The organism is Bradyrhizobium sp. CCBAU 45321 (assembly GCF_028128975.1).
Taxonomy (GTDB): Bacteria; Pseudomonadota; Alphaproteobacteria; order Rhizobiales; family Xanthobacteraceae; genus Bradyrhizobium; species Bradyrhizobium yuanmingense.
On the sequence record NZ_LFKZ01000122.1, the window covers coordinates 169732 to 226406 of the forward strand.

Annotated in this window: 58 protein-coding genes (1 of these 58 running past the window's edge); 7 read left to right on the top strand and 51 right to left on the bottom strand. The window is 64.8% G+C overall.

The annotated features are described in order from the left end of the window. From flhA to motA, 32 genes are all read right to left on the bottom strand, one after another. On the bottom strand, positions 1 to 685 hold the 5' portion of the coding sequence (flhA, locus tag ACM43_RS18875; protein ID WP_271542083.1) for a flagellar biosynthesis protein FlhA. It extends 1397 nt beyond the left edge of the window; only the first 685 of its 2082 coding nucleotides appear in the window; it begins with the start codon at positions 683 to 685; its stop codon lies off the left edge, out of view. 73 nt (positions 686 to 758) lie between these two features. Continuing rightward, positions 759 to 1025, bottom strand: coding sequence for a flagellar biosynthesis protein FliQ (fliQ, locus tag ACM43_RS18880; RefSeq protein WP_025034323.1), 267 nt, complete (start codon positions 1023 to 1025; stop codon positions 759 to 761). Beyond that, positions 1022 to 1441, bottom strand: a complete 420-nt coding sequence (flgD, locus tag ACM43_RS18885; RefSeq protein WP_036007048.1) for a flagellar hook assembly protein FlgD — start codon at positions 1439 to 1441, stop codon at positions 1022 to 1024. Before flgD ends, fliQ begins: the two co-directional genes overlap by 4 nt. A 15-nt stretch (positions 1442 to 1456) precedes the next feature. After that, complete coding sequence (flbT, locus tag ACM43_RS18890; RefSeq protein WP_271542084.1) at positions 1457 to 1867, bottom strand: flagellar biosynthesis repressor FlbT; 411 nt, start codon at positions 1865 to 1867, stop codon at positions 1457 to 1459. Further along, entirely contained in the window at positions 1867 to 2211 is a 345-nt protein-coding gene (flaF, locus tag ACM43_RS18895; RefSeq protein ID WP_157281887.1) for a flagellar biosynthesis regulator FlaF, read from the bottom strand. The genes flbT and flaF overlap by 1 nt, the downstream gene beginning before the upstream one ends. Before the next feature lie 68 nt (positions 2212 to 2279). Beyond that, positions 2280 to 3326 (bottom strand): flagellar hook-associated family protein, encoded by a 1047-nt coding sequence (locus ACM43_RS18900; RefSeq protein WP_271542085.1) that lies wholly within the window; start codon positions 3324 to 3326, stop codon positions 2280 to 2282. Positions 3327 to 3329: 3 nt separating this feature from the next. Next, the gene (gene flgK, locus ACM43_RS18905) at positions 3330 to 4805 is read right to left on the bottom strand and encodes a flagellar hook-associated protein FlgK (protein WP_271542086.1); all 1476 of its coding nucleotides are present in this window, start codon (positions 4803 to 4805) and stop codon (positions 3330 to 3332) included. Between the two features lie 35 nt (positions 4806 to 4840). Next, on the bottom strand, positions 4841 to 6073 hold the full coding sequence (locus ACM43_RS18910; RefSeq protein ID WP_025034317.1) for a flagellar hook protein FlgE: 1233 nt from the start codon (positions 6071 to 6073) through the stop codon (positions 4841 to 4843). 106 nt (positions 6074 to 6179) lie between these two features. Further along, entirely contained in the window at positions 6180 to 6761 is a 582-nt protein-coding gene (locus ACM43_RS18915) for a transglycosylase SLT domain-containing protein (RefSeq protein WP_271542087.1), read from the bottom strand. Further along, entirely contained in the window at positions 6712 to 8055 is a 1344-nt protein-coding gene (gene fliK, locus ACM43_RS18920; RefSeq protein WP_271542088.1) for a flagellar hook-length control protein FliK, read from the bottom strand. The genes ACM43_RS18915 and fliK overlap by 50 nt, the downstream gene beginning before the upstream one ends. Next, entirely contained in the window at positions 8052 to 9227 is a 1176-nt protein-coding gene (locus tag ACM43_RS18925) for a chemotaxis protein (protein WP_271542089.1), read from the bottom strand. The genes fliK and ACM43_RS18925 overlap by 4 nt, the downstream gene beginning before the upstream one ends. Next, a complete protein-coding gene (locus ACM43_RS18930; RefSeq protein WP_271542090.1) occupies positions 9224 to 10537 on the bottom strand; it encodes a MotB family protein in 1314 nt (437 codons plus the stop codon). The genes ACM43_RS18925 and ACM43_RS18930 overlap by 4 nt, the downstream gene beginning before the upstream one ends. Before the next feature lie 6 nt (positions 10538 to 10543). After that, the gene (locus ACM43_RS18935) at positions 10544 to 11239 is read right to left on the bottom strand and encodes a hypothetical protein (protein ID WP_271542091.1); all 696 of its coding nucleotides are present in this window, start codon (positions 11237 to 11239) and stop codon (positions 10544 to 10546) included. Next, positions 11236 to 12861 (bottom strand): flagellar basal-body MS-ring/collar protein FliF, encoded by a 1626-nt coding sequence (gene fliF / locus ACM43_RS18940; RefSeq protein ID WP_036046274.1) that lies wholly within the window; start codon positions 12859 to 12861, stop codon positions 11236 to 11238. Before fliF ends, ACM43_RS18935 begins: the two co-directional genes overlap by 4 nt. 292 nt (positions 12862 to 13153) lie before the next feature. Continuing rightward, positions 13154 to 14068, bottom strand: coding sequence for a flagellin N-terminal helical domain-containing protein (locus tag ACM43_RS18945; RefSeq protein ID WP_157281905.1), 915 nt, complete (start codon positions 14066 to 14068; stop codon positions 13154 to 13156). 269 nt (positions 14069 to 14337) lie between these two features. Next, positions 14338 to 15246 carry a flagellin N-terminal helical domain-containing protein gene (locus ACM43_RS18950; protein ID WP_157281907.1) on the bottom strand — a complete coding sequence of 303 codons (909 nt, stop codon included), beginning with the start codon at positions 15244 to 15246 and terminating at the stop codon, positions 14338 to 14340. Positions 15247 to 15509: 263 nt separating this feature from the next. Beyond that, positions 15510 to 16250, bottom strand: a complete 741-nt coding sequence (gene fliP / locus ACM43_RS18955; RefSeq protein ID WP_271542092.1) for a flagellar type III secretion system pore protein FliP — start codon at positions 16248 to 16250, stop codon at positions 15510 to 15512. Next, positions 16247 to 16690 carry a flagellar basal body-associated FliL family protein gene (locus ACM43_RS18960; RefSeq protein WP_036037699.1) on the bottom strand — a complete coding sequence of 148 codons (444 nt, stop codon included), beginning with the start codon at positions 16688 to 16690 and terminating at the stop codon, positions 16247 to 16249. The genes fliP and ACM43_RS18960 overlap by 4 nt, the downstream gene beginning before the upstream one ends. Before the next feature lie 42 nt (positions 16691 to 16732). Continuing rightward, a complete protein-coding gene (gene flgH / locus ACM43_RS18965; RefSeq protein ID WP_271542093.1) occupies positions 16733 to 17440 on the bottom strand; it encodes a flagellar basal body L-ring protein FlgH in 708 nt (235 codons plus the stop codon). Next, a complete protein-coding gene (locus tag ACM43_RS18970) occupies positions 17441 to 18187 on the bottom strand; it encodes a MotE family protein (protein WP_271542094.1) in 747 nt (248 codons plus the stop codon). Between the two features lie 67 nt (positions 18188 to 18254). Next, positions 18255 to 19385, bottom strand: coding sequence for a flagellar basal body P-ring protein FlgI (gene flgI, locus ACM43_RS18975; RefSeq protein ID WP_128263899.1), 1131 nt, complete (start codon positions 19383 to 19385; stop codon positions 18255 to 18257). Next, a complete protein-coding gene (gene flgA / locus ACM43_RS18980; RefSeq protein ID WP_198399648.1) occupies positions 19382 to 19858 on the bottom strand; it encodes a flagellar basal body P-ring formation chaperone FlgA in 477 nt (158 codons plus the stop codon). The genes flgI and flgA overlap by 4 nt, the downstream gene beginning before the upstream one ends. A 13-nt stretch (positions 19859 to 19871) precedes the next feature. Further along, a complete protein-coding gene (flgG, locus tag ACM43_RS18985; RefSeq protein ID WP_036006992.1) occupies positions 19872 to 20660 on the bottom strand; it encodes a flagellar basal-body rod protein FlgG in 789 nt (262 codons plus the stop codon). Between the two features lie 18 nt (positions 20661 to 20678). After that, entirely contained in the window at positions 20679 to 21008 is a 330-nt protein-coding gene (locus ACM43_RS18990) for a flagellar hook-basal body complex protein FliE (protein ID WP_271542095.1), read from the bottom strand. A 2-nt stretch (positions 21009 to 21010) separates the two neighbouring features. After that, positions 21011 to 21427: a flagellar basal body rod protein FlgC gene (flgC, locus tag ACM43_RS18995; protein WP_036006988.1), complete on the bottom strand. Its 417-nt coding sequence runs from the start codon at positions 21425 to 21427 to the stop codon at positions 21011 to 21013. A gap of 11 nt (positions 21428 to 21438) precedes the next feature. Then, on the bottom strand, positions 21439 to 21840 hold the full coding sequence (flgB, locus tag ACM43_RS19000; RefSeq protein WP_157281919.1) for a flagellar basal body rod protein FlgB: 402 nt from the start codon (positions 21838 to 21840) through the stop codon (positions 21439 to 21441). A 64-nt stretch (positions 21841 to 21904) separates the two neighbouring features. Continuing rightward, positions 21905 to 22990 carry a flagellar biosynthesis protein FlhB gene (gene flhB / locus ACM43_RS19005; RefSeq protein WP_157281922.1) on the bottom strand — a complete coding sequence of 362 codons (1086 nt, stop codon included), beginning with the start codon at positions 22988 to 22990 and terminating at the stop codon, positions 21905 to 21907. 13 nt (positions 22991 to 23003) lie between these two features. Then, on the bottom strand, positions 23004 to 24044 hold the full coding sequence (locus tag ACM43_RS19010; RefSeq protein ID WP_128263905.1) for a flagellar motor switch protein FliG: 1041 nt from the start codon (positions 24042 to 24044) through the stop codon (positions 23004 to 23006). 2 nt (positions 24045 to 24046) lie between these two features. Further along, positions 24047 to 24421 carry a flagellar motor switch protein FliN gene (fliN, locus tag ACM43_RS19015; RefSeq protein WP_057030117.1) on the bottom strand — a complete coding sequence of 125 codons (375 nt, stop codon included), beginning with the start codon at positions 24419 to 24421 and terminating at the stop codon, positions 24047 to 24049. A gap of 76 nt (positions 24422 to 24497) precedes the next feature. After that, positions 24498 to 24803 carry a hypothetical protein gene (locus ACM43_RS19020; protein ID WP_157281931.1) on the bottom strand — a complete coding sequence of 102 codons (306 nt, stop codon included), beginning with the start codon at positions 24801 to 24803 and terminating at the stop codon, positions 24498 to 24500. Then, positions 24784 to 25725, bottom strand: coding sequence for a flagellar motor switch protein FliM (locus tag ACM43_RS19025; RefSeq protein ID WP_128263907.1), 942 nt, complete (start codon positions 25723 to 25725; stop codon positions 24784 to 24786). Before ACM43_RS19025 ends, ACM43_RS19020 begins: the two co-directional genes overlap by 20 nt. Next, complete coding sequence (motA, locus tag ACM43_RS19030) at positions 25722 to 26618, bottom strand: flagellar motor stator protein MotA (protein ID WP_271542096.1); 897 nt, start codon at positions 26616 to 26618, stop codon at positions 25722 to 25724. The genes ACM43_RS19025 and motA overlap by 4 nt, the downstream gene beginning before the upstream one ends. 142 nt (positions 26619 to 26760) lie before the next feature. Here motA and ACM43_RS19035 point away from each other — a divergent pair, with 142 nt between their 5' ends. From ACM43_RS19035 to ACM43_RS19055, 5 genes are all read left to right on the top strand, one after another. Further along, positions 26761 to 27549, top strand: coding sequence for a DUF1217 domain-containing protein (locus tag ACM43_RS19035; RefSeq protein ID WP_271542097.1), 789 nt, complete (start codon positions 26761 to 26763; stop codon positions 27547 to 27549). A 3-nt stretch (positions 27550 to 27552) separates the two neighbouring features. After that, positions 27553 to 28281 (top strand): flagellar basal-body rod protein FlgF, encoded by a 729-nt coding sequence (gene flgF / locus ACM43_RS19040; protein ID WP_271542098.1) that lies wholly within the window; start codon positions 27553 to 27555, stop codon positions 28279 to 28281. Between the two features lie 40 nt (positions 28282 to 28321). Continuing rightward, on the top strand, positions 28322 to 29647 hold the full coding sequence (gene fliI / locus ACM43_RS19045; protein ID WP_271542099.1) for a flagellar protein export ATPase FliI: 1326 nt from the start codon (positions 28322 to 28324) through the stop codon (positions 29645 to 29647). A gap of 810 nt (positions 29648 to 30457) precedes the next feature. After that, positions 30458 to 31093 carry a MarR family winged helix-turn-helix transcriptional regulator gene (locus ACM43_RS19050; protein WP_157281942.1) on the top strand — a complete coding sequence of 212 codons (636 nt, stop codon included), beginning with the start codon at positions 30458 to 30460 and terminating at the stop codon, positions 31091 to 31093. Positions 31094 to 32095: 1002 nt separating this feature from the next. After that, the gene (locus ACM43_RS19055; protein ID WP_036006955.1) at positions 32096 to 33160 is read left to right on the top strand and encodes a ketopantoate reductase family protein; all 1065 of its coding nucleotides are present in this window, start codon (positions 32096 to 32098) and stop codon (positions 33158 to 33160) included. 27 nt (positions 33161 to 33187) lie between these two features. On the opposite strand, the gene ACM43_RS19060 is transcribed toward ACM43_RS19055, so the two are convergent. After that, positions 33188 to 33772, bottom strand: coding sequence for a LysE family translocator (locus tag ACM43_RS19060; protein ID WP_271542100.1), 585 nt, complete (start codon positions 33770 to 33772; stop codon positions 33188 to 33190). Continuing rightward, positions 33769 to 33894: a hypothetical protein gene (locus ACM43_RS19065; protein ID WP_271542101.1), complete on the bottom strand. Its 126-nt coding sequence runs from the start codon at positions 33892 to 33894 to the stop codon at positions 33769 to 33771. The genes ACM43_RS19060 and ACM43_RS19065 overlap by 4 nt, the downstream gene beginning before the upstream one ends. Before the next feature lie 118 nt (positions 33895 to 34012). Between ACM43_RS19065 and ACM43_RS19070 the strand changes: the two genes are divergently transcribed. Continuing rightward, positions 34013 to 35527: an ATP-binding protein gene (locus ACM43_RS19070; RefSeq protein ID WP_271542102.1), complete on the top strand. Its 1515-nt coding sequence runs from the start codon at positions 34013 to 34015 to the stop codon at positions 35525 to 35527. Positions 35528 to 35671: 144 nt separating this feature from the next. Here ACM43_RS19070 and ACM43_RS19075 read toward each other — a convergent pair whose 3' ends face one another. The 8 genes from ACM43_RS19075 to ACM43_RS19110 all read right to left on the bottom strand — a co-directional run bounded on the left by ACM43_RS19075 (position 35672) and on the right by ACM43_RS19110 (position 43556). Next, positions 35672 to 36412 (bottom strand): ABC transporter ATP-binding protein, encoded by a 741-nt coding sequence (locus tag ACM43_RS19075; RefSeq protein ID WP_271542103.1) that lies wholly within the window; start codon positions 36410 to 36412, stop codon positions 35672 to 35674. After that, complete coding sequence (locus ACM43_RS19080; protein ID WP_198399649.1) at positions 36409 to 37257, bottom strand: ABC transporter ATP-binding protein; 849 nt, start codon at positions 37255 to 37257, stop codon at positions 36409 to 36411. Before ACM43_RS19080 ends, ACM43_RS19075 begins: the two co-directional genes overlap by 4 nt. After that, entirely contained in the window at positions 37257 to 39080 is a 1824-nt protein-coding gene (locus tag ACM43_RS19085) for an ABC transporter permease (protein ID WP_271542104.1), read from the bottom strand. Before ACM43_RS19085 ends, ACM43_RS19080 begins: the two co-directional genes overlap by 1 nt. Positions 39081 to 39134: 54 nt before the next feature. Next, positions 39135 to 40292, bottom strand: coding sequence for an ABC transporter substrate-binding protein (locus ACM43_RS19090; RefSeq protein ID WP_271542105.1), 1158 nt, complete (start codon positions 40290 to 40292; stop codon positions 39135 to 39137). A 58-nt stretch (positions 40293 to 40350) separates the two neighbouring features. Next, a complete protein-coding gene (locus ACM43_RS19095) occupies positions 40351 to 40926 on the bottom strand; it encodes an alkylhydroperoxidase domain protein (protein WP_271542106.1) in 576 nt (191 codons plus the stop codon). Positions 40927 to 40937: 11 nt separating this feature from the next. After that, positions 40938 to 41537, bottom strand: coding sequence for a CMD domain protein (locus tag ACM43_RS19100; protein WP_442869322.1), 600 nt, complete (start codon positions 41535 to 41537; stop codon positions 40938 to 40940). Between the two features lie 38 nt (positions 41538 to 41575). Continuing rightward, a complete protein-coding gene (locus tag ACM43_RS19105; protein ID WP_271542108.1) occupies positions 41576 to 42613 on the bottom strand; it encodes a putative FMN-dependent luciferase-like monooxygenase in 1038 nt (345 codons plus the stop codon). A gap of 160 nt (positions 42614 to 42773) precedes the next feature. Continuing rightward, positions 42774 to 43556, bottom strand: a complete 783-nt coding sequence (locus ACM43_RS19110; protein ID WP_271542109.1) for a MetQ/NlpA family ABC transporter substrate-binding protein — start codon at positions 43554 to 43556, stop codon at positions 42774 to 42776. A 331-nt stretch (positions 43557 to 43887) separates the two neighbouring features. Between ACM43_RS19110 and ACM43_RS19115 the strand changes: the two genes are divergently transcribed. Further along, positions 43888 to 45675 (top strand): peptide ABC transporter substrate-binding protein, encoded by a 1788-nt coding sequence (locus tag ACM43_RS19115; RefSeq protein ID WP_157281966.1) that lies wholly within the window; start codon positions 43888 to 43890, stop codon positions 45673 to 45675. Positions 45676 to 45962: 287 nt separating this feature from the next. Here ACM43_RS19115 and ACM43_RS19120 read toward each other — a convergent pair whose 3' ends face one another. From ACM43_RS19120 to ACM43_RS19160, 9 genes are all read right to left on the bottom strand, one after another. Then, entirely contained in the window at positions 45963 to 46241 is a 279-nt protein-coding gene (locus ACM43_RS19120) for a DUF2934 domain-containing protein (RefSeq protein WP_271542110.1), read from the bottom strand. A gap of 142 nt (positions 46242 to 46383) precedes the next feature. Continuing rightward, entirely contained in the window at positions 46384 to 46569 is a 186-nt protein-coding gene (locus tag ACM43_RS19125) for a hypothetical protein (protein WP_246732151.1), read from the bottom strand. Then, positions 46566 to 46727 carry a DUF2934 domain-containing protein gene (locus ACM43_RS19130; protein ID WP_157281972.1) on the bottom strand — a complete coding sequence of 54 codons (162 nt, stop codon included), beginning with the start codon at positions 46725 to 46727 and terminating at the stop codon, positions 46566 to 46568. Before ACM43_RS19130 ends, ACM43_RS19125 begins: the two co-directional genes overlap by 4 nt. 223 nt (positions 46728 to 46950) lie before the next feature. Then, positions 46951 to 48126 carry a Gfo/Idh/MocA family protein gene (locus ACM43_RS19135; protein WP_271542111.1) on the bottom strand — a complete coding sequence of 392 codons (1176 nt, stop codon included), beginning with the start codon at positions 48124 to 48126 and terminating at the stop codon, positions 46951 to 46953. Between the two features lie 15 nt (positions 48127 to 48141). Continuing rightward, positions 48142 to 49197, bottom strand: coding sequence for a sugar phosphate isomerase/epimerase family protein (locus ACM43_RS19140; protein WP_271542112.1), 1056 nt, complete (start codon positions 49195 to 49197; stop codon positions 48142 to 48144). Between the two features lie 145 nt (positions 49198 to 49342). Next, positions 49343 to 51463, bottom strand: coding sequence for a glucans biosynthesis glucosyltransferase MdoH (mdoH, locus tag ACM43_RS19145; RefSeq protein WP_271542113.1), 2121 nt, complete (start codon positions 51461 to 51463; stop codon positions 49343 to 49345). Next, complete coding sequence (locus tag ACM43_RS19150; protein ID WP_271542114.1) at positions 51451 to 52956, bottom strand: glucan biosynthesis protein G; 1506 nt, start codon at positions 52954 to 52956, stop codon at positions 51451 to 51453. Before ACM43_RS19150 ends, mdoH begins: the two co-directional genes overlap by 13 nt. A 299-nt stretch (positions 52957 to 53255) precedes the next feature. Further along, positions 53256 to 54803, bottom strand: a complete 1548-nt coding sequence (locus ACM43_RS19155; RefSeq protein WP_271542115.1) for a tetratricopeptide repeat protein — start codon at positions 54801 to 54803, stop codon at positions 53256 to 53258. 1121 nt (positions 54804 to 55924) lie between these two features. Next, positions 55925 to 56362, bottom strand: a complete 438-nt coding sequence (locus ACM43_RS19160) for a hypothetical protein (protein WP_271542116.1) — start codon at positions 56360 to 56362, stop codon at positions 55925 to 55927. Positions 56363 to 56675 lie beyond the last annotated feature (313 nt).

Sequence of the window (56675 nt, forward strand, 5' to 3'; positions counted from 1 at the left end):
CGTGATGGGTGACGCCGATGACGATGCCGCCGAAGATGTTGATCGCGGTGATGATGAGACCGGCAATGGCGTCGCCACGGACGAATTTCGAGGCGCCGTCCATGGCGCCGAAGAACGCGCTCTCCTCTTCGAGCTCGCGGCGCCGGCGCTGCGCTTCCTTGTCGTCGATCAAGCCGGCGGACAGGTCGGCGTCGATCGCCATCTGCTTGCCCGGGATGGCGTCCAGGGTGAAACGGGCGCCGACTTCGGCGATACGCGTCGCGCCCTTGGTGATCACGACGAAATTCACCGTTACCAGGATCGCGAAGATGATGAGGCCGATGACGAAGTCGCCGCCCATGACGAACTGCGAGAAGCCGGCAACGACATGGCCTGCCGCATGTTCACCCTCCCCGCCGCGCGACAGGATCAGGCGCGTCGTCGCGATGTTCAGCGCGAGGCGCAGGATCGTCGCGATCAGCAGCACGGTCGGGAAAGCCGAGAAGTCGAGCGGACGCTGAATCCACAGCGCCACCATCAGGATCAGGGCCGACAGCGCGATCGAGAACGCGAGGCCGAGGTCGATCAGGATCGGAGGAATCGGCAGGAACAGAATCGTGAGCATGGTCACGATGCCGGCGGCGAAAAAGGCATCCGTTCCGAGACGGCGCGGATTGGGCGGGCTAGCAGCTAACGTATCGGCCATGGGTCACCGGCAGGGGGTCCGCCCGTAATCTGCCGCGCAAAGCTTACGCGGGGATGGTGCCGGGGCCGCCGGATCAGAAGCCGCGCTCGATCCTGGAATAGACCATCTCGGTGAAGGTCGACAGATGCGCGCCGATGAAGGAGCCGGAGACGGCAACGACCAGGAGAATGACGATGATCTTCGGCACGAAGGTCAGCGTCACCTCCTGGATCTGGGTCAGGGCCTGGATCAGCGCGATGACGGTGCCGACCAGCATGGCTGCGCCGACCGCAGGCCCGGAGGCGACGATGATGGTCCAGATCGCCGCCTGGACGATATCGAGGGCGTCCCGCTCGTTCATGACTGGCTGATCGTGAGGCCCGGTCCGACCGCGACCTTGGTGCCATCCTGAAGCGTCGCGATGGAGCCGTCGCTGTTGATGGAGACCGAGACGACCTTGCCGCTGAAGGTCGCGCCGGTCGAGTCGGTGAAGCTGACCGTCTTCCCGATCAGCCCGTTGGCCTGCGACAAGGACTGCGAGGACAACAGCGCGTCTAGCTTCGCATTCGTCTGCATCGCCTGCTCGACCGTCGAGAGCTGGGCGAACTGGCTCATATACTGCGCGGTGTCCATGGGATTGGTCGGATCCTGGTTCTTCATCTGGGCGATGAGGAGCTGGAGAAACGTGTTGTAGTCTACGCTGTTGCTCGACGTCGTCGAGTTGGTGTCGGTCGAGCTGGATCTGCTGGTGCTGTCGGTCGCGCTGGTGACGTTCATCTTGTCCCTCCGCTGTCAGGCAGCTTCGACTGGGGAAACGGCGGCGGCGCCGGCCAGGATGGCCTGCTCCACCGGAAACAACGCGCGAATCCGCTTGAGCGCCTCGAAATAGCGGGTCGCCCCGACCAGTTCGTCGATCGCGCCGAGCCCATCGAGCATCTCGCGGTTCTCGCAAACGGCACACAGGGCGGCGTGATGCTGGGCGTAGAGCGTCGCAGCGTCGCGAACGTCGGTCGGGTTCATCAGCATGAGCTGGACGATGAAATAGAGCTGCCGCAGCGCCGTGGTGGCGTCGGACGCCTGCATGACCTGCCCTTCGAGCAGGAACATCACGTCGTTGACGAGCTCGACGGAGACCTTGCGGTCGACGCGGAGCACCGCGCCGTTGATGTAGATCCGTTCGCCCGCGCGCAAGGAGATCTTCATTAAAGCGCGTCTCGGATCAGGCGGTTGATTTCGATGAGCTGCACCACGTCGCTGGACCGCTGCTCGCGGAGACGGTCGGCCTCCTTGACCACCCACAGGCCGATCGAGATGATGTCGGCGCGCAGCTTGTCCGGCAGGCCGTTGTCCGGGTGCGCGAGATCCTCGATGAAGATCGTCCACAGCCGCCGCACATAGAGCAGGCTCTCGACCTGATCCTCGAGGCTGAAACGCCCCTTCTGGATCCGCTCGAGCCGGTCGATGCCGAGGCTGAGCGCCTGCCGCTCGCGGCTGCGCGCCTCATAGCCACTTTCGTCAACGACCGCTTCATAGGCTTCAAACGTCATCAGGACCACTCTTCGCAGAAAACCGAACAACTGGACAAAGGTTACGAGCCTGACAGCGCAGCCTTGGCTCAGAGATAATTGATGAGGCTGATCTTCTGGAGCTGCGAGGTGAGCGCCAGCGCGGTCTGGATCTGTGTCTGCAGCGTATTGACCCGGACCGAGGCTTCGGTCGGATCGACCTTCTCCATGCCGACGATCTGATTGTTCAGGATGTCCTGCTGCGTCTTGAGCTTGGCGGTTGCGGTGGTGACCCGCTGCTGGACCGTGCCGACGCTGCCGCCCAGCGCAGCGAGATCGTTGATGGCGTTGCCGACCAGCCCGATGGCCTTGTCCACCACGACCTGGAACGTCTCCTGGCTCAGCTTCACGTTCCCGAGGTCGGCCATCATGGTGTAGGCCTCGGCGAGCCTGCGGAAGCCGATCTGGTTGGCGCTCACCGACGTTTCCGCGATCTCCGTCGTGGAGATGCGGCTTTGCATGGTCTGGTCTGTCGCCGACGACCAATTGGTGTTCCAGGCCGGGCTGGCAAACTCGGCATCGAAGGTGGTGTCGAGGAAGGTCTGCATCTGGGCCGGGGTGATCGTGGCCACGCCGGGCGCGGATTGCGAGAAGCCGAAGGCCGCGAGAAAATCCGCATCGACCTGGTTTTTGCTGGCCGAGCCCGCGGCGTAAGGCGTGATGGGCGCGTTCTGCGTGTTGATGCCCGAGAACAGATAGGAGCCGTTATAGGAGACGTTCAATGCGCCGATCAGGTCCTGGAGATTGGAGGCAGCAGGCGGCAAGATGACCCGCCCGCCGCCGTCGGTGCTGCGGGCCGCGATCAAGTCTTTGAGGAAGTCCGTCGCGGTCTTGCTGAGCTGGGTGATCCGATTCTGCGTCACGTCGAGGCGTCCCGAGACGAGCCCGTTGGTATCGACGAGCTGATCGGCGAAGCTGAAGTCCGCCCGCAGCGTGAGATCGCTTCCCGTCGAGGCACCGAGTTCCAGACCAACGTCGTAGAAGCGGCCGGTGGTCGCCTCGGTCGAGGCCTTGCTCAGCGCCGCCTGGTTGTTCGTGATCGAATACCTCAACGACGAGGACAGCATCAGGGTGGAAACGTAGTTTGCGCTCATCATGGCTCAGTTCCCCACGGCGGTCAGCAGGCTCTGCAGCATTTCATCCACGGTCGAAATGATCTTCGACGAGGCCGAATAAGTGCGCTCGACCTGAAGCATTAAGGCCATCTCGTCGTCCATGTTGACGCCGTTGACGTTTGACAACGCCGTGATGCTGCGGTTGAGCAAGGTGCTCTGGTACTCGGAGTTGTCGTTGGCGACCTTGCGCTGATTCTCGATCCAGCTCGCCGACGACGATGCGAAGTCGATCAGGCTGCCGCTCGGCTTGCCCTGCGTGGTTGCATCGAACGGCTGCGCGGCATCCATGCCGCCGATGAGCTGCTGCAGCCGAACCGAATAGCCGCCGTTGCCGGCGGTGTTGTATCGGTAGGCAGGGTTGCCGCTGATCGCGCCGTCGCGCAGCAGATTCGGGTTGCCGCCCAGGGCTGGATCGACCGATGCGGCGACCGAGATCGTGCCGGCGAGGCCCACCGAGACGGTCGCGCTCGCCGGCATCGCCGGCGCGCCCGGATAGGTGAAGAGGCCGGGAACGTCGGGCAGCGCCGCGGCGGTCTGATCGCTTTCCCTGAACGTGTTGATCAGGCCGCGCGCGATTTCGTCGAGCTGGCTCTGATAAGTGACGGTGTCCCGGTCGCGCAGCTGGGCGAGGCCTGCGAGCTTGCCCGACTTCAGCGGCATCACCGAATTGGCGCCGGTCACCGGGACCCCGTCGATGTAGACGGCGTTGCCCGTGGTGCCGGCGGTGTAGGCATTCGTCGGCGCAAAGCTCACCGTCCGCGCCGTCTTGTCGAACAGCACGACGCCGCTGTCGGCGTAGAGCGCCGCGTCGCCATTGGGGCGGATCGACATGTTGACGCCGACCTCCTGCGACAGCTGCGAGACGATGCTGTCGCGCTGATCGAGATAGTCGGTGATGTCGTCGCCGGAGATCGTGCCTTTCACGATCGCGGTGTTCACGGTCTCGAACCGGGAGAGCAACTGGTTGATGTTCTGAACCGACGTCTGCATGTCGGCATCGGCGCTTTCGCGGACCGACTGCACGGTCCGGGTCGCCTGGTTGAGCGCGGTCGCCATGTCCTTGGCGGACGCGACGGCCGCCTGCGCCAGCGTGGCGTTGTCCGGGGCGTTGGCATATTTCTGCAACGCCTGCTTCAGCGCGTTGAGCTGCGCCGTCGGCGACTGGTCGAGCTCCGGATCGTCCACCGTCGCGGTGGCGATCTTCTGCAGGCCGTCATAGATCGCGGTCTGCTTGGCGGACGACGAGGTCGCGACGAGGACGTTGTTGTAGAGGCCCGAGCTGGCGGCGCGCTGGATCGCCGCGACATAGACGCCGGCACCGGGCAAATTGTCCAGCACGGTGAGCTTGCGCGAATAGCCGGTGGCGCTGGCCCCGGCGATGTTGCGCGAGATGACCGACGACTGGACGCTCGACGCCATGAGCGAGGAGCGAGCCGAGTTGAGAGCGGCGGTAAGCGACATGGCGTGCTCTTGCCCGAAAACGAGCGCCGAAGAACTCAGCGCTTCAGGTTGACGACGACGTCCAGCAGATCCGAGCCGGTCTGGAACGATTTCGAGTTCGCCGTGAAGCCGCGCTGGGCCTCGATCATGCCGGTGAGTTCGTCCGCAAGGTCGACGTTGGAGTCCTCCAGGGCACTGGACTGGATCGTGCCGAGCCCACCCGTGCCGGCATTTCCGACCTGCGCGTTGCCGGAATTCATGTTGGTCGAATAGACGTTGCCCGGCTCGGGCGTCAGATTGTCGGGGCTCGCGACGTCGGCGAGCATGATGGTGTAGAGCGTCAGCTGCTGCCCATTCTTGAGGATCGCCGTCACGTGGCCGGCATCGTCGATATCGACCTTGTCAATAGCCGAGGGAACGCTGCCATTGACGGTGGCCTTGAAGCTGAAGTCGGTACCGACCTGGGTCAAGTTCGACAGGTCAAAGGTCATCGCCGCACCTCCGGGAACGGTGAAGGCAAGACCGGTCGGGCTCGCCGCGGCGAGCGCGCCCCTGCCGGCCGCCGTGGTATCGAAGGTGAACGTCGTGGCGGCGCCGAGCGAGGTGCCCGTCGCGGAGTCGTAGACCCCGATCTGCCAGGTATCCGAGCCGGCAGCTGTCGCCGTGTGAGACATATAGACGTCGAGCGTAACGGCCTGGCCGATATTGTTGTAGGCCACGATCGAGCTCTTCGATGAATATGACGCCGGACCAGGCGGGCCAGCAATGACGGCCGCTTTCGGATCCAGGTTGCCGGTCGTCAGCGTCCCCGCCGTTGACGGCACCGGCACCTGCGAGACCTGGGCGATGTTGACGATCTGCATGCCGGACAGGCTGTTCTGCGAGAAATTGGTCACGTTGCCGGGCTGGCCCAGAAGATAAAAGCCCGCCCCGTTGACCAGGTTGCCCTGGCTGTCGGGCACGAACGAGCCGGCCCGCGTCAGATATTGCTGCGTGTTGTTGGCGTTCGACACCACGAAGAAGCCATTGCCCTGGACGCGGAGGTCCGTGGTCGATGTGGTATATTGCGTATTGCCCCCGTCGCTGATGGCATAGCGGACCTTGGTTTCGACAGCGCCGGAATCGTAATTGCCGGAGCCGCTCTTCAGGATCAGCGAGGAGAACTCCGTCGAAGCCCGCTTGTAGCCCGTCGTGTTGACGTTGGCGATGTTGTCCGAGACCGTCGACAGCTTGTTGGACTGCGCGTTCATCCCGGAAACGCCGGTGCGCATAACACCATACAGGCTCATGAATTGGGCTCCTTTGGTAGGTTGCAGCTACAATGGGGGTTCTTGCTTGCGCGGGGCTGATGATTGGGCGCGATGCACAACTTGTCGTGGTCCGGTCAGCTCTGCTTCAGCTCGTCCCGGGCTGGCAGAACGAGCGCGCCTTGTCCGTCCACGCGCCGAAACCGCTCGAGACGAGATGCGCAACGATGTGACAGACATAGCGCTTCTGCGCCGGCTGATTGTTGGGACCCGCGTTGTAGCGGGCGACCGCCATGGTCCAGCTGCCCTCGCGCTGCTTCAACTCCTTCAGGAAGCGCGCGGCGTACTCGACGTTCCCCGCGGGATCGAACATCGCCCGGACCGAAGCGAACTTTTCGCCGTGATAGTAATGGTTGATCTGCATGCAGCCGAGATCGATCAGCTTGATGCCTTTGCTGCGCATCGCCTCGAAATTCGCGATTGCATCGTTGATGTCCTTGGCGAACACGGTCTGGCCGTCGGCCCCGAGCGCGTAAGGATGGAGCGCGCCGCGCCGGCCGGTCTCAGTGAGGCCGACCGCATAGAGAATGCCGAGCGGAATCCCATGCTGCCGGGCCGCGCGCGTCATCTCGCGCTCGCAGGGGCGCACAGTCTCGGCGGCCGCCTCGGCGGCGCCCGCACTAGAGATAAACAGGGCCGCGACGGTGATGCGGCGCCACGTCCTGCTCATGACGCGTCTCCTGATTGAACTGGCGCTCCTCGCGGGCCTGCTTCGCGCCGCCGTCGGATTGCCCCGACGACGTGCCGGCGCCGCCGAACGCGCCTTGCGACTGCGGCGAGGATTGTTGCTGGCCCGAGAGCTGGGGCTGGGACTGGCCGGAGCCGCTCTGGAATCCGTCCAGCGAGCCGTGCTGGACCGGCGCGACGTCGGCGACATAGCCTGCTGACTGCATGAGATCGCGGATCTGGTCGCGCTGCTGGTCGAGCATCTGGCTCGTGTCCTTGCGCTCGGCCGCGAGTTGGACGGACACTTCGGTGCCAACAAGACGCAGGCGCACCGTGACGTTGCCGAGCGCGGGCGGTTCGAGATTGACGGTCAGGATCCTGAGCGGCTGATCCGGTGCGTTGGTCTGGGATGCGGCGAGATCGGGTGCCGCGGACGCAGCCGGAGCCGAGGACTCCTTCAGCTCGGCGACGACTGCATTGGCAACCTGCTGCGGGGCGTTGAACTGCGCCGGTGGCAGATGGGTTTCCTGCTGGACCACGGTGACCTTGGTCGTCTCGGGCAGCGCGGCGCGCGCCGAAGCCTTGGCAGCGCGCTCGACATCGGCCGTAACAGCCTCGAAGCCGGATGATGCCGGCCTTGCGCTCGAAGCCTCCATACCTTGCGTCAGCGCAGATTGCGACGCCGCCATCGCTTGCGAAGCCGCCGCCTGCGAGCGCGCGCCGGCCGGGGCAGGACTGGATGGACCGGGATCCCCGGTTGGCGCCCTCATCACGCCCGGAGCCTCGTGCTTCGCCGAGGTTAACCGCTCATCGCGCGCAGGCGCTTCCTTGTCTGCGGAGGGAACTTGCATCTGCGGCTTCACGGCAGGCACGGCAGCGATCTCCTGCCCGACCATCACAGCGATGCCGGATTGATCCTGGCGATCTGTCCCGGTGACATGATCGACCGGATGCTGTTTCTCCGCCAGCCTGTCGGACTTGGTGTCGGAGGCCTCGTCCATGAACTTTGGATCTGCGGTGGCCGCGACAGGTTCGCGCAGCGTCGCCTGCTTCGGCTTCTCCTGCTCGGTCGGTTGGATCGGACGCGTGCGCAGCGTTCCGGTCTTCGCGGCCGTCTCGCTGCCGTCTTCGCTCAGGGCTTGCTTGGCGAGATTCGAGACGGTGTGGAGCAATTCGTTGAAGGACGAATTCGCCTGCGGTTTGGTCGCTGCGCCCTTTGCCGCGCGCGACCCGCGCATGTTGAGACTCTCGGCGAGACCGTTGAAGAGCTGTCCGGAGGTTCCACTGAGCTTGGTCATGGACGGCGGTCCTTGGTCAGAAGTTCGAGCTCGCCGAGCTGCTTCTGCGCGCGTGCGAGCGTCGCGGTCGACGACGCCAGATCGAGGCGCGCCGGCGTTGCCGGGGGCTTGTCCGCCGCCGCGGCGGATCCGCCCGCGAACGGCTTGCGGACATCGAGCGCGAGTTGCACCGTGGCATTGAGAAGGGGGAGGTCGCGCTCGGGCAGCTTCGACCGGTCGAGCGCCTTCAGTTCGGCGAGACCGCCGTCATATTCGTCGGCGAGCACGCGCGAGGCCCCGCGGAAGAAATGGGCGCGCTCGCGCTCCGCTGATGCATCCGCGCTGAGGGTCAATGCCCGCTCGCCGGCCAGCCGGGTCACACTCAGCCGTCCGCGCACCATCGCGGCGCGCGCGATCACGAGATACAGCTTGAGGCGGCTGGCACGATCGATCTGCTCCAGCAGGGCTGAGATCCGCGCAAAGCGGCGCTCGTCGAGTGCCAGGCTCGATTGCGTCAGCCCCGCGGAGAAGCGCTGCCAGAAATCGCCCGCATAGATCGAGTTGCGGTAATGGCGGAGATAGGCCAACGTCAGGAACTCGAACTTCTCGAAATCCTCCGCCTGCCCCACCAGCAGGATCTCGCGCCGCAGCGCCGCTTCCTCGACCAGCGTGCCGGGCAGCAGCAGGCGCGCATCGTCCAGGCGCTCGATCGCGAGCGATGCCTCGGCGCGCGCGAACAGCGCGCCCTGAACCAGCGCGACCTGTCCGCCCAGTCCCGAGGGAATGGTCCGCGGCTTGATCTCCTTGAATAGCTCCCGCGCTTCCTCCTGGCGACCCTCGACATAGGCGAGCGCACCGTTGAACAGCCGCTCGTCGACGTTCATCTTGTCGCGCGGCAGTTTGCGGACGATTTGCGGCGCACCGCCGCTGAGCAGGTAGATGACGACGGCCTGGCCGTTCTGCGGATTGCTCCACACCGCGGGATCGGCAGCGAGAAACTTCTCGCCGATCTGCCGGACCAAGGAGATATGATTACCATGTGCTGCGGTGTCGCCGCGGGCGATGCCGTCCTGCACCGCTTGCAACGCGCGGACGAGCTCATAGGGTTCGCTGCCCTGGGGCGCAGGCTGGGCAAGCGCATTTGCCGCGATGAACGGCAGCAGCAAGACGGCGCGGCGCAGCAGCCTGATCAAGGTCGCTTCTCCCGGATCAGGATTTCGATCCGGCGGTTCTGGGCGGCCGCCGGATCGTTCGGGAGCTTCGGCCGCCGATCGGCGTAACCTTCGATATGCTCGATCCGCCGCGCATCGACGCCGGAACGGACCAGCATGTAATAGGCCATCTGCGCACGCGCGGTCGACAGCCGCCAATTGTCGTAAGTTTCCGACCGATACGGCCGATTGTCGGTATGCCCGCGGACGATGATCATGCCCTGGCGCTTCATCAGCAGCGGCCCGATCTTGTCGATCACGCGGATCAGCTCGGGCCGCGGCTCCGCCGAGCCGACCGCGAACATGCCGAAGCTCGCATCGTCGGTGAGGCTGACCAGGAGCCCTTCCTCGACCTGACGCACCTCGGCCGCCGGCCCCGCCCCTGCTTTGATGTCCGACAGCGCCTCCGCGACCGCGGACTGAAGCTGCTTGAGGGTGGGTTGCTGCGTTTGCGCCGTGTCGCGCGCCTCCGGCTCCTTCGCCGTATCGTTGAGACGAGCCTGCCGGGCGGTGCTCACCTGGACGCCAGCTTGGGCGCTGCCCTCGCGCGGCGACTGCGTCGGTGCGGCGCCCGGTGGCGCCAGCGGCGACAGACTTGCGGACGAGCTCTCCGGGCCCGGAGCCACGTTGCCGCCGGCATCATCCGTCATGCTCCGGCGCGCCTGCACCTCGCCCGGATTTGCTCCGGCTGCGCCGTCTCGCGCGGAGGCATTCGGCTTCGGCTCGCTCTCGATGAAGCGATCGGCGTCCTTGGACGCCTGTGGCGCCAGCTTCCAATAGCCGGGATCGAATGGATCGCGATAGGCATCGCCCCCCTTGAGGCCGTCCTCTTCAGCGGAGGTCAGAGCGCCGGCGCGCCGCTGGCCCGTCGACTGGTTCGCGCTGTTGGCGATCTCGGCGAGCGTCGCATAGGGGTCACGGAACAGGACCTTCTCCTCGAAAGAGGCCGGCTTCTCAGCCGTCGGAGAATCGCCGCGCCTTTCCTCGTTCGTGCCGGCCGGCTGACGCTTGCCGTCCTGGCCTTCGAACGACGACGGCTCCTTTTTTGAGAGATCCTTGAGGCCCTTTGGGGCAGGTGAGTTCTCAGCGAGCTTGATCGGGTTGAAATAGCTCGCGACGACCTGCTTCTGGTCCTGGTTGAGCGCGTTGAGCAGCCACATGACCAGGAAGAACGCCATCATCGCGGTCATGAAGTCCGCATAGGCGATCTTCCAGACGCCGCCGTGATGCGCCTCCTCGGCGAAGGCGCTGCGGCGGCGGACGATCACGATCTCATGCTTGACCTCCTCCATGGCGGACTACCGGCGCGCTTCCTTGAGGCGTTCACTCCAGGCGGAGATCTGCGTCTCGATCACGGTCTGGTCGGCCACGACGCGCACCTCGAGCGTCTCGGCGGCCTCGTATGCGATGCCCGTTCGCCTCGACGCCTCGAGCTGCGTCTTCACGAGATCCAGCAGCTCGCTCGGGCCGGTGACCTTGAAGGCCGGCGCCGACGAGCTGCCGGTCAGTGCCGCGATCTGCTCGACCAGCGAACCGATCGCCTTGTCGCGCACCGCATCGGTGAGGAACGGCAGCAGGATCCGCGCCACGGAGCTTGCGATATTGGTCTCGATCTCGCGGCAGGCCGCCTCGAAGCCGCTGACGATCGCGACCGCCTGCTGATCGGACCATTTGGCCCGCTCTTCGCCGAGCCGGATCGCGCTGCGGACGCGCTCCTCGGCCAATTTGGCGTCGCCTTCCGCGACGCCCGCGGCATGGCCGCGCCGATAGGCGTCGTCCAGGAGATTGACCGGCGGCGCTTCCGTCGCGGGCGCCGGGGACTGAGCCTGAAGCTGCGTGTGGGCCTGCGGCTGCGATTGAGGCTGCGGATCGCGCCTCGCCTCCTTTGGCCTGGTCAGCACATCCTGGATTTTTGGAGGCGGGGGCGGCGGCGACGACTTGACCCGGCCATTCGCATCGAACTGCGTCAGGAGTTTTCCGATTGCCGCGTTCATGCCGCCTCCTCGCGTCGCATCCAGTCTTTAAGGATCGCCGCCGCCTGCATCTGATCGAGCCGGACGATCTGCTCGAGCCGCTTCTGCGGCGTTCGCTGCATCTTGCCTTCGAGGTCTTCGACGAGGTTGAGCTCGGCCTCCTCGCCGTCGGGCAGCGCAAGGGCCGCCGAGGCCTCGAGCTGAGCGGCCTCGGCCGCCTCGGCCTGCTCCTGCTCCGCGCGATGGGTCAGAATGCCGTTGACCGCCGGCCGCAGCCCGAACCAGACCAGCATCGAAGCCACGGCCAGGATCGTGATCGCGTTGATGACGCTGCCAAGCTGCTTGTTGATCATCTCGACGAAGCTGATCGGCGGCACCGGCGCCAGCTCACGCGAGCCCTCGATGAAATCGACGGCCGTCACCTGGATCTGATCGCCGCGCGCCTTGTCCAGTCCGCCCGCCGTCGCCGCGAGCTGACTGATCTCGGCGAGCTTGCTGTCGATGATGGCCTGGTTGCTCTTGTCGCCGAGATCGGCGACCAGCCGCGCGCGATTGACTAGGACGGCGATGAACAGCTTCTTGACGGAATAGCCGTCGCTGACCGTCGTCGTGGTCTTGGAGGAGACCTCGAAATTGGTGACGTCCTCGCGGCGGGTCTTGTCCTCGCTGGAGTTCTTGCCGCCGCCCGCATTCACCTGCTGGTCGGGGAGATTCTGCTGCACCGTGGTCGGCGACGAGCGGTCGGCGTTCTGCGAGGATTCCTTCTCGCGTACGGCCCGCACCGAGCGCTCGGCGCGGTTCTCGGGATCGTAGACCGTCTCGTTGATCTGCCGCTTGTCGGTGGACAGCTGCGGAGCGACGCTCACCTCGAAATTGTCGAGGCCGAGATACGGCGTCAGCGCCTTGCGGATGCTCTCCTGCACCATGCCGCTGACCGTCTTCTGCAGGCTCGCCATCTTGGTCGGCGCGGCGCTGGCCTCGTCCTCTTCGGCGAGCAGCATCGAGCCGTCGGCGTCGAGCACCGTCACCTTGTCGCGGCTCATGCCGGGAATGGCGGCGGCGACGAGATGCCGGATCGACTGCGCCGTGCGCGCCTCGATCGCGCCGTCGGTGCGCAGCACGACCGATGCCGAAGGCGGCTGCTGCGTGGCGCGGAACGAGCCGCGCACCGGCAGCACGATATGCACGCGCGCCGCCTTCACGCCCTTCATCAGCTGGACGGTGCGGGCGATCTCGCCTTCGAGCGCGCGCAGCTTGGTGACCTCCTGCATGAACGAGGTCAGCCCGAGCGAGCCGATCTTGTCGAACAGCTCGTAACCGGAATTGGCGCTGGTCGGCAGCCCCTTCTCGGCGAGCAGCATCCGCGCCTGCATGGTCTGGCTCGGACGCACCGAGACCGCGTCGCCGGCGGAATTGACGTCGAAGGTGATGTTCTGCTCGCGCAGCGCCGCGCCGATGCGCGTCACGTCCTCGCGGGTGAGGCCGGTGTAGAGCGTTTCGAACTCGGGGCGGCTGAGATAATAGGCGCCGCCGACGACGGTGACGAGAACCGCAAAACCGATCAGTCCCAAGGCCATCAGGCGTCGCGGCCCAAGCTCCAGCAGATTGTTGAGCAGTTGCTGTACCTGCGCACGACTGAGCATATGACCTCGTACCAATGCGAATGGTGACGACACTCAGCTGCCAACCTTGTCTGAAGGTTGCGCGAGGCGCGAATTTCGGGTTCGCTGGCGAGGCGTTGCAATTTTACAAGATGGGGCGACGCAATCGGTTTGGCAGCCGCAAGCGAGCGCTACGCAGGGCAGCCCGACCGGCTGCGGCGTGTCGCAGAAGTATGACGAAGGTTTCGATTGCCGGCACATCGCGTGTCGGCGCCCACCATCACGGCGGGGACCGTGCTCCCTGAGGGAGCACGGTCGTTTTCGAAAGCGCCGCTTAGCCGCGGAACAGCGACAGGATACTCTGGCTGTTCTGGTTGGCGATCGAGAGCGCCTGAACGCCGAGCTGCTGCTGGGTCTGCAGAGCCTGCAGGCGGGTCGATTCCGCGTTCATGTCGGCGTCGACGAGCTGGCCGACACCGCGGTCAACCGAGTCCATCAGGGTCTTGACGAACTCCGAGTTGGTCGAGATGCGGTTCTTGACCGCACCGAGATCGGCAGCTGCCGAGGCCACCGAGTTGATGGCGGCGGTGACCTGCGCGATGTAGGCATCGAGCGTGGTCTGGTCGGCCGCCGAATCGGTCAGCGCGGAGATGTTGATCGTGTCGACCGAGGCGCTGCCGGCCACGGTATCCAGAATACCGGTCTGCGTGGTCGAGTAGAGCGTGTAATTGGCGGTCGTCACCGTGATGGAGCCGATGGTGGGCGTACCGCCGACGCGGGAGTAAGACGACACGAGGTTGAAGCTCGTCGGGGTGGTACCCGTCGTCGTGCTCAGCCAGTTAATGCCGTTGAAGGTCGCCGAGTTGGCCTTCAGCTTCATGTCCTGCTGGATCTGGGTGATGTCCGCCTGGATCTTGGTGCGGTCGATACCGGCAGTCTTGGCTTCGACCAGCAGCGCCTGGAGCTTGGTCAGGCCGGATTCCTTGTCGCCGATCACCGAGGTCAGAGCGGTATATTCGGTGTCGACGGTCGCAGCCGACAGGCCGAGCGAGTCGGAGACAGCGGACAGCGCGGCGTTGTCGGAGCGCATCGAGGTCGCAATCGACCAATAGGCGGCGTTGTCCGAGGCGGTGGACACGCGCTGACCGGTGGAGATCCGGTTCTGCGTGGTGGCGAGTTGCGTGCTGACAGACCGCAAGGTCTGGAGCGCGGTCATCGCGGAGGAGTTGGTGAGAAGACTAGAACCCATTTTGATGTCCCTTTGAAGATTGACTTGAGTTGGGGACATACCGGGCTTGCACCGGTACGACAGAGCGGCGTCATGCCTTTGGGCGTGCCGCAAACGCGGTTCAAGGCCCAATCTGCCGTAGCGGCGAGGTTAGCGAGCGAAGCTTGTGCGGGGCTTGTGGCCCTGTGTTCCTGCCGCAACAGGCGGCCGGACTTGGGCGCGCGTGGCCATGCCCAAACGAAAGGGCCGCGCTTCGCGAGAAGCGCGGCCCTCCTCCGATGACTTCCGTCTTAGCGGAACAGCGACAAGATGCTCTGGCTGCTGTTGTTGGCGATCGAGAGCGCCTGCACGCCGAGCTGCTGCTGAACCTGAAGGGCGGCCAGGCGGGTGGATTCCGCGTTCATGTCGGCGTCGACGAGCTGACCGACACCGCGGTCAACCGAGTCCATCAGCGACTTCACGAAGTTCGTGTTGGTCGAGATACGGTTCTTGACCGCACCGAGGTTGGCGGCGGCCGAGGCCACCGAGTTGATCGCAGTCGTCACCTGCGCGATGTAGCCATCGAGCGTGGTCTGGTCGGCGGCCGAGTCGGTCAGCGCAGAGATGTTGATCGTGTCGACCGACGCACTGCCGGCCACGGTGTCCAGAATGCCGGTCTGCGTGGTCGAGTAGAGCGTGTAGTTGGCCGTCGTCACCGTGATCGAGCCGATGGTGGGTGTGCCGCCGACGCGCGAGTAGGACGACACCAGGCTGAAGCTCGTCGGAGTGGTACCCGTCGTGGTGCTCAGCCAGTTAATGCCGTTGAAGGTCGCCGAGTTGGCCTTCAGCTTCATGTCCTGCTGGATCTGGGTGATGTCCGCCTGGATTTTGGTGCGGTCGATACCTGCAGTCTTGGACTGGACCAGCAGCGCCTGGAGCTTGGTCAGACCCGAGTCCTTGTCGCCGATCACCGAGGTCAGAGCGGTATATTCGGTGTCGACGGTCGCGGCCGACAGGCCGAGCGAGTCGGACACCGCCGAGAGCGCAGCGTTGTCGGAGCGCATCGACGTTGCGATCGACCAATAGGCGGCGTTGTCCGACGCGGTGGACACGCGCTGGCCGGTCGAGATCCGGTTCTGCGTGGTGGAAAGTTGCGAACCCACAGACCGCAGGGTCTGGAGTGCGGTCATGGCAGTCGAGTTCGTAAGCAGGCTTGACATTGCGAATGTCCCTTTATGTACGCGTTTACATTTTCACGAGGGGACATACCGGGCTTGCACCGGTACGGAAGGGCGGCATCATGCCTTTGGACCGATCTGTGTGGGTCCAACCCGCCGTACCGTGTTGCTAGCACGCCGAATCTTGCTTCCGGATTAAGACGGGCTCGAATTCTGCAGCAAAATCATATGGTTAAATTACGCACCGCTAACCATATCCAGCGCGTTTCGCTTAACCATAATCGGCCGGCGGGCGCTCGCGGTGCTCACGAGAACGAGCGGACCAGCCCGGAAGCCAGCAGATTCCAGCCGTCGATCAGCACGAAGAACAGCATCTTGAACGGCAGCGCGAGGATCGTCGGCGGCATCATCATCATGCCCATCGACATGGTCAGCGTCGCCACGATCATGTCGATCACCAGGAACGGCAGGATGATGAGGAATCCGATCTCGAACGAGCGCCTGAGCTCGGAGATCATGAAGGCCGGAATGATGACGCGCAGATCGACCCGCTTGTCGTCGAACTTCCTGCGGAAGCTTTCGGCAGCGAGCGCTTCGAAGGTTTGGAGATCCTTGTCGCGGACATGGGCCAGCATGAACTCGCGGAACGGATCGGTGATCTTCAGATAGGCTTCCTCCTCCGATATCTCGTTCTTCATCAGCGGCTGGACGCCGGTCTCCCAGGCGCGGTCGAAGGTCGGCGCCATCACGTAGAAGGTCATGAACAGCGCGAGACTGATCAGCACCAGGTTGGCTGGCGTGGTCTGGAGGCCGAGACCGGCGCGCAGGAACGACAACGCCACCGCAAATCGCGTGAAGCTCGTCACCATGATCAGCAGCCCCGGCGCCACCGACAGCACCGTGATCAGCGCCATCAGCTGGATGATCCGGCCGCTGGTCGAGCCGTTTCCGGGCGGCAGCAGGGAATTCAGGTCCGGAATCTGGGCCAGCGCCGCTTCGGGCAGCACGACCAGAACCATTGCGAGCAGCAGGACTTTCACCCTCACTGGATCACCAGCGTCTCGATGATCAATTCGCGGACCTTGCCCGATGAGCGGATATTGGCACGCTCGGTCAGGTCGTCACGCAGATGCTGGAGCCCGCGCGATCCCTCGAACTGCGCCACCGTCGCCGACCGCAAATAGGTCACGATGTCCTCGCTGATATGGGCGGCCAGAATGCCGGCATCCTCGTCGCTCATGCTGTCGGTCACCATCGAGGCTTCTATGCGCGCCCAATTGTTCGCCGGCGCGGCGAGATTGGTCACGATCGGAGACAATTTCCTGAGCCGCGCGCTGCCGGCGTAGCTCGACGCGATCGGCGGCGATGTGGCGTTCTTCTTGGCGTCGGCAACGCGTTCGGCGGTCGCGATCAGATGCAGACCGGCAATCGCGCCCGCGCCGATCGCGATCAGGGTCAGCACGACGATGGCGGCGATCAGGCGCATGGCGTCGCCCGCCATCGTGGCGCGATCCGGCCGGCTCGGGCCTCAGAATGGTGCCACGGCGTCATAGATCCGGTGTCCCCATCCAGGCTGCTGCACGTCCGACAGATTTCCGCGCCCGCCGTAGGACACGCGCGCCTCGGCGATCTTGTCGTAGGAGATGGTGTTGGCCCGCGAGATGTCACGCGGACGCACGATGCCGCCGACCTTGAGCACGCGCATCTCCGTGTTGACTCGAAATTCCTGCGAACCGCTGATCATCATGTTGCCGTTGGGCAGCACGTCGGTGACGATGGCCGCGATCGAGAGCCTGATGTCCTCGGTGCGGTCGATCTGGCCGTTGCCCTTGATCTGGGTATTGGTGCTGAGATTGGCGTTGGCCGAACCCGTGTCGTTCCATCCAGCGATGTCCATCAGCCAGTCGAGCCCGAACTTGACCTGCGAATCGCGCGAGCGGCCGGTCTTGTTGTCGAGCTTGGCCTTGTCCTGCATCGAGATGATCACGGTCACGACGTCGCCGGTGCGGCGGGCGCGCGGATCGCGGTAGAGATCGGTGCCGTCGTCCCAGGTCGAGCGATAGCTGATGGGCGTGCGCATGCGCGGCGTCACCGGGATCGGATCGGCCTGCATCCGCAGGCCGCTGCCGACGGGCGACATCTGCGGACCGGTCAGGACTTCGGCCGGATCATGGAAGCAACCGGCCAGAAATACGGACGCCGCGAGCAGCGAAAGGATGAGGATCGGCTTGGTCATCTATTTGCTCTTTCCGTCGTCCACGCGACGCATGCCGCCGAGCAGGTCTGCGAGGTGCGCCGCGCGTGCCGTGTCCATCTCGTTGAAGATCGCGCTCGAGCTGCGCGGGCTGAGCTTGGCGAGCACGGCGGCGGCGGTCTCGTCGGCCATGCCGGCGATCTGCGTCGCCGCAGCTTCGGGCTTCATGCGCGAATAGATCTCGACGACGCTTGCTTCGGCCTTCTTCAAGAAGTCGTCGCGCAGCGCCATCCACTTCTCGTATTCGGCGCGCTTGGCCTCGACCTCGGCGATGCGCTCGCGCAGCAGGCTCTCGGCCTTCTCGAGCTCCTTGAGCTGCCAGGCCAGCCTGGCGTCGACGGCGGGATCGGCGACGTTGCTGCAGAACAGCGCGATTTCGTTGTCGGGAGCCGGCGCAGCCTGTGGCGGTGCAGGCTTCGGCGGCGCCGTGACGCTGCCAGGCTTGGCCGGACGGGCAGGCGCCGGTGTCTCCGGCACCGCGCCGGTGATAACGGCGCCCGACTCCTCGGCCGCCCATGCCGTGGCCCGGACCGACGCATTGTCGCCAGGTGTCGCGGTGGCCGGCGGCTGCGGCTTCTGCGGTCCGCCCGCGCGGGCGCGGGCGAAGGAGAGCAGGTTGAGCGGTTTCGACGGCTTGGCCTCGTCCAAGGCGAGCGCGGGCGAGGCGCTCGCGAGCATTGCTACCGCGGCCAGCAGGAGGAGTTTGCCTTTGTGATCCAGCTTCAGCATCGGGCCGCGTGCGATTCTCGCTTCAGACCTGAGCATTGAGCGACCAAGCTTGCACGACGCTTGCGCATCATTGCACGATGACGTCGGCCTGGAGCGCGCCTGCCGTCTTGATCGCCTGCAGGATCGCGATGATCCCCGATGGCTTCAGGCCAATCTGGTTCAGCCCGCGCACCAAGCGCTGGAGATCGACCCCGCTCAGGATCGCCACCTGCGATCCGGCCTCGTTGGCTTCGACCACGGTCTGCGGGACGACCACCGTCTGTCCTCGCGAGAACGGCGCCGGCTGCGACACCACCGGCATCTCCGTGACGCGAACCGTCAGATTGCCGTGGGTCACGGCGACGGTCGATATCCGCACGTCGCGCCCGATCACGACCGTGCCGGTGCGTTCGTTGATCACGACCCGCGCCGGCGTATCCGGCTCGACCACCAATTCGCCGATCTCGGCGAGGAAGCGGACAGGGCCGACATGACGCGGCTTCGACAGCACGATGGTGCGGTAGTCGCGCTCGAAGGCGATCTGCGCGCGGTAGCGACCGCCGGCGTAGCGGTTGACAGCGTCGAGGATGCGCGTTGCGGTGACGAAGTCCGGGTTCTTCAGCTGTAGCACCAGGAACTCCATCTCGTGGAGGCTTCCCTGCACCTCGCGTTCGACCAGCGCACCGTTCGGGATGCGCCCGGCCGTCGGCGTGCCCTGGCTGACGTTCTGCGCCTGGCCTCCGACGCTGTAGCCGGCAACCGTGATCGCGCCCTGTGCCACCGCATAGACGGCGCCGTCCGCCGCGCGCAGCGACGTCATCACCAATGTGCCGCCGAGCAGCGACGTCGCATCGCCGAGCGAGGACACGGTGACGTCCATGCGCTCGCCGGGCCCGATCGAAGGCGGAAGGTCCGCCGTCACCATCACGGCTGCGACGTTGCGCGTGCGCAGCGTGGTTGGACGCGGGGGATTGTTGGTGCTCGTGGTCTCGTTCCTGACGTTGATGCCCATGTTCTCGAGCATCGACTGCAGGGACTGTTCGGTGAACGGCGCGTTGCGCAGCGTGTCGCCGGTGCCGTTGAGGCCGATGACGAGGCCGTAACCGACGATCTGATTCTCGCGCAGACCCTTGATGTCCGCGATGTCCTTGATGCGGACGGCGGCCTGGGCGCTGGCGGCCGACACCAGCAGTATGAGCGCAAGCAGGAGCCTGGTCATGACCCGTCCATGACCTTGACGCTGCCGTCCGGCTGGACGACGCCCCTGATGATCACGCCGGTATCCGTATTGCGCACGGGGATCAGCGCGCCGGCCGCCCCCGACTGCATGGCCGAGCCGTAAGTGACGATGGAGAGGCCACTGTCCTCGACCACGACCTTGACCATGGCGCCGCGCGCGACGGTCCAGGGGTCCTCCACCGCATTGGTTGGAATGGGCTGGCCCGGCAACAGCGCGCGCCGCGCCATGCGGCCGACCAGGATCTGACGCGCCTCGATGAACATGGCGACGCCGAGCAGGCTCGGCGCGAAGGCGCGCTCGGTGATCATCTCCTCGCGGATCAGCTCGCCGGCGCGGATCGAGACGGCCGGCACGGGAAGCCGCTTCTCCTCGGCTGCGGCGGCCCGCGCCGCGGCGAGAACCAGCAGCACGGCGGCCAACCCGCGCACGATCAGGCCCACCCTGTTCAACATCGAGACACCGGAACTAGCGCATGCCCTTCGAGACCGTCTGGGCCATTTCATCCGAGGCCTGGATGACCTTGGCATTCATTTCGTAGGCACGCTGTGCCGAGATCAACTCGGTGATTTCCTTGACCGGGTCGACGTTCGAGGCTTCGAGCCATTTCTGGTTGATCTTGCCATAACCGGCATCGCCCGGCAGACCGACGACCGGCGTGCCGGACGCCGTGGTCTCCTTGTAGAGATTGCTGCCCAGCGGCTCCAGACCCGCTTCGTTGGCGAAGTTGGCGAGGTTGAGCTGGCCGATCTGCCGCGGATTCACTTCCGTGTCGAGCTTGGCAAACACCTGGCCGGTCTGGTTGACCGTGACCTCGACCGTCCCCTGCGGGATGGTGATCGCCGGATCCAGCAGGTAACCGTCGATCGTGACCAGCTGAGCGTTGGCGTTGACATTGAACGAGCCCGCACGGGTGTATTGCACCTCGTTGTTGGGGCCGAGCACCTGAAACCAGCCACGTCCGTTGATCGCGAGATCATAGGGATTGCCGGTCTGCGTCAGCGCGCCCTGGATGTGCAGCTTGCGGATCGCCGCGGACTTGACGCCGAGGCCGAGATTGGCACCTTCCGGAATCGGCGAGGACCCGTTGGTATTCGCGACGCCCTGCATGCGGTCCATCTGGTAGAACAGATCGGTGAACTCCGCGCGCGCCCGTTTGTAGGAGGTCGAGTTGATGTTGGCGATGTTGTTCGCGATGACTTCGATGTTGGTCTGCTGGGCGTTCATGCCCGTGGCCGCAATGGCGAGTGATTTCACTGGTCCCACTCCTTCAGATCAAATCGACATCCGAACGACTTCCTGGTAGGCCTGGACGACCTTGTCGCGAACCGCGACCGCCGTCTGCAGGGCCTGCTCGGCCGACATCAGCGCCTCCACGACGCGGCGCGTCGATTCCTTGCCCTGCATTGCCGAGATCGATGCCGCCTCGCCCGCCTTCAGCGTCCCGATCGAATCCGACGTCACCTGCTTCATCACCGATTCGAAGCCAACGTCGTCACTGGTCTGGATCGCGGTGATCGCCGCCGGCGAGACGGCCTGCGTCTCGGTCGCACGGCCCGCGGCTTGCCCTGCGGAAATCGCGGTGGATGAAATCGCCTCAAGCATGGTCAGCTCCTCAAGAGATCGATGGTCATGCCGAGCATGGACCTCACCTGCTTCACGACCTGGAGATTGGCCTCATAGGAGCGGTTGACCTCCCGCATGTCGGCCATCTCGATCATCATGTTCACGTTCGGCAGCTTGACGTAGCCGGCCTTGTCGGCGGCGGGATGCCCCGGATCGTACTCCACCCGGTAAGGCGTGGTGTCGACCCCGATCTCCTTGACCTTCGCGAGCTGTGCGCCGGAGGCGCGATCCATCGCCGCATCGAAGGTGATGGTCTTGCGCTGATACGGATCGGCGCCGGCGGCGCGCCCCGTCGAGGTGGCGTTCGCGAGGTTTTCCGAGACGATGCGCATGCGCGTCGACTGCGCTTCGAGCCCGGAGCTTGCGACCGTCAGCGAGGCACTCAATGAGTCCAGCATGTCAATTCACCTCAGGCCTTTGCACTCGACAGCACCATGCGGTGAAACGACCGCACGATCGCCGCGTTCATCGAATAGTCGCGATTGACGTCGTTGCCCTTGATCATTTCCTGTTCGAGGCTGACGGAGTTGCCGGAGTGAACCACTTCCCAGCTGTCCTTCTTCGCGGTCGCCCGCGTGTCGGTCTCGGCTGCGGCCAATTGCATGTGGGACGGCGACGTCGTCGCAAGCCTCACCGGCATGCCGTCGAGCACCTTGTTGAACGGCTCGACGTCGCGCGCCCGAAAGCCCGGCGTGTTGGCGTTGGCGACGTTGGTGGCGATGGTCGACTGACGCAGCTCGAGATAGCGCGCCTGCGACGATGCGAGTTCGAAGAGATAAAGCGGTCCCACGACGGCCCCATTCTGATCCATTCGGGACGAGCCTAGGGCGTTAAGCTTTCGTCAAGCTGTTGCGCGAAGCACCATCCTCGGAAATCTATCGGACGTTCTCGGGCCGCGGCGCCTGCTTGGATTGGAGGAAGTAGATGATCTCGGCAACGGGCCGGAAGAATTCTGCCGGAATCACCTGATCGACCTGGACTGCCTCGTAGAGCGCGCGCGCCAGCGCCTTGTTTTCGATGACGGGGATTCGGTTCTGCTCGGCAATCTCGCGGATCTTCAGCGCGATCACGTCCATGCCCTTGGCCACCACCAGCGGCGCGGCGTTTTCCTCACGCTTGTAGCGCAGCGCGATCGCGAAGTGCGTCGGGTTGGCAATCACCAGCGTCGCGCGCGAGGCCGAGGCGATCATGCGTTGGCGCGACCGGTCGCGCGCCAGCGAGCGCAGACGCGCCTTGATCAGGGGATCGCCTTCCGCCTGCTTGTGCTCGTCCTTGATCTCCTGCTTGGTCATGCGCAGCTCGCGCCGCCAGTGGAAGCGCGCCCAAGCGAGATCGATCGCCACCAGGACGATGGTGGCGATGCAGATCGCCGAGACGATTCGCATCGCGATGTTGAGGATCATCTCCGGCAGCGCGACCGGGTCGGTGTACATGGCCTCGAACGCCCTCGCTTCGGACGCGCGCAGCACGAAGGCGACCACGGCGGTCACCGCGGCGAGCTTGAACAGCGACTTGGCGAACTCGATCAGGCCCTGCGTCCCGAACAACCGCTTCCAGCCGCTGACTGGAGAGATTCGCGACAAGTCAGGCTTGATCCGCTCGAGCACCAGGCGCGGCGCGTTCTGCAGCAGCGAGGCGGCGAGCCCGAACACCACCAGGATGACCACCAACGGCACCAGGAACCGCAGTGCCTGCAGGCCGACCACGGTGAGCAGGTTCTGCGCGTCCGCACCGGTCGAGAGCGGAAAGCCCTCGGGATCGTCGAGCAGGCTCTTCAGCGTCGGCGTCAATTGCTGCACGCCCTGGCCGATCAGGAACGCCTGGATCACCATCAGCGCGGCCATCGAGGCGAAAATGGAGGCCTCCCGAGAGACCGGAATCTTGCCCTGTTCGAGCGCATCGCGGACTTTCTTCTCGGTCGGCTCTTCTGTCTTGCTCTCCTGATCGGATGTTTCTGCCATGCCCGTTCAGCGGTCAGCGGAAGACCAGCTCATCCTCCTGCTCGGGGTTGAGCTCGATTTCGCCCTTCTCCGCCAGCTCGAGCGCAAGGTCGGTGATCACGCGTCGCGCCTCCAGCACGTCGCGCTGGTTGGACGGCTCGCCGATGGCGAGCTCGTGCTCGACGACGCGCCGGACGCGCGAGGCGACCGAGGACAGGATCAGCTCGCGGAAATGCTTATCGGTGCCCTTCAGCGCCACGACGATGCGATCGGTCGGCACCTGGTCGAAGATCATGGTGCGCGCCTTCGGTGTCAGGTTGACGACGTCGTCGAAGGTGAACAGCAGCTCCTTCAGCACTTCGGCCGATTTCGGCCGCTTCTCCGACAGGCTCTTCAGCATGTCCTCGATGTGGCCGCGTTCCATCTTGTTGATGATGTCGGCGACGCGGGCGTAGGTGTCGGCGCCGAGGTTACGGGCGAAATTCAATGTCAGGTCCTCGTGCAGCGTCTTCTCGATGATGCGCATGGCGTCGTCGACGATCGGCTTGAGGCTCAGAACGCGCCGCATCAGCTCGTTGCGCAGGCTCGAAGGCAGCTGGCTCATGACCTTGGCGGCGCAGGCCGGCTTGACCTTGGACAGGATCAGCGCCGCGGTCTGCGGATGCTCCTTGGACAGGTAGCTCGCCAGCGAGTTTTCCGAGACCGAGGAGACGCGGTCCCACACCGACCGGCTCGAATTGCCGAGCAGATCGGACATGATCTGCGAGACCTGGTCGGCCGGCAGCACGTCGCCGAGCACGGCCTCCAGACCGCCGAGCGTGCCGAGGATGTTCGCGCCCATCGAGAACTGCTGGGCGAACTCCTCGACGATCCCCTCGAGCTCCTGCGCGGTGATCGGCCGCAGCTCCGCCGCCGCCTTGGTGACGATGCGGATCTCCTGCGGTTCGAACTGCTGCAGCACGCTCGCCGCCGCCTGCCGGCCCATGGCCAGCAGGAGCGCGGCGACCTTTTCCGTGCCGCCCAGCGTGGTAACGCCTCGCTGCTTGGTGGGAGCGATGCCGACCGGTGCCGCCATGGTCAGGTATCACCCTGCCCCAGCGGCCCCACGATCTCCGTCAGCGAGACGCCGAAGCGGGAATTGTCCTCTTCGACGACGACCACCTCGCCACGGGCGACGATGCGGCCGTTGACGACGACGTCGACGGGTTCGCCGACCCGGTGATCGAGCGGAACCACCGCGCCGCGTCCGAGCTTCATCAGATTCGCCACCGGAATGGTCGCCGATCCCAGCACCACCTGCATGGTGACGGGAATGCGCAAGATAGCGTCGACGTTGGCGAACTTGCCAGTCTCCTCGGCGGTGCGCTGGGCGATCTCGGCCAGGCGTTCCAGCGGAGAGGTCTCGGCCTCGGTCGATGCAGATGCAGGCTCATAGTCGAAGGATTGCGCCATTTGGTATCGCCTCTTGGTACTTCCGCTGCCGGAGCGCCGCGGCGTTCCGGCCGTATTGTTCTGCCGGTGCCGGCTTTCAGTGCTTGTTCAGCTCGGCGGTCGCCGCGGGTGCGAGCCCGCTGCGCGCATCGAGCGCCGCGATCGCCTCGTGGGCCTGGTCGATCTTCGCGCTCAGCACGTTGGCGAGGCGTCCGAGATTCGCGGTTGAATCGTGCGCCGCGGTGATGACCGTGTCGAAGGCACCCGCGGTCTCGTGCATGATGGTGGAGAATTCGCCCTGATAGCTGCGCAGCCGCGCCAGCTCGCGGTGCATCCTCGTCACCCGCATGCTGGTGAAGGCGAGCGCAGCCAGCAGCACGATATCAACGAGATAGGATATCATCGACGAACTCCCGCTTCTGATCGACGGGATCTGCCACCTGCATGGCGTAATAGCCGTCGAGCTGGCCGATCTGACACCAGAACAACACCTGATTATTGCTTTCGAGACGGGCCAGCGTGCGCGGCGTGGCCTCGAGCTCGAGCACCTGCCCGACCTCGAACTTCACGACGTCGCCGAGCGTCACCATCTTCTCGTCGAGCACGGCGCTGAGCGTCACCTCGGTCCGCTGCACCTCGCTTTCCATCTGCTCGCGCCAGCGTGGGTCGGCGGCGCGACCGTCGCTGACGACCACGTGAGCGAGCTTCTGGCGCAGCGGATTGAGCGCGGAGTGCGGAATGATGAGGAACATCTGGCCGCCGCGGTAGAGCGCTTGCAGCATGATGTTCGCGCAGATCGACATGTTGCCGCTCCGCCCGATCGCGAGCGAGGCCATCGCAGTCTCGACCCGCTCGACGCGGAAGGTCACGTTCGACGTGCCGGCGAAGGCGGACTGCAGCGCCTTGGCGAACCGTTCGAACAGCGCCTGGACCAGGCGGAGCTCGATGTTGGAGAACGCGCGCTCGACGTCGAGCGGCGGCTCGGCGCCGTCGGATCCGAACATCGCTTCGACCATCGTGAACACGAAGTCACGGTCCAGCATGATGATGACGCGGGAGTCCCACTGCTCGGCATAGAGCACCGCCGCGACCGCGTTGGCCTCGTAGTCCTTGATGATATCGCCGACACGGTCGTTGGTGATGCCGTTGACCGAGAAATAGCAGGGCGTTCCGGCCATCGGCTGCAGGCTGTCGGTGCACGATGCCGCCATGCGATCGAAGATCACATTGAGCATCGGCATACGCTCGATCGATATGCCGGCAGCGTCCAGCAGGTAGTTCGGCAGCTGCTTGCGCTGGTCGACCTCGGCGTCTTCCATCATCATGCGCGCGCCGCCTTGGGTTCAGCGTCGGCAACGACGGCCTTGGGACCTGCGATCGTCTCGTTCTCGACGACGTCGATCGAGGGACGCTCGCTGCTGGAGATCATCTTGCGGCCGTGCTCGACGGCGATCTGCGGCATGGCACCGTTCATGAATGCCAGCAGCGTCTGCTTGACGATGATGTAGGGCCGACACTTCTTCTCGCGCGTCATCTTGATCTTGATCGCGAAGGGCGAAAGCACGCCATAGGACAGGAAGATGCCCGCGAAGGTGCCTACCAGGGCTGCACCGATAAAGCCGCCCAATAGCTTCGGAGACTGGTCGAGCGCGCCCATCGCCTTGATGACGCCGAGCACGGCGGCGACGATGCCGAGCGCCGGCAGCGCCTCGGAGACCGTCACCAGTGCATGATAGGGCGCCAGCTTGCCTTTCACGATGGTATGGATCTCCTCGTCCATCAGCGCCTCGATCTCGTGCGTGCGCGCATTGCCCATGATGATGAGGCGGACATAATCGCAGATGAACTGGAGCAGCGAGGGATCTCCGAGCACGCTGGGGAACGCCTTGAAGATTTCGGAGGAGGCTGGATCGTCGATATGCGCCTCGACTTCGTTGCGCCCCTTACCACGCAGCTCGCGCATCAGAGCGTGGAGCGCGCCGAGCAGGTCAAGGTAGTAGCGCTGGCCGGGCACCGCGCCGGTGATGGCCTGCATGCAGGCGACGCCCGTGTCCACCACCGTCTTCCATGGATTGGCCACGATGAAGGTGCCGACCGCGGTTCCCATGATGATCACGAACTCCCACGGCTGCATGAGCACGGCCAGATGCCCGCCCATGGCGGCAAAGCCGCCGAGCAGCGCCGCTACCGTGATGAAAATCCCCACGAAACTGCCCAACGCGCCGCTCCATCGCCGATCCCACCTGGAATACCTAGTCGGCGACGCTTGCGCGAAGCTGGCTTCGAGGTCGCCAGCCCCGCGCAAGCAATTGCCGGCAGCTTGAAGCGGAGTCGCACCGGCGGCCAGAGGGGCGCGTGTCATGCTATCCACCATCGCGGACTACACCAGGCTGACCAAGGACATGGGCAAGTCGCTGACGCAGGTCGCGAAGCAGCCGGATGTCAGCCGCGAGACCGACTACTTCCTCAGCCATATCGGCAAAGTGAAGACCATCGACGATTTCCTGAAGGACTATCGTCTCTATTCCTATGCGATGAAGGCCTATGGCCTCAGCGACATGACCTACGCCAAGGCGTTCATGCGCAAGGTGCTGACCGAGGGTGTCGCGAGCAAGGACGCCTTCGCCAACAAGCTGACCGACACCCGCTACCGGCAATTCGCGACCGCCTTCAATTTCGCCGCGCTCGGCGACAAGGCGACCCAGAGCGCCGCGGCCACGACCGGCACCGCGACCCAGTACGTCACGCAGACGATGGAGGAGAAGGCCGGCGATCAGAACGAAGGCCTGCGTTTGGCGCTGTATTTCACCCGCAAGGCTTCCACGATCACGACCGCCTACCAGATCCTGGCCGACAAGGCGCTGACGCAGGTGGTGCAGACCGCGCTCGGCCTGCCGTCGACGATCAGCGCGGCGAACATCGACGCCCAGGCCAAAATGATCGCGGACAAGATCAAGCTCACCGACTTCCAGGATCCGGCCAAGGTGACCAAGTTCGTGCAGCGCTTTGCGGCGATGTGGGATGCGACCCAGGCCCGGAACGACAGCTCGACCAATCCCGCGCTGGTCCTGATCGCCGGCGCCGCGACGTCGGTCAGCATGGATACCAACGTGCTCACGACGCTTCAGAACATCAGGTTCAACAGGTAAGTCATGCAATCGGCTCTCTATGTGGGATTGTCGGCGCAGGTCGCCCTCGAAAAGCGCCTCCAGACGATCGCCAACAACGTCGCCAACGTCAACACGGCCGCCTTCCGCACCGACGTGGTGAAGTTCGAGACCGTGCTGTCCAAGGCGGGTCCGACGCCGGTGGCGTTCTCCTCGCCCGGCGACAACATCATCTCGCGAGAGATGGGCAACATCACCGAGAGCGGCAACCCGCTCGACGTCGCCGTGGTCGGCCAGGGCTGGATCGCCTTCGCCGGTCCGAACGGCACGGTCTACACGCGCGACGGCCGGCTCCAGATCGCCTCCAACGGCGATCTTCAGACCGTGAGCGGCTTTCCGATCGTCGATTCCGGCGGCGCGCAGATCACGCTCGACCCGAACGGCGGACCGATCTCGATCGCGCGCAGCGGCGCGATCATCCAGGACAACAACGAGATCGGCACCATCGGCCTGTTCAGCATTCCGGCCGACGCCAATCTCGAACGCTACGGCAATTCAGGCGTGACGCCCGACCGGCCAGCGACTGCCATCGCGGACTTCTCCCGGGACGGCTTCAAGCAGGGATATGTCGAAGGCTCCGGCGCCAATCCGATGCTCGAACTGACGCGGCTGATCTCGGCCTCGCGCGCCTTCGACGGCACCAACTCGATGATCGAGGGCACCGAGAGCTCGCTGCAGAACGCGATCCGGACCCTCGGCGAACCCGGCAAGTAGATTGCGCGCCAAGCGCGCAGGATGAGGTTGGACGGTTTCCTTGAACGCTCTTCGGCAACTCGAGTGGGCGCTGCTGGAGCTTCAGCAGAGCACTCCCCTGGCAAGCGTCAGTGGCGCGATCTCCGAGATCGCGCCGACGCATTTTCGCGTCTCCGGCCTGTCGCGCTTCGTCAGGCTCGGCGAGCTCATCGGCGTCCATTGCGGCGGTAAGCGCCAGATCGGCGAGGTGGTGCGGATCGACAGCGACGGCATCATCGCCAAGCCGTTCGACCGGCAGTTCGCGGGCGGGCTCGGCTCGGTCGCCTCCCGCATGCCGCCGCTGTCCTTTGCGCCCGATCCGAGCTGGAAGGGCCGCGTCATCAACGCCCTCGGCGCGCCGCTGGACGGACAGGGGCCGCTCACGCAAGGGTCGCAGGCGGTCTCGGCGGAGGCGGAGGCGCCGTCGGCCATGAAGCGTGCGCGCGTGCACAAGCCGCTGCGCACCGGCGTACGCGTCATCGACCTGTTCGCGCCGGTCTGCGCCGGCCAGCGCGTCGGCATCTTTGCCGGATCGGGCGTCGGTAAATCGACGCTGCTCGCGATGCTCGCCCGCAGCCAGGGCTTCGACACCGTCGTGCTGGCCCTGGTCGGTGAGCGCGGCCGCGAGGTGCGCGAGTTCATCGAGGACGTGCTGGGCAACGACCGTCATCGCGCTGTCACAATCGTCTCGACGGGGGACGAAAGCCCGATGATGCGGCGACTGGCGCCGAAGACGGCGATGGCGGTGGCCGAATATTTCCGCGACCGCGGCGAATCGGTCCTGCTGATGGTGGATTCGATCACCCGTTTTGCCCACGCCGCCCGCGAGGTCGCGCTCGCCGCCGGCGAGCCCGCGGTGGCGCGCGGCTACGCGCCGACCGTCTTCACCGATCTGCCGCGCCTGCTCGAGCGCGCCGGTCCGGGCGAGGAGGGATCCGGCACCATCACCGGGATCTTCTCCGTGCTGGTCGATGGCGACGATCACAACGAGCCGATCGCCGACACCATCCGCGGCACGCTCGATGGGCACATCGTGCTCTCAAGGCACATCGCCGACCAGGCGCGCTATCCGGCCGTCGACGTTCTGGCCTCGGTCTCCCGCCTCGCCCACAACGTCTGGGACCCCGAGGAGCGCGAATTGGTGAGCAAGCTGCGCGCCATGATCGCGAAATACGAGGACACGCGCGACCTTCGCCTGATGGGCGGCTATCAGCCGGGACGTGATTCGGGCCTCGACCAGGCGGTCGAGATGGTTCCGCGAATCTACAACGCGATGCGACAGGGCGCGTCGGCTCCGCCGAGCGCCGATCCGTTCCGCGAGCTTCGGGACATGCTCAAGGGCGACTGACGGGTGGAGAGGGTGAGGCGCCGTCCGCCCTGCCCGTGGTTTTCGACAAGAGATTGCGCATGTCGCTACGCTTCCAGCGCATGCGCGTGCACACAGGCACACCGATCTTCGTCGTGAGCGAATTCGCCGTTCGGGTGTGCACGAGCTGGCAAGCGCTGTGCAAGCGATCGAAGAGTCTATTCTGCAAGCACGACGGGAACAACCGCCGCGTGCAATTCCAATGAGTTCCCTCGACGATTCCGCGGCAGAACGCACAAGTTGTGGATGACGTGCCGCCAAACGTCATCGTGATGCACAAGCTTCGATCAGTTTGCATCAACGCAAGACAACAACGCGCGTGCAATCAAACTCTCACAATATCGAGTGCATATTACTCGCCGCGCCATGTATTGCGTTCACCATCATGTGTCCCGAACAACGAGATTGCCCTTGAACGTTACATTCGCCTGCGACGACATCCAGCCTGTGAGAGGGTCTCTACTTGATTTTGTTGAGAAGCTCATCCATCGTTTTGGTTGAGTATAAGAAACGTCTGCTTGTGACTTGAACTTTGGGGGCTTCGGTTGAGCTACTCCGTTCCACGGTTTGCCGGCGACGGCAACCCGAGCTCCCGCGCGACGACCACGCTGTTGGCATGTCATCAGCGATACGGCTTCTCGCTGCGGACGATGCGACGCTCATCGGCCGAGGTCGGGCGCGGTGCGATCCGCGCCATTGTGCGAGAGTTCGACAGGGCATGCTCGTCTGACACTCAGGGCGCAAAGCGGCTTCGGGACGCCGCAGACGAAGTTCCGGGGACGAGGTAGATTCATGCCATTGGCGCGGGAAGCCGTCGAGCTGCTGGTTCAGGCGGCGCGGGCTTGGTATTTCGAGGGCAATCAGCATGGATTGCGCGATCGGGAATGGATGGCGCTGCGCTTTCTCGGGCGCGCCAACAGGTTTTCGCGCACGCCGTCCGCACTGGCCGGCTTCATCGGCGCCACACGCGCGACGGCGTCGCAGATCGTGAAGACTCTGGAGAGCAAGTCGTTCCTGGTGCGAAAGCCGTCGCATGAGGACAAGCGTTCCGTCGTCCTCCACGTCACGTCCCAGGGTGAGAAGTGCCTGAACCAGCACGACCCGATCAATCACGTAGTCAACGCGGTGACGTCGCTCGGGACCGAGGAGTGCATCAGGCTGCGCGACTCTCTCCGCGAGATCCTCAATCACCTCGATGCAGCCCATCAGCGGCTCGAAGCGAGCATCTGCCGGGACTGCATGTTTCTCGCAGAGCGCGGCCCGGCTACCTCCAAGGGACGCGGAAACGCCGAATTCATGTGCCGGCTCTATCGTGCTCCGATCTCGCTCGAGGAGACCGAGCTGCTTTGCACCAGCTTCGAGCGCACCCGTGACCGCCCCAAGATCGAGCAGCATCTCGACCGCGACCGCATGGCGAGCCAGGGCTGAGGCTGCCAAGAAGCGGCGCTCCATCAATATCGTCGTTGCGAGCCAACGGGTCCGCGCGAAGCGCGGCCCGATGACAGGCTCCGCGAAGCAATCCAGAGTCTCTCCGCGGTGGGATTCTGGATTGCTTCGCTTCGCTCGCAATGACGGAATATGAGGTCGCATGGTCATTCACCAACCCTCGTGTCAGCCTGCAGACACGCCTTCGCATCCTCGCGGCTGATTTCGCCCGAGCTTTGCTTCGTCTCGCCGCCCTCATCGGCAAGAGGGCGCAGGGAAGACCGGGTGCTGACCTCGCACCCGCGGTCTGCTGCGCAAAACGCACACGCAGAAAACCGCACAGCAGCATACAGGTGGTGCCAATCACTCGGCCTTCCCTGCGCGATGGTCGGACTGCTTATGCCGTGCTCTCCCGGGAGCCGAGTTCCCTCTGGCCTCCCTCACCCTCGCAAAAGTCACCGGCACCGCGCCGGTTGACGCCAATGCCGCATTCGCGAGAGCTTGGCCGTAGCAACGACGGCCAGGACCACACGGTTTTGCCGTACGCACGGCCCGCCATTTCGCCGCAGTTTTCCCAGCTCCGTCGACAGAGCCGGAAACTTACAGACGAGACGAAACCTAGCAGCGCCGCTCGTCCGCACGCGGTTACGAGCTCACAGGGACTACCCGCCCTGCCCGCACCTTTCATGCCGACGCTGCCGCGTCCACCGCAAGCCCGGCTCGCGACAATGACGACCTCATGATCGCCCCTCGAGATTGAGCCGGGATAGGCGACACATACGCTATTTCCGAATTTCGGTAAAAAAGAATATCTTTGCTTCGCTGGGTTGACACGAGGTCGAACCAGGCCCGCCAGGCTAGCCCTCGAACCCGCGGGGACCAGATGCAGCCTTGTATGCATTATCCCAGTTGCCATCCCCTTGCGCTTCGCTTTACATGCCCTCCAACCGGCCCCGCGGAACGGCCGGGGCTGAAAAATCATGCAAATTGCCAAGGGGACGGAGCATGGCGCGCAACATATTGATTCTTGGGGCTTCTTACGGCTCCCTGCTAGGCACGAAGCTGCTGATGGCCGGGCACAACGTGACCCTGGTCTGCCGCGCCAAGACCGCGGAGCTGATCAACCGCGACGGTACCGAGGTGCGCATTAAGCTACGCGACGAGGCGGTGCACCGGGCGATCTTCTCCCGCAACCTCCCGGGCAAGCTCGACGCGGTGACGCCGGCCAATGTCGACCTCTCCCGCTACGATCTGGTTGGCCTCGCGATGCAGGAGCCGCAATACACCAACCACACGGTGCGCGTCCTCATGGTCAAGATTGCCGCGGCGAAGCTGCCGTGCCTGTCGATCATGAACATGCCGCCCCTGCCCTATCTGAAGCGGATTCCGGCACTCGCCGACATGGATCTCGAGGAGGCCTACACCAATGCGCAGGTGTGGGAGCGGTTTGAGCCCGGGCTGGTGACGCTGTGCTCGCCCGACCCGCAGGCCTTCCGGCCGCCGGAAGAGGCGGCCAACGTGCTGCATGTCGGCCTGCCCACCAACTTCAAGGCGTCGGTCTTCGCCGACGAGAAGCACAACAAGCTGCTGCGCGAGCTGGAGGCCGACATCGACGCGGTGACGCTCGACGGCCACGACGTGCCGGTGAAGCTGAAAGTGTTCGATTCCCTGTTCGTGCCGCTGGCGAAATGGTCGATGCTGCTGACCGGCAATTACCGCTGCATCACGCCGAACGAGCCGCAGTCGATCCGCGACGCCGTGCACGGCGATCTCAATCGTTCGCAGACGATCTACGACCATGTCGATGCGATCGCCCGCCGCCTCGGCGCCGATCCGCAGGACCAGGTGCCGTTCGCGAAATACGCCAAGGCCGCGGAGAGCCTGCTCAAGCCATCATCGGCCGCGCGCGCGGTCGCGAGCGGCGCCCCCTTCATCGAGCGTGTCGACCTGCTCGTGAAGCTGATCTCGCATCAGCTCGGCGTACCCAACGCCGAGATCGACCGCACCGTCGACACCGTGGACCAGAAGCTGAACGAGAAGATCGTGCAGGGCGGCTCCGGCGCGCAGTAGCGCGGCGCGCCCCGGCAACGCCGGCGCTCAGGCAACCAGGAAGGATTGCAGCCAGATCAGCCCGGTCACCGCGACCAGCGTGACCGCGCCGGTGCGCGTGACGAGGTCAGGGCGCCCGAGGCGACGGGCGCCACGTCCGAGCGTTGCGCCGAGAATGATCCACGCCGCGCCGGCGGTGAGAATCTGAAGCGCGATCACGCCGAGCCACGGCAGCAGTTCGAGCGGTCCGGCCCCGAGCGGCAGCAGCAGGAACGCGAAGACCAGTGCTTTCGGGTTGAGCAGCGTCGTCAGCAGCACCTGACCGAACGTCACCGCAGCGCCGCCGCGCAGCTCGCGCGTGTTGACGCGCCAGAGCATGACCGCAAGGCACAGGATGTAGATGGTCACGGCGACGCGGAGCAGCAGCGCCGCAATCGGGATGTCGCTGATGACCGGACCGAGCGCCAGCCGCAGCACCGCGATCGCCAGCAGATAGCCGCACAGTTCCGCCGCGAGCAGATGAAGGGAGCGCGAGATGCCCGCTCCGGCCCCCGATGTCGCCAGCAGGGTGTTGGTCCGCCCCGGCACCGCCAGCAGGAAATAGGTCGCCGTGAAGAAGGTCATAAAGGTCATACGGCCGGATAGCAGGTCTCGGGCCGGTCGATCTTGATCTGCGTCATTTCGGGCCGAGCGATGGCGGTCTGCACCATCTTCCCCGAGCCGGCGCCGTTCGGCACCGGGTTCCTGCCGCGCACGGCGGAGCTTTCCGGTTTTGGCGTGGGCAACACCGCCTGATTCGCGCTGGAGCGCTCGACGCGCCGCGGCTGGATTGATAAGCCGCTGTCCGCGAATGACGGACTTTGAGTCGGGGACATGACGGTTGCGATCGAGATGGGGCAGACCACGGCAGGCGCCGCGGCCGCCATGGACCTCGAGGAACTGCTGGCGACCCGTCTCCTGGTGCAGGGCAATTCGGGCTCCGGCAAGTCGCATCTCTTGCGGCGGCTGCTGGAGCAGAGCGCGCCCTGGGTGCAGCAGGCTATCATCGATCCCGAGGGCGACTTCGTCACGCTGGCCGAGCGCTTCGGCCATCTGGTGATCGAGGCCGAGGATCACACCGAGCGCGGCCTCCAGGTCGCGGGCGAGCGCGCACGGCTGCATCGCGTCTCCACCGTGCTCAATCTCGAAGGTCTTGACGCCGAGAACCAGATGCGGCGCGCGGCTGCGTTCCTTGGCGGGATGTTCGACGTCGACCGCGATCATTGGTACCCGATGCTCGTCGTCGTCGACGAAGCGCAGCTGTTTGCGCCGGCGGTGGCGGGCGAAGTCTCGGACGAAGCACGCAAGCTCTCGCTCGGCGCCATGACCAATCTGATGTGCCGCGGCCGCAAGCGCGGGCTTGCCGGCATCATCGCGACCCAGCGCCTGGCCAAGCTCGCCAAGAACGTCGCGGCGGAAGCCTCGAACTTCCTGATGGGGCGGACCTTCCTCGACATCGACATGGCGCGCGCCGCCGACCTGCTCGGCATGGAGCGGCGGCAGGCGGAAGCCTTCCGCGATCTCGAGCGCGGCCAGTTCATGGCGCTGGGGCCTGCGCTGTCGCGCCGGCCGCTGCGCCTCAACATCGGCCCGACCGAGACCAGCCCGCGCAATTCGACGCCGCGGCTGATGCCGCTGCCGGAGGCTACGCTTGAAGATGCCCGCGCGGTTATCCTCGCCGCACCGCCGCCCGATGCCAGCCGGCCGCAGCGACGGCCGGCACCGGATCTGCTCGAGCAGCTTCGCGCGGCGAAGGCCGCCGCGGTGCCGGAGATTCGGCTAGAGGCGGTCGAGGCTCCCGTCAGTGCCGAAGAGCTCGCCGAGCGGCGCGAGCGCGTGGATCGCACGCTGCGTGCCGTGATGGCCGAGCCCGATGCCGGCTTCCGCGCCATCGGCGTGCTCTATCAGGAGTTCGTGGTCCGCTGCCGCATCGAGGGCTTAGGGGCGGCGGTGCCCGATCTCAACGAATTCCGGCGCATGCTGACGCATGCGCGCGCCGGGCTCGGGACAGATCTGACTGACGACGACGCCTGGCAGGACGTGGCGCTGCGCGCCTCGATCCTGCCCGATGACATGCAGGGCGTGTTCATGATGATCGCGCGCGCGGCGAAGGAAGGCTGGCCCTGCCCCGGCGATGCCGCAATCGCCCGCGCCTACGGCTCGCACTCGCTGCGCCGCGCACAGCGCCTGCTCGGCTACATGGAGGAGCAGGGCCTGATCGTCGTCCAGCTCGACGGCGGCGGCCGCCGGATCGTGACGCTGGTGGAGCTCGCCTGGGCGACCGCGCCGGGCGATCCCAACGGAGATGATCAGCCAGCGGAGCAGGTCGCGAGCGCGGCGTCGGCTTGATTGGTACTACGAATGAGATGCGCTCCCTCTCCCGCTTGCGGGAGAAGGTTGGGGAGAGGGTCTCTCCGCAAAGGGACAGCCCCCAAGAGCCCTCACCCGCGCCTTCGGCGCGACCTCTCCCGCAAGCGGGAGAGGTTGGGACCGTCAGGCCGCCTCGGAGCCGCCGAGATAGGCGTCGCGGATGCGGGGGTCGTCCTTCAGTGCGCGCGCGGGGCCAGACAGCACGATCTTGCCGGTCTGCAGCACATAGGCCTCGTGCGCGATCTCGAGCGCGAGGCTGGCGTTCTGCTCGACCATGAACACCGAGACGCCCGCCTGGTTGATGCTGCGGATCAGCTCCAGCACGCGATCGACATAAAGCGGCGACAGGCCCATGGTCGGCTCGTCCATCACGATCATGCGCGGGCGGCTCATCAGCGCACGCGCCATCGCCACCATCTGCTGCTCGCCGCCGGACAGCGAGCCGGCGCGCTGCGACAGCCGCTGGCCGAGCTTCGGGAACAGCGTCAGCATCCTGTCGAGATCCTGCGCTATGGCGTCGCGGTCGTTGCGCACGAAGGCGCCCATCAGGATGTTCTCGCGCACGCTCATGTCGGCGAACAGCCGCCGCGCCTCCGGCACCGAGGCGATGCCGCGGCGGACGATCTGCGGCGTGGTGAGCCCGATCAGCGAAGCGCCGTCGAACGTCACCTCGCCCGATCGGGGCTTCACCAGGCCTAAGATGATCTTCATCGTCGTCGACTTGCCGCTCGCATTGCCGCCGAGCAGGCAGACGATGTGGCCGCGCGCGACCGTGATCGAGAGGTCGAAATGCACCTGGGCCTGGCCGTAGAAGGTGTTGACATCAGACAAAGCCAGCAGCGGTTCGGGAGCAGAGTTCGTCATGCCGCGCTCTCCTGCTCCGCCGCCCCTGATAGCCCGTGGCCGAGATAGGCCTCGATCACCTTGGGATCGGTTCGCACCTGCTCGCCCGGCCCTTCCGCGATCTTCTTGCCCTCGTCCATGACGATGACGCGGTCGGACAGGCGCATCACCATCTCCAGCTTGTGCTCGATCAGCAGGATGGTCAGCCCTTCGGCTTTCAATTCGGCGACGAGCCCCTGCATCTCCGCGGTCTCGGTCGGATTCATGCCGGCGGTGGGCTCGTCGAGCAGAAGCAGCCGCGGCTTCAGCGCGAGCGCACGCGCGATCTCGACGCGGCGGCGGTTGGCATAGGAGAGGCTATAGGCGGGCTGGTCGATGCGCGGCAGCAGCCGCTCGCCGAAACGGGCGAGGATCGCTTTGACCTCCTCACGCAGCCGCTCCTCCTCGGCCCTGACGCGCGAGGGACGCAGCAGGGCCAGACCCAATTCCAGCAGCGGACCGATCACCGGCACGGCCGGCTTCACCGCGCGCAGTCGCGTGTGCGCGCCGATCAGGACGTTGTCCATGACGCTGAGATTGCCGAACACGCGGCCGAGCTGAAAGGTGCGCGCGATGCCTTCGGCCGCGAGCCGCTCCGGGGACAGGCCGGTGATGTCCTGCCCTTCGAAGCTGACGGTGCCGGCATCGGGCCGGTCAAGCCCGGTGACGAGATTGAACAGCGTCGTCTTGCCGGCGCCGTTCGGGCCGATGATGCTGATCAGTTCGCCCTTGGCGAGATCGAGGTCGATCGTATCGACCGCGGTGAGGCCGCCGAAACGGCGCGTCAGGCCGCGCAGGGACAGCATGGCGTGAAGCTGCTTCTCCATCAGACCGTTCCCAACAGGCCCTGCGGCCTGAACCGCACCAGCAGCAAGAGAACGATGCCGTAGATCAGGATGCGATACTCCGCCGCGATCCGGAACACCTCCGGCAGGCCGACCAGCGCGACCGACCCGACAATCGCGCCGACGACGTTGCCGAGGCCGCCGAGGATCACGACGGTCAGCGCCAGGATGGATTGCTGCGTGTTGAAGGTCTCGTGGTTGATGTAGGAATAAAGATGCGCGGCGATGCCGCCGCTGACGCCGGCGGCGAAGCCGCCGAAGATGAAGGCGATCGACTTGTAGCGATTCAGGCTGAGGCCATAGGCGCGCGCGGCGATGTCGTCGTCACGGATGGCACGAAAGCTGCGGCCGAGATGCGAGGTGAGCAGCCGCCCCTGCAGCAGCGCCAGCACGACCATCACCGCAAGGCTGAACCAATAGACCGAGGTCGGGCTGATCAGGTCATAGCCGAATAGAGCCAGCGGCGGAATGCCGGAGATGCCGATCGGGCCGCGCGTCACGCTCTCCCAGTTCAGGATCACCAGCGCCACGATCTCGCCGATCGCGAGCGTCGCGATCGACACGTAATGCCCGCGCAGGCGGAAGGACGGCGAGATCAGGAGCGTGCCGAGCGCGGCGCTCATCAGGCCACCACCGATGACGGCAAGTCCGGCCGGAACGGCCAGCGTCAGCGACAGCAATGCGGAGGTGTAGGCGCCGATCGCAAGCAGCGCAGCATGCCCGAGCGAGACCTGCCCCATCGTGCCCGCAACCAGCGTCAGGCTGAGCGCGAGCATGCCGAGCAGCCAGGCGTTGATCAGGGTCTGGAGCACGTAGAAGGACACCGGAAACAGCGGCAGGATCGCAAAGCCGGCAACGGCGGCCAACAGCGCCCAGCGCGGAATATTCACCGGGCGGCTCGGCGCGATGAACGTGCCGGTGAGCGGCTCGGGCGGCGCCTGCCGTGCGCTGACGAACAGGCCGTTCGGCCGCAGCACGAGCACGACGACGAGCAGCAGGAACGCGAACAAATTGCGGTAGCTGGTGCCGAGCACGGCGACGCCGTAGCTCTCGACGAGGCCCAGCAGCAGGCTGCCGATCACCGCGCCCGGCACGTTGCCGGCGCCGCCGACGACTTCCGCGACGACGCCCTTGAGCGTCGCCTGAAGGCTCATCGCCGTATCGATCTGGTTGTAGTACATGCCGACCAGCATGCCGGAGACGCCGCCCAGCGCCGCCGCGATACCGAACACGGCTTGATTGACCCGGTTGACGTCGACGCCCATCTGCATGGCGGCGTCGCGGTCCTGCGCGGTGGCACGCACGGCCCAGCCGAGCTTGGTGTAGCGCAGGAACACGAACAGCAGCAGCGCACTGGTGAGGCCGACGCCGGCAATGAGCAGATCAAGCGGCCCGATCGTCCCGCCACCGACCTGGAAGCGGACATCGGGCAACTGGCTCGGCAACGCGCGCGGATTGGGCGAGAAGATCAGCATCACCAATTGATCAAGCACGAAGCTGATGCCGATGGTCGCGAGCAGCGGCGCGATCCGCACCGAGTTCTGCAGCGGCCGCAGACCGAACCGCTCGATGATCAGACCGACGATCGCCGCGGCCACGGCGACCACGATGATGGTGAGAGGCAGCGGCGTGTGCAGCTGCACCACCGCGATCCAGCCGATATAGGCGCCGACCAGATAGATCGAGCCTTGCGCGAAGTTGATCAGCCGGCTGACGCCGAAGATCAGCGCGAGCCCGACTGCAACGAGCGCGTAGACATTGCCGACGATCAGCCCGTTGATGGTGTGGTCGAGCCAGGAGGACACGCAGCATTCCTAATCAGGGAGAAAGCGGCCGGAGCGATCGCTTCGGCCATCACATCAGGTCGGCTTGCCGTCCCACAGCGCGAACTGGCCCTTGCGCACGACGAGTTCGGCGTTCATGGCGCCCTTGACGCGGCGGCTCTCGACGTCGAACGTCGCCTTTCCGAAGATGACGCTGGAGACGTCTTTCACCTTGGCGAAGGCATCGCGAATGGCGCGGCGGTCGGTGCCGCCGATCTTCACCACGGCAGCGGCCATGTTCATCGCGTCATAGGAATAGGCGTTGAAGGCGTCGGGCTCCTGCCCGTTGTACTTGGCCTTGAAGCCCTCGATGAACTTCCTCACCTCGGGCCGCGGATCTTGCGGGAAATAGCGCGTGCCGAGATGGACGTCCTCGACCGCCTCGCCGCCGAGCTCGATGAATTTCGGCGAGTACACCGAGCTGGCCGCGCAGATCGTCTGCTTCAGGCCGACTTGGCGCGCCTGGCGCGCGATCAGCGCGCCGTCGGAATAATAGGAGATCAGGATCAGCCCGTCCGGGCTGGCGTCGCGCACGCGCACCAGGGTGGAGCGGAAGTCGCGTTCCTCGGCGATGTAGCCCTCGGTGATCGCGACCTCGGCGCCGTATTCTTTGGCCGCCTTGACGAAATGATCGCGGCTGGTGCGGCCCCAATCGGTGTTGAGGTGCAGCACCGCAAGCTTCTTCAGGCCGAGCCGTCTGACGGCGTAGGACGCCAGCAGCGGCTGCTCGTCGGCCTGGCTCACGGACGTGCTCCACATGAAGTCACCGCCCTTGGTGAAGTCGGGGTGCGAATTGGTGAAGCCGAACTGCACCAGGCCGCCGCGCTGATAGATCGGGGAGGCCGCCATCGAGGCGGGACTGGAGAAATCGCCGAGCTCCATGACGATGCGAGGGTCGGAGACGAATTTCTGGGCGATCGCGACCGACTGGCGCGGATCGCTCTGGCTGTCCTCGAACTGGTAGGCGAGCTTGCGGCCGTTGATGCCGCCGGCGGCGTGAATCTCGTCGAGCGCGAGATCAAAGCCCTGCTTCCACTGCGCGCCATATTGCGCGTTCGGTCCCGTGAGGGGGCCGCTGACCCCGAGCAGGATCGGCTCGGCGGATTGCGCCAGTGCGGCGCGCGAGAAGGCTGGGCTCGCCATCATGGCGGCGAGCGAGCCTTTGACCAGGGTACGGCGATCGATGTTGCTCATGCACGGCTCCATCCATTCAATGTTGATACAGCAGCAATTCTCGTGCCGGTGAGATTGCCTATTTCGAGGGCTCGCCGAGCGACAGCATCAGCCGGTTCGCCCAGTTGAAGAACGCGGCGCCGTTGATGACGTCGACGATCTCGGCGTCGTCGAGACCGGCGCGGCGCAGCTCGGCGATATTGTCAGGCCCGAATGCGATCGGCGTTGCGGCCAACGCCACCGAGGCCTTGACCACCGCATTCCAGCGCTCGCCGAGATCGGCCCCAACGCCCTCGTCGAGCAGGCGCTGGACGTCGTCGCGGCGCTTGGAATAGGTGCTGGCGAAGCGCGCATGCACGGAGGCGCAATAGATGCAGCCGTTGAAGCGCGAGGTCGCGGCAGCGGCGAGCTCGCGCTCGGCGCGCGGTAGGCCGTCGGCGACGTTGTAGAAGATGTCCTTGTCGGTCTTGGTGCGGGCTTCCAGCACTTCGGGATCGCGCACCAAGAGACGAAAATATTCCGACTTGGCGCGGGCGCGGTCGACGAGGCCGGCGTAGTGCCGCTCGGTCAGCTCGGCCTCGGGCAGCGGGTCGATCCACGAGACCCAGCCGAGCTCGTCCTGGGTGAAGACGACGGGCGGATTGACAGTGCTCATGATTGGGCCTCCTACGCGCTTGCGGCGGCGAGCGTGCGCAAGCCGCTGACGACGCGCACCTGGAACGACAGGAATGCAACGAGCTGGGACAACGTGACGATGCCGGTGGCCGACCAGCCGGCAGCCAGCAGCGCCTTCATGTCGGCGGACGCGGCATCGCGCGGGTGGAAGACAAGGAGATGCGCGTGCTCCAATGCTGCGACTAGCCTGGGGCCGAGGACAGGCTTGCGCTCCGCGCTGACGCGATAGATCAAGCCGGCCTTGTTCTCGATCGACAACGGACCGGCCGGATAGGCGCCGTATGGACCCGAAGTCTTGCCGCGCTCGATCTCGGCGTTGATCGCATCGAGCAGAGGCGCGCCATCCGCGTTTGCGGCGAGCTTGTCGCGATAGAAGGCGGCAACGGGGGACTCGCCGTGGAGCCCGGTCACGAAGGCCGCGACCGCGGCGCGTTCGGTACGCGAAATATCGCCGGCGTCGACCGGCTCGAACAAAGCGAGATAGCTCTTCTGCGCATTCTCGCGCGCCTGCAGGCGGCGCGCGCGGATGGCGTCGAGCGTGGAGCCGGGCTCGATGCCGGCGAGCGTGTCGATGATATCTTTCGGTGCCATCATTCAGCCTCGTGCAACGCGACTCTATTCATTTCCGGCTAGCCTGCGAGGGCAACGTCTTTGGCGGCCGTCCGGGCCCAGCCCAGCACTGGGGCGACCTTGTCGGCGACGAGCTCGATCGAGCGCAGGACGTAAGGATGCGGCGCATCCACTGAATGTACCTGAAAGACGAGATCGGTCACCCGTTCCAGCGTGGACTCGGCACGAAGCGAGGCGATGACGTGGTCGGCATCGCCGACATGGGTGTCGAACGCGGTGATCATCTCTTCCAGTGTCTCGCCCGGCGGAAGGTGTCCGCCCTTCATGAATTGCGGCAGCGCGCGGCGCAGTCCGATATCGGCGAGGCGCAGCGCCTCGCGATGGTCGTCGGCAACGAAGATGCTGCGCGAGGCCATGATGCGCGGCTCGCAGCCCGGCGGCAGCGCTGAGAGATAGGCGTCGATGATCGGGTTCTGGATTTCGGCGAGCGTCGCGTTCGGCGCATCCTTGGCCCGCGGCTGCGTGCGCGAGAGCAGGAGGCCGTCGCCGGCCTTGCCTGCGCGGGCGCCGCCGGCAACGGAGAACGTCGCCTGCCAGATGCGCTTATCCAGTTGCGGCCGCTGCGGATAGAGCGTGTCGCCGCCATCAAGCGGCTTGCCGGTCAGGGCCTTGCGCACGATGTCCAGATTGCGGGCAAAGATCTCGTTGCGCTGGGCGCTGTCGAGGCCGAAGGCGGCGAAGGCCGACGGGTTGCCGCCGGTGCCGACGCCGAGCTCGAAGCGGCCGTTGCAGAGGAGATCCAGCACCGCGGCGTCCTCCGCCACCCGCACCGCGTTCTCCAGCGGCAGGGTGACGATGCCGGTGCCGAGGCGGATGCGCGAGGTCTGCGCGGCGACATAACCCAGGAACGTGAAGGGCGATGGCAGGCCGCCCTCGCGCTCATGGAAATGATGCTGCGCGATCCACGCGGAATCGAGCCCGGCCTTTTCGGCGCGCACGATCTGCTCGGCGGCGAAGCGATAGCGGTCCGCCGCCGGCGCCTCGTCGAGCAGCCGCGTGAAGAAGCCCAGGCGTTTCAGGTTGGCAAAGCGTTTCATACGATCCCTGTCGGGCGAGGATGGGTCCCGATGATGTCGGTTGCCGCAGCTCCCGACAAGCGGGCATTACGCAGGGCACATACGCAAGATTCCTGCGCAAGGCTGATCGCAAGGCTGCCCGCCGGATCGCCTTGATGTGGACTCTGGGCAGGCAGATTGCCTACCAGCTCGGCAGCACCGCGCCCTTGAACTTGGTCAGGACGAACTCCTTGACTTCAGGCGTGTGATAGCTGTCCACGAGGATCTTGACCCAAGGCTTGTCCTTGTCGGCGCTGCGCACCGCGATCAGGTTGACATAGGGCCCCTTCGGATCCTCGCGCAGGATCGGATCCTTGACCGGATCGAGGCCCGCCTGGGTTGCATAGTTGGTGTTGATCGCGGCGGCATCGACGTCGTCGAGCGCGCGCGGTGCCTGCGCCGCGTCGACCTCGATGAACTTCAGCTTCTTGGGATTGTCGGTGATGTCGAGCACGGTCGGCTTGAAGCCGGTGCCGTCCTTCAGCTTGATCACGCCCTTGTCGCGCAGCAGCAGCAGCACGCGGCCGCCATTGGTTGGATCGTTCGGGATCGAGACCTTGCCGCCCGCGGGGATGTCGCCGAAGGCCTTGTGCTTCTTCGAATAGACGCCGATCGGGAAGTTCACGGTCAGGCCGACGGATTCGATCTTGTAGCCGCGGTCGGCCTTCTGGTTGTCCAGGTAAGGCTGGTTCTGGAACGAATTAGCCTGGATCTCGCCGGCATCGAGCGCCGCGTTCGGCACCACGTAATCGGAGAACTCCAGGAGCTGGATGTCGAGGCCCTGCTTGGCGGCGATCGGCTTCACGGCTTCGAGGATCTGCGCATGCGGCCCGGGCGTCACGCCGATCTTGATGGTCTCGGCCGCGGCTGCGGCGGACCATGCGGCCAGCACGGCAGAGAGAATCAGGGGAAAGCGAAACGACATCTTGGTCTCCTTAGGTCTTGCGGCAACGGAACCGTATTCCCTTTTCTGCGATGCGAAATCAATGAAATGGAAATCCATATTGGGCGCGGCTCGGGGCCAGCCTTTCTCCAATCGGCCGCAAACGGAAAACGAATGCAGAGTGCGACAAAGTGCGCGCGTAACCCGGACGAAGCGCCGCGCAAGCAGGGCTGCTGCCGCTCGTGGCAAGAAGCCCGGATTGCACTTTCGTTCCATCCGCAGCCGGGCCGGCGTCCTTCTCTTTGACTCCACCACGCCCGACGTGCTGAGTTAGCGCGCACTGAGCCGGTGGCGACGAAGTGGGGATCATCCAATGAACGAGAACGAAATCCGCAATCTGGTCGCAGAGGTGAAGCAAGGCACGCTGTCGCGGCGCTCGTTCATCAGGACAATGGCCGCGGTCGGAATCGCAGCGCCGATCGCGAGCCAAATCCTGGTCTGGCACGACGTCGCAATGGCTGACGCCACGCTGCCGTACAAGCCGGCCAAGGCCGGCGGCGGCGGCACGCTCAAGATGCTGCTCTGGCAGGCGCCCACGCTGCTCAATCCGCATTTCGCGCTCGGCACCAAGGACCAGATCGCCTCGCGCATCTTCTTCGAGCCGCTCGCCGGCTGGGACAAGGAGGGCAACCTCATCCCCTGCCTCGCCGCCGAGGCTCCGACCAAGGCGAACGGCGGCCTTGCGGCCGACGGCATGAGCGTGATCTGGAAGCTGAAGCGAGGCGTGACCTGGCATGACGGCAAGCCCTTCAGCGCCGACGACGTCGTCTTCACCTGGCAATACGCCGCAGATCTCGCCACCGCGGCCTACACCACGGGCTCCTACAAGGACATCAAGGTCGAGAAGATCGACGACCACACCGTCAAGGTGATCTTCCGGGCGCCGACGCCGTTCTGGGCCGATCCGTTCGTCGGCTCGGTCGGGATGATCCTGCCGAAGCATCATTTCGGCGAGTATGTCGGGGCCAAGTCGCGTGAAGCGCCGGGCAATCTGAAGCCGGTCGGCACCGGCCCGTACAAATTCGTCGAGTTCAAGCCGGGCGACATGATCCGCGCCGAGCGCAATCCCGACTATCACATCAAGAACCAGCCGCATTTCGATATGCTCGAGATCAAGGGCGGCGGCGATGCGGTGTCTGCGGCGCGCGCCGTGCTGCAGACCGGCGAATACGACTTTGCCTGGAACATGCAGGTGGAGGAGGAGGTCCTCAAGCGCATGGAGGCCGGCGGCAAGGGCAAGCTCGACATCACGCCTTCCGGCAATGTCGAGTTCATCATCCTCAACACGACCGACCCCTGGACCGAGGTCGACGGCGAGCGCTCGAGCGTCAAGACCAAGCATCCGACGCTGTCCGATCCCGCCGTTCGACGCGCCATCAATGTTCTGATCGACCGCGATTCGATCCAGAAGTTCATCTACGGACGCGCCGCCATCGCCACCGCGAGCTTCGTCAACGCGCCCAAGCAGTTCAAGTCGCCGAAGCTGAAATACGAGTTCGACATCGACAAGGCCAACAAGATCCTCGACGAGGCCGGCTGGACCAAGGGCGCGGACGGCATCCGGGAGAAGGACGGCAAGAAGCTCAAATACGTATTCCAGACCTCGACCAACGCGCCGCGCCAGAAGACGCAGGCCATCATCAAGCAGGCGTGCCAGAAGGCCGGCATCGACATCGAGATCAAGGCGGTCACCGCCTCCGTGTTCTTCTCATCCGACGTCGGCAATCCCGACACCTACTCGAAATTCTATGCCGATATGGAGATGTACAACACCACGCAGCCGCAGCCCGATCCGGAGCGCCTCTTGAACCAGTGCGTGTCCTGGGAGATCGCCACCAAGGACAACAAATGGCTCGGCCGCAACAATTCGCGCTATTCCGATCCCGAAGCCGACAAGGCCTACAAGGCCGCGCAGAACGAACTCGATCCGGTCAAGCGCGCCGCGCTGCTGATGAAGGTCGACGAGATCTTCTGCGAGGCCAACGTGTTCCTGCCCCTGCTCTCGCGCCACGTCGTCAACGCCGGCGCCAACAATTTGATGATCGACATCTCCGGCTGGGACACCATCACGTGGAACCTGGCGGCGTGGTATCGGACCTGAGGGGCTCGTGAGCGCGCCTATGGTTGCAGCGCAGCGCGGGATTCAGATCGCGATGCCGAATCCCGTCCACTGTGTGCTCCAGATCACAGCGGAATCGCGCACCATCGCCTACAAAGATCGGGCATGGCCGCAAACAAGGTAACGGCGGTACGCACGAGGCTGGGAAGACGATCAACAGCTACGGACTTTGCGAAGCCGTCAGGATGAAGAATCCGGCGGCTTTTTCCTTGCTTTGCGCGAGCGGCACCCGCGAGACCGCGTGCAGCGGGCACGGATCCCGCCTGGCGCTATGAAGCGCCCGAGCCCTTCTTCTCCTCACGCTCTTCCTCGATCTGGCGTTCGGCTTCGAGCCAGAACTCCAACTCGCGATTGCTCGGCCGTCCCGCCTGCTCCCAGAGCTCATAGGCGCGTGTGCGCACCTTGCCACGGCGCATCATGCGAAGCAGCTTTCGTTTCAGTTCCTCGGCGAAGCTCCTGAAGCGTTGCCCGGTGGTTTCGTCCCTGACGAGCGAAGCCGCTCGCGTTGCGAGTTCGATCTGGTGCTCTAGCTTCTTCTGTTCGTCCACCGCCGAAACTGCCGTGGGAAAGGGTTCTTGTCGGAGCCGTGCGGAGACTAAATTCCCTTCCCCGACGGTCCGTTCCCTGAGGTGCGGCGTTTCGGAAAGGACGAAGGTCGCACCATCAGTCCAGCCGAAGCCGCCGGCGCCGCTAGTGCCACGTCGTGTCGGCTTCGACGACCACCACCCTGATTTCAGGATCCTCAGTCGTGTTGCAGGTGCAGGGCATGCCCTCGCCGCAGCGGCAGCCGCCGAGCTTCTCGCTCCAGACCCGGAGCGGATGGTTTTCGCAGACCCATCCAAGACCTTGGCAGAATGGGCAGGCCTTGTCGGTCACAGCGTATCCGGCGTCCGCAGCGTGTTCGACCCGTCCTCGTTGCGCAGCTCCTGCTCCGCCGCGTGCCAAAATTCCTCCTCGCGGCCTTCGGGCTTGCCCGCCTGCTCCCACAATTGGTGCGCGCGTTCTCTGATCTCTTGCTCGGTCGGCTCGGACAATTGCACCTCCTGCTTGGAAGCACGGCCCCACCCTGGGGGGTATGGGGGGCTTGGAGGCGGGGCCGTGCAGGCCAGCGATCGGCGGCGATGCTGACCCGCGGAGTCAAGTTTCAACCATGTGCAAGAGTTCCTACACGTCTGCCCGTGCCGGATGGCCGGCTTGTCCCGGGGCGTGCATGCCTTTCCACCCGGCATTGCGCCGATGTCGGATGCACGTGGGCCGTTACGTCATCCGAACCCAGACGCCATTACCCGCGGACGACTTCACCGCAGCATCGATCAACTTCACGCCGGCAAGGCCATCCTCGACCGTCGGGAAGACGACATCGGGATGCGGCTTTTCACCGGCCGCTGCCGCGCGGATGGCGCGCGCCGCCTCGGCATAGATCGTTGCGAAGCCTTCAAGGTAGCCCTCGGGGTGCCCCGATGGAATGCGGCTAACGCGGGCGGCCTCGCCCGATGCGCCGGCCCCGCCGCGGGTCAGGAGCTGCCTGGGCTTGCCGTAGGGTGTGAACCACAGGTGGTTCGGATTCTCCTGCGCCCATTCGAGGCCGCCTTTGCTGCCGTAGACGCGCAGCGTGAGCCCATTCTCATTACCGACGGCAACCTGGCTCGCCCACAGCATGCCCTTGGCGCCGCCCTTCCACTTGAGGAGAATTTGCACATCATCGTCGAGCCGCCGCCCCTCGACGAAGGTCGACAATTGGGCAAGCAATTCGTCGAGCTCGAGCCCGGTGACGAAGCAGGCAAGATTGTAAGCATGGGTGCCGATGTCGCCGATGCACCCGCCGGCGCCGGACCGGGACGGGTCGGTGCGCCACGCCGCCTGCTTCTGGCCGCTGGTTTCCAATGGCTCGGTCAGCCAATCCTGCAGATACTCGACCTTGACGAGACGGATCTCGCCGAGATCGCCATTCGCGACTATGGCGCGCGCCTGCCGGACCATGGGATAGCCAGTGTAATTGTGCGTGACGACGAAGACCCTGCCGGTCTTCCTGACCAGCGCCACCAGTTCCTCGGCCTCTGCAACGGTCGTCGTCAGCGGCTTGTCGCAGATGACGTGGATGCCGGCTTCGAGGAAAGCTTTCGCGACCGGGCTGTGCAGGTGATTGGGTGTCACGATCGAGACCGCCTCGATGCCATCCGCTCTCGCCGCTTCAGCCCGCGCCATCTCCTCGAAAAAGCCATAGGCCCGGCCGTCAGCGATACCGAGCTCCTTTGCGGAAGTCTTGGCGCGAGCCGGATCCGACGCGAGCGCGCCGGCGACCAGCTCGAACTGGTCGTCGATGCGCGCGGCAATGCGGTGGACTGCACCGATGAAGGCGCCCTGGCCCCCGCCGACCATGCCGAGGCGGATACGGCGATGGCCGCCGGTTTCATTGCTTGCTTCGATCGCCATGTTGCACCCTCTCTTTTAGGAGATGCCGAGCATCTTGCGGTTGGCAGCCGCGTCAGCGCCGCTGCCTGCGAAATCGTCGAAAGCTTTCTCCGTCACCCGGATGATATGGTTTCGGATGAACTCGGCGCCCTCGGCCGCGCCTTGCTCGGGATGTTTCAGGGCACACTCCCACTCGAGCACCGCCCAGCTGTCGTAATCGTATTGCGTGAGCTTGGAGAAGATGGCGCCGAAATCGACTTGACCATCGCCGAGTGAGCGGAAGCGGCCGGCACGGTCGACCCAGCTCTGGAACCCGCCATAGACGCCCTGGCGACCGGTCGGATTGAATTCGGCGTCCTTGACGTGAAACGCCTTGATGCGCTGGTGGTAGATGTCGATGTAGTCGAGATAGTCGAGCTGTTGCAGCACGAAGTGCGAGGGATCGTAGAGCAGGGTCGCGCGCGGATGATTGTTCACCCGCTCGAGGAACATTTCGTAGGAGACACCGTCGTGGAGGTCCTCGCCAGGATGGATCTCATAGGCGAGATCGACACCGTGCTCGTCGGCATAGTCGAGGATAGGCCGCCAGCGCCTGGCGAGCTCATCGAAGGCAGTCTCGATCAGGCCGGCGGGACGCTGCGGCCAGGGATAGACATAAGGCCAGGCAAGCGCGCCGGAGAACGTCGCCTGCGTACTGAGCCCGAGCCGCCGGGACGCCAGGATGGCGCGCTTGACCTGATCGACGGCCCATTCCGTGCGGGCCTTGGAATTGCCACGCACGTCCGGCGCTGCGAAGCCGTCGAACGCCGCATCATAGGCCGGGTGAACGGCGACGAGTTGGCCTTGCAGATGGGTCGAAAGCTCGGTGATGGAAAGGCCGTGACGAGCCGCAATGCCCTTCACCTCGTCGGCATAGGCCTGAGACTCCGAGGCCTTGTTCAAGTCGAAGAGCCGCCCATCCCAACTCGGAATCTGAATCCCCTTGTAGCCAAAAGAGGCGGCCCATCCGCATATCGCATCGAGCGAATTGAACGGCGCCGCATCGCCAGCGAACTGAGCGAGGAATATCGCAGGCCCTTTGATCATCTTCATCGAGTGCTTCCTTCCTTGGACGTTTCCGGGGCGCGCTTTTCCGCGCACTTGGTTCGAGGATGCCGGCCATCAAGGGAGAGAGCAATACCGGACTATGCAACGAGAAAAGCTTCAAACGGCCGCAGGACAGATCCAGGCCGCAGCTTCATCGCTTCTGCAACACTGTGGAGAGCGCCGAACCATCGTTCAAAATCGAGAAGATTTCTCGCGAGGATAGATGCTCTGCGGCCTCCTCGAAAGTCTCGCTCGCATCGACCTTGGCACGGCCGACCGCCAGATTGGCGTCGACCGTGTCGGGTCTGATGGGACAAGGCGGCGGCAGCTGCGCGAGGTGGAAGGCCAGGAGCGCGGGGTCTTGGCGCAGCTCCACCAAGGCGGGGCTGCCCCCTAGGTCCGCGGACGCGCTGAGTTCGTTCGCTCGCCGCAGGACGGGAGGCGGCTCTCGTTCTTCCGGAGTGACAAACAATCTTCCGGAGACGGGCCTGGCGGTCAGCGCGCCTATGGGAACGGCGAACAGCAGCCCAACGATGACCGGCGACATCCAGAGCAGAAGCGGCAGCGAAACGGCGTAGGCGCTTGCAGCCATCGCAACGCCGCACAGGGTCGGAACGCCGTATTTGCGATAGAGCTCGCGCCGCTCCACCGTGCCGTCGTCGCGCCTTTGCGTCTGCCAGCCGGCATCGCGGCCGGCCAGAATCTCGATCACAGCGATCGACTGAAAGATCATCATCACCGGCGCCATCAGCGCGGACACGATGATCTCTGCGAGAACTCCGGCCGAAGCACGCAACGCGCCGCCGAACTGGCGTCTCATCGGGCCTCGCATCCAAACGAGCACGAGGCTGAGCAGCTTCGGCAACAGCAGCAACCCCATCGTGGCGACGAACACCCAGATCGCAAGCACGGGATCCTGGGCCGGCCAGGTCGGAAACAACGAGAACCCCTTCGGAAAATACTCCGGCCGCACGAAGCGAGCCTGCAGCGAGATCAGCATTCCCAGCAGCAGGAACAGCAGCCACAGCGGCGCCGTCAGATACGCTCCTATGCCCACCATGAAATGCACGCGCGATACCCAGTGGAGACCCCGCGCTGGCACGACAGCCAGATGCTGAAGATTGCCCTGACACCAGCGTCGGTCGCGCGCCGCGAAATCGAGCAGCGAAGGCGGCACCTCTTCGTAGCTTCCGCCGAGCGTCGGCAGCATGTAGATGCCCCACCCGGCGCGCCGCATCAGCGCAGCCTCGACGAAATCGTGGCTGAGGATGTGCCCGCCGAACGGCTTCCGTCCCCGAAGCTGCGGTAGCGCCGCCTCTTCAGCAAACGCCTTCACCCGGATGATCGCATTGTGGCCCCAGTAATTGCCTTCGGAGCCGTGCCACCAGGCGACGCCGGCGGCGATCATCGGTCCGTACAGGCGGCCCGCGAATTGCTGGACTCGGCTGAACAGGCTTCGTGCGTTGACGACCATGGGGAGCGTCTGAACGAGGCCGGCGCTCGGATTGCTCTCCATGGCATGGGCCAGTCGGACGATGGTCTGCCCGCTCATGAGACTGTCGGCGTCGAGCACGATCATGAAGTCGTAGGCGGCGCCGAACCGAGTGATCCACTCGGAGATGTTGCCGGCTTTCCGAGCCGTGTTGTCGGCTCGATGGCGATAGTACAGCCTTGGCGTTCCGACGGCTTGTCGCAGCGCGAGGAGCGCTTTTTCCTCGGCGACCCAGATGTCGGGATCGGTGGTGTCGCTCAGAACGTACCAGTCGAACAGCCTTCCTTGGGAGGTCGTCTCCAGGGATTCGATGATCGCGCGAAGCCGCGCCGTCAATCGGTGCGGATCTTCATTGTAGGTGGGAAGCAGCATGGCGGTGCGGCTTGCGATCGCAGGCAGCTCCTCGTCCGGCGCAAAGGCGCCCGGACGATGGGCCAGCAGCACGAAGAAGCCGGCCAGCGCGGAGGCGAACGAGAAGGCGACCCAGGCGAGCAAGACCAGGAAGAGCGCCAGCACCATGGCTTCAAGGATGGTGACGCCGCCGACCTGCAGCACGCGATACATCTCATATCCGCCGGCCCCGGTGAGCGCCGCCGTCGAGAGCAGGATGAGGCCGCGCCGCCAGGCCATGGCGGGGGCAACCGGCGCAGGAATACGGTCGGGCACCAGGCTTTTTCCGAGGTCGCCAGGAGCCATCGGAAGGGGGGCCTCCGTCGGCAGCAGGCGCTGGGTCGCGATATCGCCGACAATCGGCCGCGGTGCAGTGCTCAGGGTGCCCATCGGTAGACCCAGATTTCCGACAAAGGCTTGTCGCCTTCTGCCAGGAATGCCCGCAGCTCGATCGGCTCGCCTTTGACCCGGCACTGGAAGCTGAGCCGCCAGCCACCGGTGTAGGGATTGGGCTGCGTGACGATGTTCTTCACCTCGGACTTCTCCGCCGTCACCACGCCTTTGACAGCGGCAGGATCGACGCCCTTGAGGTTGTCGCCATGCAGATCGAGCACGAACAGGCGCGCATCTCCGCCCCTCGCCCCGATCCCGCTTCGCGTGAACCTGGCCAGCGAATGCGGCTTCGGGCTATCTGGCCCCCAATGCAGCCGATAGGTGTAGTTGTGTTCGCCCTTGGCCTGGAGCGGGCTTTTCGGCCGCCAGAATGCGGCGATGTTGTCGTGGATCTCCTCCTTGGTCGGAATCTCGAACAGCACGACGCCGCCCTCGCCCCAATCGCCGATCGGCTCCATCCAGAGACTTGGACGTTTTTCGAAACTGGATTCGATATCCTGGTAGGCGAAGAAGTTTCTTTCCCGCTGCATCAGCCCGAAGCCACGCGGATTGAGATCCTGGAAGGTGCTGATCTGGAGATCGTGGGGATTGCTGAGCGGCCGCCAGAGGCTTTCGCCCTTCCCGTTGAAGATCGCAAGGCCATCGGAATCGTGGACGGAGGGGCGGAAATCGTCGATGTCGTTGCGGTCGTTCGGACCATAAAAGAACATGCTGGTCATGGGCGCGAGACCGGCGCGCGGCATCTCGACGCGCGGGTAGACCGACATTTCGACGTCGAAGACTGTCGTCTCCCCGGGGCGCACCGTGAACCGGTAGCTCGCGGCGCAGCTCTTGCTGTCGAGCAGAGCATGGATCACCAACGATGTCGCACCCGGCGCCGGCCGCTCGAGCCAGAAGGCCTTGAAGAGCGGAAATTCCTCGCCCTTGGCTTCGCCCGTATCGATCGAAAGTCCCCGGGCGGAGAGCCCGTACGTCTGCCCCTTGGCCACGGCGCGGAAATAGCTCGCGCCCAGGAAGACGCAGACCTCGTCGTAATAGTCGGGACGGTTCATCGGCGCATGGATGCGGAAGCCCGCGAATCCGAGATCGCTGTCCTCGAACGCCGGGACCTTCTCGCCGAAGGAGAAGTCCGCCTTGCGGTACTTGAGCTCGGATGCCTTTCCGTCCGCCACCTCGAAGATGTTCACCCTGTTCTTGTAGAAGAAGCCGCGGTGGAAGAACTGCGCCTCGAACGGAAGATTCTTGCCGCGCCAGAGCGCCCGCTCGGGCAAAAAGCGGATCGAACGATACTGATCGTAATCCAGGTCCTTCAATCCGCTCGGGAGCTTCTCGTCCGGCGCCTCGTAGGGCTTGCTCGCCAGCTTCCGTGCCAGGTCCCGCACGGTGGACGGACCGAACATGTCGTCCGAAGGCGCGGCCAGACTGCATCGGGGAGCGAGCAGCAACGCCGGCAGCACTGCCGACCCTTGAACAAGCTGGCGTCGGTTCACGTGCTCTCCCTACTCGCTACTGCTGCCCCGGCCAAGCAAACGACCATCACGCACGCGAGTTCCAACCGGCCCAGTTCCACCCTCGCGCGCCGCCCGCGTGAGATCGCCGGCTGATTGCGACACGGCTTCGCATCCTCGCGACGACTTTCGCCCGAGCTTTGCTTCGTCACTCCACCCTCTGAAGAGGGCACAGGGAAGGCCCTCGGGATGAGCCGGGATGGGCAGGTTTTATGCGGTATTTCCGAATTTCGGCTCAATACCATGAATTTTGGCCGGCGCGACAGCCAAAGCCTTGCATGTCATTTCCCGGCAACGAAGTAAAAATCCTGCCGTCCCGAGACCGATCCGTAGCTGAACGGCTTTTGTGCACGATTGGTCGCCTCCATGACGTCGTCACGCACGACGTCGAACAGCCGGCGCACCTCGAGGCCGGGCTTGCGCATATTATTGACGAACGCCGTGGCGAACGGGCTGTTCCTGCCCTCTCCGTCGAGCGCCATCTCTCCGTCCTTGGCGGCATACACCACCAGCGTGCCCGCCTCGGGCTCGATCGCCGCAAGGCCGCGCGACACCGAACGGGACGCCAGCGTCATGGTGCGCTTCATCTGGTTGGCGAAGGGATTGTCGCGGCAAGCATCGAGGACGATGAGGCGCAGCCGCTTGGCGCGTTCCGCCGCGTTCAACACCTGGTCCAGCGCCACGGCTTCGAAGCTGACGTCGCGGTCGGAGGCTATCTTCGCGTCGATCGGGATCAGATAGTTGACGCCGCCGACCTCCATGCCGTGACCGGCGTAATATACCATCGCCCAGTCGGCGATTTCCGCCTGCCTTGCAAAGTCGCGCAGCGCCGCGGTCAACGCATCCTTGCGCAGATCGGTCAGCAGCGTGACGGAATCGAATCCGGTGATCTTGAGCGCTTCGGCGACGAGCGCCGCATCGCGCGCCGGATTGGCGAGCGCCGCGACATTCTCATAAGCGGAGTTTCCGACCACGAGCGCGATGCGCCTGTCATTTCTACTCGACGGTCCCGGCAGCGCGATGACCGGCGTGGTGGTGGCGGGAACGGTCTTGATGGACGTATCGTCCAGCGCTGCGAGGCGTTCGCGCGCCTTATCCATCGCCCATTTCGCGCTATCGTACTTTTGCGGGGCAGCCAGAGCTGCGTTGAAGTCGGCACGGGCCTTTGCGACCTCACCCAGCTTCTCGAACACCATTCCGCGGTTTACCAGCGCGCTCTGGTGTTGCGGATCATTGCGCAGCGACTGATTGAAATCGGCGAGGGCTTGATCGTACCTGCCCTGAAGGAGATAGATGTCGCCGCGGTTGTTGTAGGCCAGCGTCGTCCTCGGCAAAAGCCGGATCGCCTCGCTGAAATCGGCCACGGCACGCTCGGACTGGCCGGTGTCCCGATAGGACAGTCCGCGATTGTTGAACGCATAACCGTAGGTCGGGTCAATGCGAATGACCTCGGAGTATTCGGCGATCGCCCGGGCGTGGTCGCCCTTGCCGGCATAGAGCCGCCCTCGATTGAAGTAGGCGAACTTGAACCTCGGATTGATGCGGATCGCTGCGTTGTAATCCGAAAGCGCGCGCTCGGAATCACCTGCAGCGGCATAGGCCATGCCGCGGTCGTTCAAGGCGTTCAGATTGTTTGCATCGAGCCGGATCGACTGGGTCAGGTCGGCGATAGCCCGATCCACCTCGTTCCGGCGAAGCAGGGCGGCGCCGCGATGCTGCCAGGCAAGCGCGTATTTCGGATCGATGCGGATGGCCTCGCTGAAATCGGAGATGGCGCGATCGTAGTCGCCCTTGTCGCCATATTCGGCGCCGCGATTGTCGAACGCCACGGCGTCGCGCCCGCCGCTCTTTGCGATCAGCCGCGAGCACGCGGCGATGCGGTCTTCATGGCCGCGCTGCGCGCAGATTGTCCGATCGTCTGCGGCCGCACGATCAGCGGCTGCCAGAGAAGCGAAAAAAAAGAAACTGAAAACCAGTGCAATCCGATTCCGCATGGTCGCCACCCTGCTGCCGAGCCCACAATATAGATAGTGGAAGGCGGCCACACCTGTGATGGTGATCACAGAACCGTCGGTTGCCAAAGCTCGGAGCGGGGCATCAACATCACGCAGATGCGGCGGCGCGCCGCGGTCACCCCAGCCACACTTGCCATTCGCCAATCAGCCTCGATTCCAAATGCCGGGACACAGTTCCGCGTTCTCGCGGCTGAATTCGCCCGAGCTTTGCCTGGTCACTCCACCCTCTTGAGCCAAGAGGGCGCAGGGAAGGCCGGGTGCTGACATCGCACCCGCGGTCCGCTGCGCGAAATGCACACGCAGGAAGAACCGCACAGCAGCATACAGGTGGTGCCGATCACTCGGCCTTCCCTGCGCGATGGTCGGACGGCTTATGCCGCGCTCTCCCGGGAGCCGAGTTCCTTCGGGCCTCCCTCGCGCTCGCGGAATTCACCGGCGCCCGCGCCGGTTGACGCGACTACCGCCTCCGCAAGAGCTTGACCGTAGCAACGACGGCCAGGACCACACGGTTTTGCCGTACGCACGGCCCGCCATTTCGCCGCAGTATTCCCTGGCACCGTCGACAGCGCCGGAAACTTGCAAGACGAGACGAGACCTAGCAGCGCCGTTCGTCCGCGCGCGGCCGCGAGCTCACCGGGGACTACCCTCCCTGCCCGCTACCCTTCGCGCCCGACGCTGCCGCGTCCACCGCAAGCCCGGCTCGCGATCAAGACGACGACGCGATCGCCCCTCAGGATGAAGCCGGGATGGGCGGAGGTGTACGATATTTCCGAATTTCGGTAAAGGGGAATATTTTTGTGGGAAAGAGTTGACGGGTGGCGAAACAGGGTAGGATGGGTAGAGCGAAAGCGAAACCCATCGATACCGCCCGCCGTGGAACACGATGGTTTCGCAAGTGCTCTACCCATCCTACAGACCCGTCAGCCAGCGCAAGCTCATTCGATTTCAGTTACGTAGGACGTCCATTCGAACGCAAAGGGGCCGATCTTCGACAGCTTGGTTTCGCTGTCATCTCCGTTTTCGTACGCAAAGTCGGACCAACGCACGACGTCGTCGCTTCGCGACACACGTGCCGTGATAGCTCCGCAGCCAAGGTCTCCGCATTCCGGACAAACATACAGAGCTACGCGGTTACTCTCACCGACCGAAACGGCCGACGTCAGAAGTCGCGCAAGTCTGTCGTTGAGGCGAACGGCAAGCTCGGGCTCTCGTTGAGGGACTGAAAGACAACCGGACAAATCAAAGCTGGAGGCACCGGTGACGGCAAAGAGAGATTGGCCATTGACGACAAAATCGAACGTGTACCGCTCCTTCTTCGCGGGGCTTCCGCAACCGCTCCGATGAAGCACTACGAGTTCAAGCTGGTCGGACATTTCCTATCGCTCTGCGCCCAATTGCCGATCAATGCAGCGCGCGCGACGCCGCGCGCCAGCTATAGGACCAGCATAACGCAATCCGCTAGCATCGAGCCGAGTGCACGCGATACTCTGAAAAAACATCAGCTGTTTAGCTGGATTGGTAGCGGGGGAGCGCTACCACCTTTCCCCACACCGACCAAACCTACGATTTTTCATCCAATCCAGCGCATGAAACCTATTGGGGCCCGGCCCCACGCTTACTCTCTTGTGAAGGGCAATTGGCAATGGCGCATGACCTCCGACCGGAAAAGCTGCCGCCATCTTAACT

Bases quoted from the DNA above. Each gene is read 5' to 3' on its own strand.
- ACM43_RS18900 (WP_271542085.1), bottom strand. From the start codon at position 3,326: ATGATGAGCGCAAACTACGTTTCCACCCTGATGCTGTCCTCGTCGTTG.
- fliQ (WP_025034323.1), bottom strand. From the start codon at position 1,025: ATGAACGAGCGGGACGCCCTCGATATCGTCCAGGCGGCGATCTGGACC.
- ACM43_RS19095 (WP_271542106.1), bottom strand. From the start codon at position 40,926: ATGAGCACTGTCAATCCGCCCGTCGTCTTCACCCAGGACGAGCTCGGC.
- ACM43_RS19010 (WP_128263905.1), bottom strand. From the start codon at position 24,044: ATGGCGGCACCGGTCGGCATCGCTCCCACCAAGCAGCGAGGCGTTACC.
- ACM43_RS19105 (WP_271542108.1), bottom strand. From the start codon at position 42,613: ATGAAACGCTTTGCCAACCTGAAACGCCTGGGCTTCTTCACGCGGCTG.
- flgK (WP_271542086.1), bottom strand. From the start codon at position 4,805: ATGTCGCTTACCGCCGCTCTCAACTCGGCTCGCTCCTCGCTCATGGCG.
- ACM43_RS18990 (WP_271542095.1), bottom strand. From the start codon at position 21,008: ATGCTTGAGGCGATTTCATCCACCGCGATTTCCGCAGGGCAAGCCGCG.
- flgI (WP_128263899.1), bottom strand. From the start codon at position 19,385: ATGACCAGGCTCCTGCTTGCGCTCATACTGCTGGTGTCGGCCGCCAGC.
- ACM43_RS18970 (WP_271542094.1), bottom strand. From the start codon at position 18,187: ATGCTGAAGCTGGATCACAAAGGCAAACTCCTCCTGCTGGCCGCGGTA.
- ACM43_RS19115 (WP_157281966.1), top strand. From the start codon at position 43,888: ATGAACGAGAACGAAATCCGCAATCTGGTCGCAGAGGTGAAGCAAGGC.
- flgH (WP_271542093.1), bottom strand. From the start codon at position 17,440: ATGACCAAGCCGATCCTCATCCTTTCGCTGCTCGCGGCGTCCGTATTT.
- ACM43_RS19110 (WP_271542109.1), bottom strand. From the start codon at position 43,556: ATGTCGTTTCGCTTTCCCCTGATTCTCTCTGCCGTGCTGGCCGCATGG.
- flgA (WP_198399648.1), bottom strand. From the start codon at position 19,858: ATGTTGAACAGGGTGGGCCTGATCGTGCGCGGGTTGGCCGCCGTGCTG.
- fliF (WP_036046274.1), bottom strand. From the start codon at position 12,861: ATGCTCAGTCGTGCGCAGGTACAGCAACTGCTCAACAATCTGCTGGAG.
- ACM43_RS19025 (WP_128263907.1), bottom strand. From the start codon at position 25,725: ATGATGATGGAAGACGCCGAGGTCGACCAGCGCAAGCAGCTGCCGAAC.
- ACM43_RS19020 (WP_157281931.1), bottom strand. From the start codon at position 24,803: ATGATATCCTATCTCGTTGATATCGTGCTGCTGGCTGCGCTCGCCTTC.
- ACM43_RS18915 (WP_271542087.1), bottom strand. From the start codon at position 6,761: ATGAGCAGGACGTGGCGCCGCATCACCGTCGCGGCCCTGTTTATCTCT.
- ACM43_RS19070 (WP_271542102.1), top strand. From the start codon at position 34,013: ATGACGGTTGCGATCGAGATGGGGCAGACCACGGCAGGCGCCGCGGCC.
- ACM43_RS18935 (WP_271542091.1), bottom strand. From the start codon at position 11,239: ATGAACGCGGCAATCGGAAAACTCCTGACGCAGTTCGATGCGAATGGC.
- ACM43_RS19055 (WP_036006955.1), top strand. From the start codon at position 32,096: ATGGCGCGCAACATATTGATTCTTGGGGCTTCTTACGGCTCCCTGCTA.
- flgF (WP_271542098.1), top strand. From the start codon at position 27,553: ATGCAATCGGCTCTCTATGTGGGATTGTCGGCGCAGGTCGCCCTCGAA.
- flhB (WP_157281922.1), bottom strand. From the start codon at position 22,990: ATGGCAGAAACATCCGATCAGGAGAGCAAGACAGAAGAGCCGACCGAG.
- ACM43_RS18910 (WP_025034317.1), bottom strand. From the start codon at position 6,073: ATGAGCCTGTATGGTGTTATGCGCACCGGCGTTTCCGGGATGAACGCG.
- ACM43_RS18945 (WP_157281905.1), bottom strand. From the start codon at position 14,068: ATGGGTTCTAGTCTTCTCACCAACTCCTCCGCGATGACCGCGCTCCAG.
- fliK (WP_271542088.1), bottom strand. From the start codon at position 8,055: ATGACCAAGCTCAGTGGAACCTCCGGACAGCTCTTCAACGGTCTCGCC.
- flgD (WP_036007048.1), bottom strand. From the start codon at position 1,441: ATGAACGTCACCAGCGCGACCGACAGCACCAGCAGATCCAGCTCGACC.
- ACM43_RS19090 (WP_271542105.1), bottom strand. From the start codon at position 40,292: ATGAGCAACATCGATCGCCGTACCCTGGTCAAAGGCTCGCTCGCCGCC.
- flaF (WP_157281887.1), bottom strand. From the start codon at position 2,211: ATGACGTTTGAAGCCTATGAAGCGGTCGTTGACGAAAGTGGCTATGAG.
- ACM43_RS19100 (WP_442869322.1), bottom strand. From the start codon at position 41,537: ATGGCACCGAAAGATATCATCGACACGCTCGCCGGCATCGAGCCCGGC.
- ACM43_RS19050 (WP_157281942.1), top strand. From the start codon at position 30,458: ATGCCATTGGCGCGGGAAGCCGTCGAGCTGCTGGTTCAGGCGGCGCGG.
- flbT (WP_271542084.1), bottom strand. From the start codon at position 1,867: ATGAAGATCTCCTTGCGCGCGGGCGAACGGATCTACATCAACGGCGCG.
- ACM43_RS19035 (WP_271542097.1), top strand. From the start codon at position 26,761: ATGCTATCCACCATCGCGGACTACACCAGGCTGACCAAGGACATGGGC.
- mdoH (WP_271542113.1), bottom strand. From the start codon at position 51,463: ATGGGCACCCTGAGCACTGCACCGCGGCCGATTGTCGGCGATATCGCG.
- ACM43_RS19060 (WP_271542100.1), bottom strand. From the start codon at position 33,772: ATGACCTTTATGACCTTCTTCACGGCGACCTATTTCCTGCTGGCGGTG.
- flgB (WP_157281919.1), bottom strand. From the start codon at position 21,840: ATGGATCAGAATGGGGCCGTCGTGGGACCGCTTTATCTCTTCGAACTC.
- ACM43_RS19080 (WP_198399649.1), bottom strand. From the start codon at position 37,257: ATGGAGAAGCAGCTTCACGCCATGCTGTCCCTGCGCGGCCTGACGCGC.
- ACM43_RS18960 (WP_036037699.1), bottom strand. From the start codon at position 16,690: ATGCGCCTGATCGCCGCCATCGTCGTGCTGACCCTGATCGCGATCGGC.
- ACM43_RS19075 (WP_271542103.1), bottom strand. From the start codon at position 36,412: ATGACGAACTCTGCTCCCGAACCGCTGCTGGCTTTGTCTGATGTCAAC.
- flgC (WP_036006988.1), bottom strand. From the start codon at position 21,427: ATGCTGGACTCATTGAGTGCCTCGCTGACGGTCGCAAGCTCCGGGCTC.
- ACM43_RS18950 (WP_157281907.1), bottom strand. From the start codon at position 15,246: ATGTCAAGCCTGCTTACGAACTCGACTGCCATGACCGCACTCCAGACC.
- ACM43_RS19160 (WP_271542116.1), bottom strand. From the start codon at position 56,362: ATGTCCGACCAGCTTGAACTCGTAGTGCTTCATCGGAGCGGTTGCGGA.
- ACM43_RS19140 (WP_271542112.1), bottom strand. From the start codon at position 49,197: ATGAAGATGATCAAAGGGCCTGCGATATTCCTCGCTCAGTTCGCTGGC.
- ACM43_RS18930 (WP_271542090.1), bottom strand. From the start codon at position 10,537: ATGGAGGAGGTCAAGCATGAGATCGTGATCGTCCGCCGCCGCAGCGCC.
- ACM43_RS19135 (WP_271542111.1), bottom strand. From the start codon at position 48,126: ATGGCGATCGAAGCAAGCAATGAAACCGGCGGCCATCGCCGTATCCGC.
- fliN (WP_057030117.1), bottom strand. From the start codon at position 24,421: ATGGCGCAATCCTTCGACTATGAGCCTGCATCTGCATCGACCGAGGCC.